The following is a 48,404-nucleotide window of genomic DNA, read 5'->3' on the forward strand; positions in this document are numbered from 1 at the left end:
GACTGAATCTGTCTTGAGTACTCGTTCTGGTCGGATTCCTCCTTCTCTTGTGCCACGCTAACCCCGTGAACTTCTACTATTTTTGGCATAGGTCGAGTGTAACTTTAGCTTGACCTATCTTTTTTTAACACAGGTGGGTCAAATCTTTGCCCTGTCTGGCTTTTGGGCGGGGTTGTCACCCCGCCAGCAATTAGTGACAGATTTCCTTGCTGCAGAGTCTTATCCTCTCCCCGAAGTGACAAGAGAGGGATTAGACTTGCTACTAAATTCACCATAAAATTAGCAAAGTTGCAAGGGTAGTTAAGAAGTTTATTTATGAGAAACTAAAAACCAGAGTGAGGACTGAATGAAGTCCTCACTAAAAAACTATCTGGCACTCCTACTTTCCTACACTAAGAAATTCTGGACAACATAGTTCCCCACATTTCTACCCACACTCAAGCCATTTAAGTTAGCACTCATGAAATGAATGCCTCCGTAAAGGCGACTCATGCCCGATTCATCGGCCGCTTCGCTGAAGTTTTCAAAGGTTCGCAAAGTGTTGATAGTCCTGTCTCCCCGATCTCCAAAGCCGTAATCCGAACCAAATACAGAACTCATAACAGGATCAGCAGCACCGCTAAAGGTACTGTGGCCCGACGTGTACTCAGGGAACGGCGGAGTAGTTAGCAGCGGAGTCCACAGGGGGTCGGCTGTCGTTTCGGGATTGTTGTCTGTGTCAGCTTGGCGGATAGCTGTCACCGGCCGCCAGGAGTTGTACTCATACTTGGCATCCCAGCAGCTAATAGCTGCATCGGCCAGAGCAATATTCAGCAGGGCGAACAAGCGGGCGCTATCTTCCAGGGATTGGCCAGTGAGAGTCGCTGTTTCTTCGGCGATTTGGTTCCAGTGACCCGGAGGCGTAAAAGTACCTGTACCGTTGGCCCAGAATTGGGCGATCGCAGTTTGGTCTGGGGTGCGCGTGAGGCTGTCACTTTTGCCGATTTCTTTGACGTAGTTAACTTCCTCTGCGTACTTGGCGCTGTCAAGGGCGGGCGGGCCCGACGGGCGGAACTGAGAACCGCTAGTCATGGCATAGGGAGTAACTTCTCCCCACTGTGGCGCTAGCCCTGCGGCAAAAGCGGGGGGAGTCGGCACCCAACTACCGGGCTCGGTTTTGGGGGTGTACTGCACTACTTTCGTGATGCCGTCTGTACTCCGCGAACTGATAACTTGGTCGGCAACTTGCTGTCCGAGGGCAATCCCGTCTTGTTTGGCTTTGCCGTCGGTAATTTTAGCTAGAGATGATGCGTATGCTTCGTCAAATGTGACTGCTTGTGCTGGGTAGAGGTTGACTAAGACGCGGTGGGCGGCTGCGGCGGTGGCTGCTTCTGCTGATGTACCTGCGGGTGGGTCTATTTCCACGAGGTAAGGGGTGTATTTTTTGCTGATGGAGTTAACAGCATCGTAAATGGCTGCGTGAACCATTGCCATGTTGCGGGAGGCGAGGGGAGGCGGGGTGTTGGCTGTCCGCACTGCATTCAGCATGACTCCGTTCCACTTGATGACAGGGTTTCCCGATAGCTGATTTGTGAATTGGTCGCGGTTGATTGTGCTGCTGTTGACTCCCGGCAATACTGCTAAATATTCGCCCGTGAGTTTGTCTTGAATTACGGTGCTGTTGTTGTTGACTCCGGTGCCTTGTTGGATATTTAAATCTTCAAAGGTGAGGCCGTCTAGCAATCGAATTTTGTCATTGCCGTTGCCGAAGTCGGCGATGTAGTCGGCTGTGGCTACAGTTTGGCCGCCACTGTCTTTAGCAATGGCAAATATATCATCCCCTGTGCCGCCGCTCATGGTATCGCTACCTGCGCCACCGTAAAGGGCGTCGTTGCCGGAATCGCCCGCAATTAAGTCGCTGCCTTTGCCACCCCAGAGGATGTCGTCGTCTGCACCCCCCACAATCGTATCGTTGCCTTGGTCGCCGCAGATTTTGTCTTTGCCGGCACCGCCTTCGAGAAAGTCGTCTCCGCTGTTAGCGTAAATTATATCGTTGCCATCTAATCCATTAAACGTGTCTGGTTGGGTAGTTCCTTGGAGAAAGTCAAATTTAGGAGTAGGGGTGAGGGAGGCCATTTTTATCTATTGGGTAGTTTGAGGAAATTACAAAGATTCATACCAGGTGTAAATGCTTATGCCTGTTGGCTGCAGATTTAATCTTAGCCTTTCCTCTTTATACGTAAATACCCTGAAATTAACTTTATTGAATCTTTAAAATTTAACTCCTTTTATAAAGTTTCAGACTTTATTGGTCCTTGAAAATACATTATCTTTGTCCAACATTTAAAATTCCACTGTTTTTTTTTAAATTTAAACATATTTGTGATGGTTGTTAGAATTAAGCTATAATAGCAAGTATGTAATTATACAATTATATACTTAAGTATAGTGTAAGTGTGATTATTTATTAAGCACTTCTCAAAGCTGCGATCGGGTCAAGTTTGGCGGCTTGGCGGGCGGGGACAACGCCGAAAAAGAGGCCAACTGCACCGGATACACTGACAGCAAGGGCGATCGCCACGGGCGAAATACCAGCTTGCAAGGGCGTGAAATTACCTACAAGCAAGATACCGCCGATACCTACGCAAGTACCCACTATCCCTCCGGCGGCTGATAAAATTACAGCTTCGACAATAAATTGAAACAAGATATCTTGTTGGGATGCGCCGATCGCCTTTCTGAGTCCAATTTCCTGAGTACGTTCGCTGACTGAAACCAGCATAATGTTCATAATCCCAATGCCGCCTACTAATAGGGAAATGCTGGCAACAGCAGTTAACATAAGTGTCAGAGCCCCCGAAATTGCACCCATTGTTGCCATTAAATCTTTCTGATTTCTCACCGTAAAATCATCTTCGGTAGTAACTTTGTGCCGCAGTCTCAGCAGGTTTTCAACCTGAAATTGAGCCGCGTCCATTTTCGATTCATCTTTAATCGAAATAAATATCGAGGTGACAGCTAAACCGTAGGGAGATTTCCGCCCGACAATGCGATTGGCCATTGTGGCGATCGGCACCACAGCCGAGTTATCGTAATTCGTACCAAAAGATGTCCCTTTTGGCGCCAATACTCCAATTACTTTCATACTGACATTTTTGACTCGCACTTGTTCGCCGAGGGGGTTAGCATTGCCCAAAAGTTTCTCGGCCAATTCTGAACCGAGAACAACAACTTGATTGTTTTGCCTGACATCGAGATCCGTCAAAAATCGCCCTTTAGCCATTTCAAAGTTTCTGACTGTGAGAAATTCTGGAATTGTGCCGAAAATTAGAGATGAGACATTTTTGTTGCTGTAGCGAACTATTTCGGAACTGTTGAGTTCTGCGGAAACGCCTTGAACCGACGGGACTTGAGTTGCGATCGCCTTAGCATCTTCTACTATCAGTGTTTGAGGCGCATTTGAGATAGCACTTCGCCTAGCATTGGGTACTCCGGGTCTAACTATCAATACATTTGTACCGAGGGCTTGAACTTGTCCTCCTACAAATTTTTGAGCTCCTTCTCCAATTCCAATCATGGCAATTACTGAGGCGTTGCCGACAATCATGCCAATCATCGTTAAACTGCTGCGAGTTTTGTTGGCTAGTAGCGTTTGACAGGCCATTTTGACGCTTTCAATAAAATTCATAGTTTGTTATTGGTTATTGGTTATTGGTTAGGAGTTATTTTGATAACAATCAACACTCAACCGTGAACAGTCAACAGTCAACCGTCAACAGTGAACAGTGAACAGTCAACCGTCAACAGTCAACACACTAATTAAGCACTTCTCAATGCTACAATCGGGTCTAATTTAGCAGCTTGTTTTGCAGGTACGATGCCGAAAAATAAACCTATGCTGCCGGAAACACCGACTGCAAGTGCGATCGCCACTGGGGAAACACTAGCTTGCAGGGGAGTAAACGCAGACACTAAAAAAACGCCGCCGATACCAAATCCAGTGCCGATCGCGCCACCTGCTGCTGACAAAATCACAGCCTCGATCATAAACTGAATCAAAATATCCTGCGGAGAAGCTCCGATCGCCTTTCTCAGCCCAATTTCCTTCGTGCGTTCGGTAACAGAAACCAGCATGATATTCATAATCCCGATGCCACCCACAAACAGCGAAATTGCCGCCACGAAAGCCAACATCAACGTCAAAGCACCGGTTATGCTGCCCAAAGTCTTCATTAAATCTTTCTGATTTCGGACAGTAAAATCATCCTCTTTCGTAATATTGTGGCGCAGTCGCAGCAAATTCTCTATCTGAAATTGCGCCGCTCTCATCAAAGTCTCGTCTTTAATGGAAACCGAAATAAATGTTACCTTTGTACCGTAGGGAGAGGAGCGACCGACAATCCGGTTTACCATTGTTGTCAACGGCAAATAAACGTTCATATCTTGATTGTCGCCAAAACTAGAACCCTTTCCCTGCATGACTCCTATTACTTGAAAAGTAGAGTTTTTGATGCGAATATATTGACCGATCGGCTGTGTATTGCCAAACAATTGTTCTGCTGCTTCTGATCCTAAAGCAACCACATTTTCTTGTCTTGCTAAATCCAGTTTATTTAAAAATCGACCTTGAGCAACATCAAAGCTTCTTACCGACAGAAATTCGGGAGTAGTTCCAACAATGGAAGACGAAACATTTTTATTGCGGTAAGTAACGAGTTGACTGTCGTTGAGAGTTGGTGCAACTTCTTTGACAGAAGCAACTTGAGATGCGATCGCATCGGCATCTTCCAACACCAATGTCTGAGGTGGAATCACCGGGCGACTTTGCGCTTCAGGACTTCCGGGAATCACAAATAGCAAATTTGAACCCAGAGAGTTAACTTGTCCCGCAATAAATGTTTGAGCTCCTTCGCCGATACCGATCATAGAAATTACGGAAGCATTACCGATGATAATTCCTAACATCGTCAAGGTGCTGCGTAATTTGTTTGCCATCAAGGTTGTGACAGCCATTTTGACGCTTTCAACAATATCCATAAGTCGATTTTGGATTTTATATTTTAGATTAGGGAATTGGGATTATTGGTGTCAACTTAATATTTAAACCCATAATAAATCTCGCTTGTATTCGAGTCTCGATCCCCCTAAATCCCCCTTAATAAGGGGGACTTTGAATAGTCTTGTCCCCCCTTGTTAAGAGGAACCTTGACTGCTCTTGTCCCCCCCTTATTAAGAGGGACTTTGACTGCTCTTGTCCCCCCTTATTAAGGGGGGTTAGGGGGGATCTCCGGGTTTGAAAACACCAGAGATCGAGATAAATAATCCCCTATGCCCTATTTCTGATTCTTGATAATATCCTCTAATTTTTTACCTTGAGGAAGTTCGGTAAAAACGCGATCGCCCGCTTTGGCACCCTCCAAAATCTGAATCTTGTTGCCAATAGTCGATCCAACCGTAACAGGCTTAAACTTCGGCTGTTGTTTTTCATCGGGAACCAGCACACCCGTTTGACCTTTATTAGTCACAATTGCCACCGTCGGCACAACCAAAGCATTGCTGAGCTTTTGACCAACAAATCTCAAATCTACGTTCATTCCCGATTGCAATAAATCCTTGCCCGTATCAATGGCAACTCGCACTTGAAATAGCGTCACATCCCGTTCCTTAACAGCTTCCGGCGCAATTAATTTAACGCGACCTTTAAAGATTTTATCTGGATAAGCATCAGCCACTATTTCAACTTCTTGCCCCGGTTTAATTTGACTGATATCTGCCTCGGGGACTTTCGCTAAAACTTCCACATCTCTTGCGAGAGCGACAATCGATGTCGAAGTTGCCGAAGTTGCTTCCGAGGCAGAAGTTGCCGGAGTTACAAAAGCTCCTTGGATGGCGTATCTTTGGGTAATAATTCCAGCAAAAGGAGCGCGAACTTTCGTATCTTCTAACTGCACTTCTTGAAAGCGTACTTGAGCTTGAGCTTCCTCTAATTCAGCTTGAGCTTGAGCTATTTCTTCCGGGCGAGAACCGTTTTCTTGTGCCGCCAATTGGCTTTTTGCTTCAGCAACTGCTGCTTCGGCTTTGGCGATTTCTTCTGGACGGTTGCCGTTTTCTAGCTGCCCTAATTTGCTTTTAGCTTCGGCAACTTCTGCCTCACCTTTGGCAATTTCTTCCGATCGCGTGCCGTTTTGCAATTGCTTCAATGCTTGCTGCTCTACTTCCACAGCAGCTTGCAGTTGCTGAATTTGCGACAGCCGATTTTCTTGTAGTTGTTGCAGGCGTCTTTGAGATTCTGTTAATTTAGCTTGGGCTGTACGATTTTCTTTAATTAATTCATCGAGTTTATCTTTAGCAAGAGCACCTTCTTCCACTAACGGTCGGTTGCGTTCCACCCGTTGAGCTGTTAGTTCAGCTTGAGCTTTACTCGATTCAATTTGCGTTTGTGCTTGGGCAATTTCTTGTTTGACACTGCCGGTTTGAGCGTCTGCTAAACGAGCTTGAGCTTGGGCTAAACGAGCTCGCCCTTGGCTGACTTCTTCCACGCGGCTGCCGGCTCGCAGTTGCTGCAAGCCAGCTTGAGTTTGCTGCAAGCGGGCTCTGGCTCCTGCAACTTCTTCTACGCGACTGCCGGCTTGGACTTGCGCCAGACTGGCCTCGGCTTGCTCTAAGCGCGCTCGGGCGCTGGCGATGTCTTCCGATCGATTTCCTGCTTCGATTTTGGCGAGTTTTGCTCGCACGCTGGCTTCGCGGGCCTTGGCTTGAGCTAGTTGAGCTTCTACGTCGCGACTTTCCATGCGGGCAACAATCTGTCCTGCTTCCACTTTATCGCCCTGTTCGACAAACAATTCTGCGATCCTGCCGGAACCCTTAGGGCTGAGATTCACGCGCTGTACCGGCTGCACCGTCCCGCTAGATGTGATCCGCACCGTGAGGTTTTGCGCTTCTACGGGGACAGTCATAGTGGCGATCGCATCTACTTTCGGCTGCGATCGACTTTTTGCTACATATATAGTGGTCGGTACAGCTAGCAACCCGGCTGCAACCAACCCAATCGCCCACCGCTGCGGTTTGCGCGCGGGTTTCTTCGGAGACTGCTTTTGGGCGGTTTTTTTATCTGCTATTTTGGTGTCTGCGGCCTTGGTGTCTACAGTCTGAGTATCTTCCACCTTGACCTGAGCAGTTTCCTTTTTGGGGCTAACGATCATACCGACTCACCTAATTTAATCTCAGGATTACCTTTAAAGGTAGAATTTTTTCTGATGCTTGGCATCGTCTTTCAGACTCATCCGATCGGGTGAATTTTAAAAAGTTCCCCAACCAGCACCTGTAAACAATTATAGCTAATCTTTGCAAATTATTAAATAATGTTAAGTTTTTTCATCCCAAAGAGGTGGGTCTAAACTGAATCGCTGCCGGCTGCTGGCAAATAAAAATATATTTTAGCAGATAATATTGTTTTTGGGATCTAGGAGTGCGCTTCTCACCAGCAACAAAGGTGGATTTGACATTGATCGACCGTCACTAGGTTATTGCGGACTCGTGGTAGCGATCGCAGCGGGATCTGCCAGTGCGAATCTCGTAACGACTAAAGTATGGACACACTTATTCTCATAAACCCGGTTTCACGGGTAGCGGTGCGTAAGTCCTGAATACATATCCGCCCGGTGTCCACAACAGGTTAAAATATTTTTCAAATTCGTTAAAAATGGAAAATATCAACAATGAATCGTCCTCAAAGCGTTACAGTTCTGGCAATCTTGCAGCTAATTAGCGGCATCTTCAGTTTGCTAGACGGCTTATTCATCTTACTTTTTGCAGGCATTTTTGGCGGTCTCGGTGCGGCTGTCGGCGGGGCGAAAGTTGGCACTGTAATCGGCAGCTTCATTGCAATTTTTGCGGCGCTCAGTTTTATTTTAGGTCTCCTCTCCTTACTCTTAGCTTGGGGTTTGTTTCAACTAAAAAATTGGGCTTGGACGGGAACGTTAATTGTCCATATCATCGCCATCCTCGCGCAAATTGTCAAAATGTTTGGCAGCGGGGGTACAGCAGTCAATTTTTTAACTCTGGGTTTTGCAGGGGCTAGCATTTACTACCTGCTGCGACCGGATGTTAAACAAGCATTTCGTGTCTGATTTCCTTTTCATTAACGGTACTGAATTCTCGGATCTAAAAAAGCATAGGAAATATCAACCGCCAGATTAATCAGTACAAAACTGACAGACACAAAAATTACTCCGCCTTGGACAATTGGGTAATCCCGCGTCAGAATACCGCTATAAATCCAAGAACCAATTCCCGGCCAGGAGAAAATCGTTTCAGTCAAAATAGCCCCGCTTAAAAGAGTGCCAAACTGCAAACCGATAGTTGTGACGATCGGCAAAAACGCATTTTTCAAAGCGTGTTTCAAAATCACCCAATATTCCGGCAATCCCTTAGCCCTCGCCGTGCGGATGTAATCTTGAGAAAGCACTTCCAGCATCGCAGAACGAGTGATGCGAGCTATAATCGCCAGAGGAATAGTTCCTAAAGTCAAAGCTGGAAGGATTAAATGGGCGATCGCATCCCGCAAAGCCGCCAAATCCCACCTCAGCAACGCATCCAAAACATAAACACCCGTAATCGACTTAAAACCAAACCCCAAATCTACACTAATCCGTCCGCTAGGAGGCAGCCATTTCAGATAAACAGCAAACAAATAAATCAACATCAATCCCAACCAATACACGGGCAAAGATACGCCAATTAACGAACCGCTCATCGCTAGATTGTCCAGCCAGCTATTTTTCCGAACAGCAGCCAAAATCCCCGCCGGAATTCCAATAAAAAGTGCCACCAACATCGCCACCACAGACAATTCCAAAGTAGCAGGCCAGCGACTTCTAATTTCATCAATTATCGGAATACCGCTAATAATACTATTTCCCAAATCCAAGCGCAGCAAATTCCATAAAAAAGCCAAATATTGCACAGGTAAAGGCTGATTTAAACCTAATCTCGCTCTCAACATTTCCACCTGTTCGGGAGTTCCCCGTTCTCCCAACAGCACTGTAGCTGGGTCTCCCGGTATCAAATGCAAAAATATAAATACAAGCAGAGTGATTCCGAAAAGGACTGGCAATAGTCCCAGCAAACGTTTGGCAATATATTGAAACATGGCTTTATTTTAGTTTGTAGAGTGCGTCAGCTTGAAGAATTGTTAAATTTTCATAAGTTTTAATGTGCTGACGAACCCTACCATTGTGATTAAAACCCGATCAAACTATTTCTCATGGCGAGAGTGTTAGCTTTCGCGAACCGAATAAAAGCAATCGCAAAGCCTTAAGCAAAATCCGATCGCAATAAGAATAAGTATAATGTAAAGTGCTTAGGGGCGAACATTCTCCTCGATTTTCAAGACTTACTAACTTCCTCAAAAGACTCCGACCCCAAAGGGCTCGGAATCCAACCTTGAATATTCTTGCGTTTCCCTAAAAGCGGCTGCGAATGTACGATCGGCAAACGCACAGCTTCCTCGTGTAAAATCTCGCTAACTTCCGCATAAATTTTCGCCCTAGCTGCTTTATCCCCACTCGCCCTCCCCCGATCCAAAAGTTCCTGAACTTTCGGATTTTTCCAATTTCCCAAATCCGCCGTCGAACCAGGCCCGAAGTGAGGATAATAAAAATTGTCCGGGTCGCCATAATCTCCAGTCCAGCCCATCATAAAAGCTTGGAATCCGGGAGGTTTTAGCCGATCGGCTAAATAAGCAGACCAATCCTTTGTCAGCAATTTGACCCGAATCCCGATCGCGCTCAAATCCGCCGCAAAAGCCTCAGCGATCGGCTTCGGTGTAGGGAAATAGGGACGGCTGACGGGCATATACCACAAATCCAAATCAAAACCGTTCGGATAACCGGCTTTCGCAAGCATTGCTTTAGCTTGCTGTGGGTTAAATTCATAATCTTTAACTTGCTCAGACGCCGCCCAATTCAGCGAAGGCGGGATAAATTGCGAGTCGTATTTTCCCAGTTCTCCCCAGAAAGCTTTGACTATTGCTGGCTTGTTAATTGTTTGGGCGATCGCCCGCCTGACTTCCGGTTTTGATAAAGGTTCGTAACTCGGATTTAACCCTAAATAACCGACATTAAAAGAAGGTCGCACAACAGCTTCTAAATTAGGATCTCCCTGAACTTCTTTCAGTTGATCCGGCGTTAAATCCACCGTCAAATCAAGTTGACCCGCTCTCAATTGAGCCAGCCTTGCCGCCGGATCATCAACAAAACGAATTACCAATTGATTGACTTTTGGCGTGCCAGTTTTCCAATAACTCGGATTTTTCTCCAAAACAATGCGATCGCCCGATCGCCATTCCTGAAACACAAAAGGCCCCGTACCCACCGCCAGCGACCCCGGAGTGCCGTATTTAGCACCCGCTTTTTTCACCGCCGCCGGACTCGCCATCCCGAAATAACCAGACCCAATCGCCGAAGGAAAAGCAGCAAAAGGTTGATTTAAAACAAACTTAATTGTAGACTTATCGACAACTGCCACATCTTTTACCAGGGAATTTTTATCTCCCTTAAACCCGCCAAAAAAATCTTTCCAAATCGGATAATTCTTGCCCGCTTCTCGAAAACCGTTAGGATTTTTGGCATCCCACCAGCGCTCCACATTAAACTTAACAGCTTCCGCGTCAAAATCCGTGCCGTCGTGAAACTTTACTCCGGAACGCAACTTAAAAGTCCAAGTTTTACCATCTTTAGAACTTGACCATTGAGTAGCGAGACTCGGCTCAAGTTCCACAGTTCCCGGTTTGAAATCAGTCAAGCGATTGTAAATTTGGTCGATCGCAATCACCGAATTGCCATCAGTAATATTTCCCGGTTCCAGATTGACCGGCGGCCCGCCCGCACCGTAAACTAAAGCCCCAGCCGGAACCGCAGCAGGAGTTAGCGGAGTTGGAGAATTATTGCTAACCGTGTTTGAGGGCGTGCCGCAATTTGATAAAATTACACCCATCCCAAAAACTAGACCTAATAAAACTAAACGCCAGGATTTTAACAATCTCATTTCCATAACTCCTGTTTAATAAAAAATTGTACTCATATAAATTTATAATTTGCTCATTCTCCCCCCTCTCCCGCCTCTGCGTTCTCTGCGGTTCATTTAGTAAATTCTATATTAAAATACAATAAAATGAACACACCCAATAAAATGTGCTGATGATATCATAATCAATGGCAAAATCTCAACTTACAACTTTACATTAGGCTACGCAACCAGCATGAAAGCCAACGTTTGCTGCCCAGCTATAGGCGTCATTCCATTGTAAATTGTAGATTTTAAATTTACTCCACAGATGAATGTGAGAGTTGAACTTTCGTCTAAAATTTTATCTCTCCACCCCGTCGGGGGATGGGATGGGTTTTGGAGCGAGTCACAAGCAAAGCGATCGATTAATTCGACTGTTTGAAATACGATCTACGTGTGGAGCGTAAACATTCCTTTTCCCACCCAAAATATCTTTGAACCTCTGCATATAACAACCAGATTCGGCATTGGCAAACATCAATATTTTTCTCTCTTCTCTTTCTCTGCGCCCTCTGCGCCCTCTGCGGTTCGTTGAAAAAAATCTACTTTACTTCAAGCAATAGGATGGCTATATGCGATCGCACCCACCCTACAAATCAAAACTCTCTTCACCAATACTTCCCAGTTCCCCACTACCCAGAAACTCTTCCTCCTCTACTTCCTCAATCTCAGAGTCGAAACTTTCCACCACAAACGGCAAACCAGCCGCCATCAAACCCCGTTGAATCAGTTCCGGCGTTTCCTCAAACAAAACAAATAGCGGATGAACAGCCTCAGCTTCATCGCTGTAAATATGTCTGTAGCGGTACGGCATCACCCATTCGTAACCTTTATCCAGCCAAACCTGAGACTGTCGCCAGCGGCCAAGCAACTCAGAAAACTCTTCGCCCGGACGATGAATGAAAATCAAAATTTCCACTCCAATCTTAACTTTCCATTCAGGATCGCACATCAAAATCGCCAAATCGCAGGGCAAACAAACTGCCTGTCCGGGCGATATGCTAGTGCCGCCTCTTCCCGCATACGAAACCCCGTCCCGTAAGCGCGCAATTGGCAAAGGAATGGTAATTAAACTATCATGGGCGCGGCGGATACTCGGAATCATTTCCATGTAAACTCGATATTTTTTCAGCAGGGCGATCGCGGCGGAAGATTCGCTGTACTCTGCTAGTAAAGCCTCGTAATGTGATTGTTTAACAGACATTTTCAAACAAAAGAATAAGTAATTACTAATTGCTGCTAATTCCTGAGCGATCGCTTCTCGTTACCAGGAAGACCCTGGTAATTAAGATTTGGAGGCTGTGCCTCCAAATTATTTTCTCCTTTAAATCGAGGCTGTGCCTCCTCCAAAGGTATTCCCAGGCTGTGCCTGGGAACGATTGGAATAGTCATTCGTTATGCGTTAATTGTTAGTAACTAATAACTAATAACTAATTCGCCCTTTTTTACAGCTTCTGAAACACTGCGAACATGGGCAGATACATCGACAGCAAAATCGAACCTACTATACCACCGACGACAACAATCATCAGAGGTTCTAGCATACTGGTAAGTCCTTTTACTGCTTCTTCCACTTCCGTTTCGTAGAAAGCGCCAACTTTCATCAGCATCTTGTCAAGTTCCCCAGTTTCCTCGCCAATTGCCATCATTTGAATAGCCAAAGACGGGAAAACTTGCTGTTCTTGCAAAGCAATACTAATCATGCCGCCGCTTTGAATTTCCTGCCGGGCATATTCGATCGCATTAGATATCGCCTGATTCCCCGCCACATCTCGCACAATTTCCAAAGAATTGAGAATCGGCACGCCCGATCGCGTCAGCGACCCAAATATGACGCAAAACCGAGCCACAGCAGATTTTTCGATCAAATCTCCGAAAATCGGCAACTTCATGGCAATCCTATCAATTTGTAGGTGACCCATTGGAGTTTTATAGTACATATCAAATGCAATTTTGAGCGCTATAATCACCCCAATAACTGTCACCTGTTGGATAGGAGGCCAAGCGGTACAAAATGCACTAATTCCCAACATGATCAGCGTAAAAGTTGGCAAATCTGCACCAATATCCTTAAAGATTTTAGCGAAAGTTGGCAGCAAGAATATGGTCATTGCGAAAAAAATCACGATCGCAATAAAGAACACAGTCTTCGGATAAGACATCGCAGAATTAATTTCCGCCTCCGTCTTGTGATTTTTTTCCATCATCACGGCCAGACGGTCTAGGGTTTCATCGAGCACCCCCCCGACTTCTCCAGCCGCCACCATACTGATAAACAGTTGGTCAAAAACATCAGGAAACTTAGCCATCGCCTCTGCCAAGTTTATCCCCTCCTGCACGTCAGCATTCATGCTTCTGAGCGCTCGCTTCAGCTTAGCATTAGAACACTGCTCGTGCAGCACGGAAAGGCATCTCACGATCGCCACCCCTGCATTAAACATAGCCGCAAACTGACGAGCAAAAATAGCCATATCCTTAACAGTAAGACTGGTAAGGTTATACTCAATTTGCTCCTGAATCTTACTGAAATCAAAGCCACCTTTCGGTTTTTCACGGATAACGTTGGTAGCCACAGCTCACCTCTGAAAATTTATTAAAAGTTATGACTCATCAGTCATCAGTCCTCAGTTCTTTCTACGGACTCCTGACTAATGACTGCTGACTGAATTAATGAGCTTTTACCGGGGCGCCACCAACAGGTGCCGGACCGATCAAGCGTTCGAGTTCGTCAGCCTTAGAAGCCTTGCTCATTGCCGCTTCCCAAGTGACTTTACCGCTCTTGTAAAGTTCAGCGAGAGCCATTTCCATCGTCCTCATGCCCAATTTCGCCCCCATCTGGATTTGGGAGTAAATCATTGGAGTTTTGCCCTCCCGGATCAAGTTAGCCATAGCTGGAGTATTCACCATGATTTCCATAGCGCAGCAGCGGCCGCCCCCAATTTTCACTACCAAATTTTGGCTGCAAATTCCCACCAAAGAGTTAGACACCTGGGCGCGAACCTGGGGTTGTTGAATTGGCGGGAACACGTCCAAAATCCGATCGATCGTTGCACCCGCAGAATTAGTGTGCAACGTTCCCATCACCATGTGACCCGTTTCTGCAGCCGAAATTGCCAGACCGATCGTTTCCAAGTCCCGCATTTCCCCCACCAGAATCACATCAGGATCTTCGCGCAAAGCTGCTCTGAGCGCATTAGCAAAGCTCTTAGTATCTTCGCCCTTTTGGCGCTGGTGGAACAAACTCTTGATATTAGGAAACACGTATTCGATCGGGTCTTCAACTGTTAGAATATGTTCCGCCCGCGTCCGGTTGACCAGATCCAACAAAGCCGCCATCGTAGTAGTTTTCCCGGAACCCGTTTGTCCCGTCACCAACAGCATACCCCTGGGTCTTTCCGTCAGATCCCGCAAAATCTGCGGCACGCCTAAAGCATCTGCGTTAGGAATCTTAGAAGCCAGAGCCCGCATACAAGCAGCCCAAGCACCCCGCTCCCGGTAAACATTGACGCGAAACCGAGCCAATCCCCGAACGCCGTAAGCGCAGTCGAGTTCCCACTCCATTTCCAACTGCTTGCGCTGCATATTGTTGAGCATTTGGAAAATTAGGATCTGCACTTCCTCAGCAGACAGAATGTCGCCGTATTGCGTCTGAGGAGTTAGTTTACCGCTGACTCGGAAGAATATAGGCGCGCCCGCTTGGATGTGTATGTCCGAACCCCCTTGCTCTACCAGGGACTCCAGTACGTCTTCAATCATTAGACCCATAGATACCTCTCCTCGATCAAATTGATAGTTATTGACCAATCTAGCTCAGTTAACAGTCAACAGTTAACTGCTGAATCAATCCAAAAAGCGTGGTGTCAAGCAGTACGGACAATCCAGCATCTCCGGCTTCAATTCCGCCTGACAAGTTTTGCAGGTAAGCCCCTGCTTGCGTTTGGCTTTCATTTCAGCCTCCAGGCCAGAGTCAGTAAACGTCACCCGCTCGACTTCTTCAAAAGTAGTCGCGCCTTCCCGCACCAACTGCAAGCTGTAAGCCAACAAGGTTTTCATCCCTTCTTCTACTGCTGCTTCCTTAATTTGCTCTGTGGGAGCTCCTTGAGTGATCAGAGTTTGAAGCCGCTCAGTATTTTTCAGGAACTCGTAAACCCCTACCCGTCCTTTGTAGCCTAGGCCGCCGCACTTCCGACAAAGTTGCTCGCGTTCTGCCAGTTCCTTCCTTTCCTCCACCGGTATAGTGTTGGCTTTGTAAATAGTCAGATCAATTTCTTGAGAAGCCGACAGACCGTACTTGCCGAGTTCTGCTGCAGTAGGCTGGTAAGGAATGCAGCATTTGTCGCAAACGCGCCGCATCAGACGCTGAGCCAACACGCCCAACAGAGCGGCAGAAACCATGAACGGTTCTACGCCCATTTCTGCCAAACGCGCGACTGCCCCGGCTGCGTCGTTCGTGTGCAGCGTCGTCAGCACCAAGTGTCCCGTCAAAGCAGCTTCCAGAGCCGTTTTTGCCGTTTCCTTGTCCCGCGTTTCCCCCACCAGCATCACGTCAGGGTCTTGCCGCAAAAATGCCCGCAGAATGTTGGAAAAAGTCAAGTCTTTTTCCCGAATTACTTGACATTGGGTAATTCCTGGCAAAGCATATTCGATCGGGTCTTCCGCCGTACTGATATTAACCCCCGGATCGTTCCGTTCCGCCAGAATCGAGTACAGAGTAGTTGACTTGCCCGAACCCGTCGGCCCCGTCACCAAAATCAGTCCGAACGGACGGCTAGCACTCTCTCGCACTAAAGCCAGAGTTTCTTCGTCGGAGATTAACAAACCCAAACCCAACTGAGTGCTGGAACTGTCCAAAATCCGCAGCACGATTTTTTCGCCGTACCGGGAAGGCAAGCTGTTCACCCGGAAATCCACCGTGCGTCCCTCAAATACCCGGCGGATGCGGCCGTCTTGAGCTTGTCGGCGTTCGGCAATATCCAGGTTGGCAATAATCTTGAAACGAGCCGTAATCGATGCGACTACCTGCTTGGGAAACCGGAAATACTCTTGCAGCACCCCGTCTTTCCGCATCCGTATCCGCATGAATTCTTCTTGAGGTTCTACGTGGATGTCAGACACCTTTTCCGACAAAGCTTTAGCCAAAATGATATTGACGGCCTTAATTACGGGAGCAGCCTCTGCATCGTCCAAGGTGTTAGCGAGGTCTTCTTGGTCGCTACTCTCCTCTTCTAGCGAGAGCTCGCCAAAATCTCCCTCCCCTAAATCCATCTTTCTCTGCTTTTCGATTTCAGCTTTTTTAGCTTCCCTCTTAACTTGGTCGTCTTGATAGGCAGAAGTTATGTCCTGATAGTCGTCTGGCGTAATCACCCGTCGCTGCAAAGCCAAGCCGTGAGGCTGTAAAATCCGCCGCAAATCTTCTATCGCGTTGAGGTTGTCGGGATCTACCATTGCCACTAAAACCGCCGCAGGCTCAGTTTCAGTCTTTGCTACGGGTAAAAACCGACCTTGGTGACAAATGTCGATCGAAATCTTCAACGCCTCGAGCATAACTCCGAGTTGCTCGTTAGACATTTCGCTCATCTCCGGGTCAAATGCTTCAACGCCGTAGACTATCTTCCGTTCAAACATCTGCTGCTTCTTGTAAAGTCGCAGCAATTCTGGGGGTAATGGCTGCCCGGTAAGTGCTTCTAATACCTCCGTCAAACGCTTGCCGGACTTCTGGCTTTCAATTTGAGCTTGCTTCACTTGCTCGCCGTTGACGTAACCCGACAGAATCATCTTGGTGAGAGCCGGAGTAAATTGGCTCACAGAAACTATGGATGTGTTGGAGCGAAGCGGGGATGTGCTAGTCATAAAAAACACTCAATAGGTGGGAAACTCAGTCACAAAGAGTGCTGAGAGGAAAACCAAGGCGGGGTTTTAACCCTCGTATTCTTTGCTTATGGATCAGCTATCATTTTCTTGCTCAATCCCTATCTCTCAAGTGTAAGCTCGAAGTCCCCTCTAAGCTTCGTCCACAAATTGACGAGATGTTGGAGGGATTTGCCGGTGCTTGCAATCAAATCTTGTTCGTTGAGTGCTAAGTTGCTTACTTACCTGATTAACTTGGGGGATACTCTCGTTATAGCGTCAGGACACATCACTTGGGGATTCCCCGTACCGGGAGAGAAAAGCGGGGTGGGGTGTGTGCCCTTCCCAGGCTAATTCTATTTTCCCAAACTGTTTGCTCAAATTACACCGCCCGTGGTGGCGCGCTTAGCTGTACTAAATTAAAGATGACCTATGTTCTGTGATGATAGCTTTTCCGAAAGCTTGGATCGCCATTTTGAAATATATTTTGATTAATTATCTGCGATCGGTCACTTCCCGATCGTCGGCTGCATCAGTTCCCAGGGCAAGTTTTGAGCAACTCTAGTTTTGGAGCAGTAAATATTACTTTGATTCTAGTTTGGTCTCTGAACCTTTGTGACGTAAGCTTAACGGTTCATAAATGTTGGAAAGCAGCCAATTAGATATCAGTCTAATCTACAGATAATTACCTCTGCCAGACAGCTAATGTCTATCATTTGGCTGACCAAAAATCGAGATTTCAAGCGACTTCGGCGTTATTGAATCAGAAAAACCACAGCCCCAATTCGCATCAAAATTAACAACTTAGTATCTGAGTTACACAAGCACACACCTAACTACTTACTTACTCACTCCATACAAATTCCTTTTTCTCCAGACTTGGGAAACTCAGAAAATGGTAAAAAGTGCCAGCGTCAGATTGCAACTAAAACAGCCTGACCGATGATAATTTTAAGCCCCTATCGTTTTAATCAAACCTAGAAACATCCAGCCTTTTAAGTGGGAAATTTGGTAGTAGACTTAACAGCAAAATATACTTATAAAAATTGTTGTAAATGCGATCGCGTTAATTAAAAATCAGGAACCAACAAACGTTGGGTGGCCCCTATTGCTGCCATATTATACGTAAATATCTAAACGAGCCTTTGAATATTTTAGGGAAAGCTTTGAGCAATGTCTCCAGAGCTGGCGAGTTTTCCTCTTTTCACATTGTGCCATACACAGTCAATTCGAGTCCTATAGATTTACCGAGTTAACTGTATCTGCTAGAATTAATAGGGTTCTGTCGCGCAGCTTTTATGATTGACGAGGAAAAACAGCAAGATCAAGATCCTAACTCAACTGGGGAAACCACCCCAGAGGGTGCGCCAATGGCAAGCGAAAATCCGGCGGCATCAGGAAACTCGAACGAATCGGCGGATTGGGAGCTCGAACTTGCTCGAGCTTATCAAAGTGCTCAGGGCGATCGCACCCCAGCAAACGCATCGGGGCCTACCGTCACCGGCAGTTCAACCAACAGTCCGACTGCAGACGCGGCGGAGCCTTGGAAGAAGGAACTGGCCCAGGCAAACGATGAAAAAGAGGCTTTAAAAACTCAGTTGCAAGCGGCATCCGCTCAACTAGAAGAACTGAAAAATCAAAATCTCCGCCTAGCAGCAGATTTTGAAAACTTCCGCAGGCGCACCCAAAAGGAAAAAGAAGAGTTAGATTTACAGGCAAGGTGTGTCACGATCAAACCCCTGTTGCCGGTAATCGACAATTTCGAGCGCGCTCGATCGCACATCAAGCCGCAAACCGATGGCGAAATGAACATTCACAAAAGCTACCAAAGCGTTTACAAGCAAATGGTAGACGGCCTCAAGCAAATCGGGGTTTCTCCGATGCGCCCCGAAGGTGAACAGTTTGACCCCAACCTCCACGAAGCTCTGCTGAGCGAGCCAACTGACGAACACGAGGAAGGAACAATTATCCAAGAACTAGAACGCGGCTACATTCTGGGCGATCGCGTCTTGCGGCACGCCAAAGTGAAAGTTGCAGCGGCTGGGCTATCTGTGGTAGCCTCAGATGAAAATCCCGATAGTTCGGAAGGTTAATCGGGATACAAGCTACTGCATTCCTCAAAGTCACTGACCCCCGAATAGAATTCGGGGGTTCCAAGGTGGCAGACTCACCAACTTCTTAATTAAAGATGACTAAAAGCAGGTCAGCGCTTTATCCAAAAATTCTGAAAAATGTTTTTACCAGTCTTTGATATTGCCTTAGGACATTAAGTTTATTTCCTACAAATCTAGTCTGGTAATGCTTGTTTAAACAAGCTGAGTCGTTTTTCCTCCCCCAACTTGTAGTTGGAGGTTTCCAAACATCCCACAAAGTTTTATGAGGCGCTATGGGAAAAATTATTGGAATTGACTTAGGCACAACTAACAGTTGCGTAGCTGTGTTAGAGGGCGGTAAACCCGTCGTGATCGCCAATTCCGAGGGCGGCCGCACAACTCCGAGTATAGTAGGATTCGGCAAGGCGGGCGATCGCTTAGTAGGTCAATTGGCCAAGCGGCAAGCTGTAACTAATGCTGTAAATACTGTCTACAGTATCAAACGATTTATCGGACGGCGGTGGGACGACACGGAAGAAGAACGAGCCCGAACTCCCTATACCTGCATAAAAGGCAAAGACGATACCGTTAACGTCCAAATTCGGAACAAGGTTCACACTCCCCAAGAAATCTCGGCAATGGTACTCCAAAAGCTCAAGCAAGATGCTGAAGCTTATTTGGGACAAACTGTTACACAAGCCGTGATTACAGTGCCAGCCTACTTCACAGACGCCCAACGGCAAGCTACTAAAGACGCCGGTACGATCGCGGGCCTAGAAGTCCTGCGGATCGTCAACGAACCGACAGCGGCAGCGCTTTCCTACGGGCTGGACAAGCAAAATATAGAACAGAAAATCTTGGTCTTTGACCTGGGCGGCGGTACTTTCGACGTTTCGATCCTGCAACTGGGAGACGGAATTTTTGAAGTCAACGCTACCTCTGGTAACAACCATCTCGGAGGAGATGACTTTGACGACTGCATAGTCCAGTGGCTGGTAGAAGCTTTCCGCACTCAAGAAGGCAGTGACCTTTCACAAGACAAAATGGCCTTGCAGCGCCTCCGAGAAGCTGCGGAAAAAGCAAAAATCGAACTCTCCAACCGCGAATCCACCTCAATCAATTTGCCGTTCATCTCCTCTGACGAGAAAGGGCCGAAGCATTTGGAAATGGAACTCTCCAAAGCTCAGTTTGAAAAACTGGTGGCTCATTTGGTGCAAGCGACGATCGATCCGGTGACTCAAGCCCTCAAAGACGCAAGTTTGACCCCCAAAGACATAGACAGAATTATTTTAGTGGGAGGCTCAACCCGGATTCCGGCAGTTCAAAAGGCAATTAGCAAGTATTTTGGGGGCGTTTCTCCCGATAAATCAGTCAATCCCGACGAAGCTGTAGCGGTAGGGGCGGCAATTCAAGCCGGGGTGTTGGGTGGTGAAGTCAAAGACTTGCTGCTGCTTGATGTGACGCCGCTCTCCCTGGGGCTCGAAACCTTGGGCGGGGTGTTCACCAAAGTAATCGAGCGCAATACCACTATTCCCACCAGCCGATCGCAAATGTACAGCACGGCGGCAGACGGGCAAACCTCGGTAGAAATTCACGTGCTCCAAGGCGAGCGGGCATTGGTTAAAGACAATAAAAGTCTCGGCAAGTTCCTGCTCAAAGGCATTCCCCCAGCTCCCCGCGGCGTACCTCAAATCGAAGTTACCTTTGAAATCGATGCCAACGGGATTCTCAAAGTGGCTGCTGAAGACAAGGGAACCGGAAAAGAACAAAGCATCCAAATTTCCAATACAGGGGGATTGAGCGAAACCGAAGTCGAGCGGATGCGACAAGAAGCCGAACTTTACGCCGACGAGGACATCAAGCGCGCTCTACTCGTCGAACTCAAAAATCAAGCTGACTCGCTCGTCTATAATTGTGGTGTAACTTTAAAAACCAACGCGCAACTGCTGAGCGACGACCTTAAGGCCGAAGCGGAAACAGCCGCAGCAGCCTTGCGGGCAGCGATGACTAACCCCGACATCACAATCGAGGAACTCACGCCCGTAATCGAATCTTTCAAGCAACTGCTATACTCGCTGGGGACAGCAGTCTACGACCAAGCCCGCAGCGGGGCAGCCCCGTCAGGATCTGTTGTTGAAAGCGAGATGATGTCAGAAGTAGAATCATCAGAACCAGAAGAGGTTAAAGCGGACGACGACAGCATTTTGCTGAAAGAAGAGTTGCTGGTGGCGCCGGAACCAAAGCCGGAACCAAAGCCGGAACCAAAGCCGGAACCAAAGCTGGAATCAAAGCCGGAATCAAAGCCGGAGCGACAGTCAAAACGACAGTCAAATCCACAGCCAAGTCCACAGCCAAGTCCACAGTCAAAACAAAAACAGAAGGTTCCCGAACCAGAAGTTGATGATATGAATCCTTTCCTTTAAAACTGAAAAGCTAAAAATTAAAAGTTAAAAATTAACAATGAGAATTTTTGATTTTTAATCTGTAATTTCAGGAAAGGTCGCCCGTTTCTTTTTCGTACACTTTTTGTTATTTACCTCCAGGCAAGCAGCTCTATGGCCGGTGATTACTATGAAATATTAGGCGTTTCTCGCAGCGCAGACAAAGAAGAAATTAAGCGTGCTTACCGCCGCCTAGCTCGCAAGTACCATCCAGATGTCAACAAAGAATCCGGTGCTGAGGAGCGGTTTAAAGAAATTAACCGCGCCTACGAGGTACTCTCAGAACCAGAAACCCGCGCCCGTTTCGACCGTTTCGGCGAAGCCGGGGTCAGCGGTGCAGGCGCGCCTGGGTTCCAAGACTTTGGTGACAGCTTTGCCGATATTTTTGAAAGCTTCTTTCAGGGCTTTCAGGGAGGTGTCGGCCAACAACAGCAAGGTCGCAGGCGCAGCGGGCCGGTGCGCGGAGACGATTTGCGCCTCGATTTGCGGCTGGATTTTCGGGAAGCAGTGTTTGGTGGGGAAAAAGAACTCCGCATCAAGCATCTAGAAACCTGCGAAACTTGCACCGGGACTGGCGCGAAACCGGGAACCCGACCCCAAACTTGCTCGACTTGTACCGGCAGTGGTCAAGTCCGACGCGCTACTCGCACTCCTTTCGGCAGCTTTACTCAAGTTTCAGTTTGCCCTACTTGCAACGGCACCGGGCAAGTGATTGAGGATAAGTGCGAAACTTGCGGCGGCCGAGGCCAGAAAGAAGTGATGAAAAAGCTGAAAATCACAATTCCGGCTGGGGTTGACAACGGTACTCGCTTGCGCGTTTCCAATGAAGGGGATGCCGGCAAACTGGGTGGGCCGCCCGGGGATCTTTACGTGTTCTTGGCCGTAAATGAAGACCCCCTATTTAAGCGCGAGGGCACTAACGTTAGCTCGGAAGTTAAAATTAGTTATTTGCAAGCAATTTTAGGGTGCCGGTTGGAAGTGGAAACCGTAGACGGGCCGACGGAATTGTTGATTCCTAGCGGAACTCAGGCTAATACTGTTCTGACTTTGGAGAAAAAAGGGGTGCCTCGGTTAGGAAATCCGGTCAGTCGCGGCGATCATTTGATTACGGTGTCTATTGACATTCCGACTAAGGTGACGGCTGAAGAACGGGAATTGCTGATGCAGCTTGCTAAGCTGAAGGGCGATCGTACCGGTAAAGGCGGCTTGGAAGGATTTCTGGGTAATTTGTTTCAGAAATAAGCAATTTTTGACACCCATGGGTGTCAAATTTTCCTGTTTTAGGATTCCCAGGCAATTTGTTTCAGTATCGGTCAAAAATTTGTGTGCAATTGCTCACAAAAATCTCAGGTGGGACGCTTCCTGGGCATTGCGTTTCAGCAGCGCTCAAAAAAGTGAGCGCAATTGCGCTCACTTTTTTCAGAAAGAATAATAGTCTGTGTCCAATTGGACACAAAATTTTAGATTCTCCAGTTTCCAGGCAACTTGTTTAAAAAACTAAGGCTTTCAGGATTTGAGATTGCAAAAAGCATTATGAATTCAACATCGAAAATTGAAAATCCCAAATCCCCAGATGCCAAAATCGATCTGCGGGGTACTCCGTGTCCTCTGAATTTTGTCCGCACTAAACTGCGCTTGGAGCAAATGGCACCGGGTGCTGTTTTGGAGGTGTGGCTGGATGCTGGGGAGCCGATCGAACAAGTGCCCGATAGTCTCAAAATGGAAGGCTACCAGATTCTGGAAACGCAATTTGTCGCGGATGAGCCGGAGTCGGGCTTTTTTTCAATGAAAGTGCAGCGCCCAGAAGACAAGGAAGCAGGATGAGCCTGAATTCACCCTCGATTGTCGGTACTGTAATTGCTGTTCAGGCTAACTTCTACCAAGTGAGGTTAGATCCCGAAGTCTCCATTGACGGGAAAAATGCTCCCCTCGCTGATTCTCCGACTCTCCTGTGCACTCGTCGCACTCGACTGAAAAAAATTGGCCAACAGGTGATGGTGGGCGATCACGTGGTGGTAGATGAACCGGACTGGACTGACCGCCGGGGTGTAATTTCTGAAGTGTTCCCGCGCCAAACAGAACTCAACCGCCCACCTGTAGCTAATGCCGATCGCATTCTCCTTGTTTTTGCCCTTGCTGAACCCGACTTAGATCCCGCATCATTAACTCGGTTTTTAGTCAAGGCCGAATCTACAGGTTTAGAGGTGAGTTTGTGCCTGAACAAATGCGATTTGGTCACGCCCCAAGAGTTGGAACAGTGGCGCGATCGGCTTTCAGGCTGGGGCTACGAACCAATGTTTATTAGCGTCCGCAGCGGCGCAGGAGTCCAGGAAGCCACGGAAGAAGCTCAAAAAGAAGTTTTGGCTCAAAAACCAGCTTCCCATGACTTAACGGAGAAAAGAGAGGGATCTAGGGTGACTTTTGAGGAGAATCCCCTGCTTGCAAATTCGGTCGATCCGTTACATCCGTTAAAGCCCGTACATGGCCCGTTGCCGAACTTCCTTCTGGGGCACTTGCAAGGGAAAATAACGGTAATTTGTGGCCCTTCTGGGGTTGGCAAGTCCAGCTTGATCAACCAACTGATCCCGGCGCTGAATCTGCGAGTGAACGCTGTTTCCGGCAAACTCGGCCGCGGGCGCCACACGACTCGCCATGTAGAATTATTTGAACTTCCCGGCGGCGGACTTTTGGCCGATACTCCGGGCTTTAATCAGCCGGCTCTCGAATGCGATCCGTCCGAGTTAGCTCAATATTTCCCAGAAGCACGCCAGAGGCTGGCTGTGGGTAGCTGCCAATTTAGTGATTGTTCGCACCGAGACGAGCCTAACTGTGTCGTGCGCGGCGGTTGGGAGCGGTATGAATATTACTTGCAGTTTCTCGAAGAGGCGATCGTCCGCCAGCAACAAGAGCAAAACTCTAGTAGCGCCGAATCGAGTTTGAAGCAGCAAACCAAGTCGGATGGTACCCAGCATTACGAACCGAAGCTGCAAACTAAAAAATATCGCCGCTCTTCGCGCCGCCTTCAACACCAGTCACTGCAAGATATGTGTCAAGACTTAGAGGAATTGTGAGGAAGTCGCCGCCCATCACCCATAGGCACTAAAAAACAGTACCAAGGCTTACCCAGGAACCGGGTTTCCTCGACGAAAATACTTCGTTGCACCCGGATGCCCCCTTCGCAAAACCGGCTTTCTTTAGTCGCGAGTGCGTAAGTCCTGAGTACATTAATAGCTAAAATTAAATGGCCTTAGATTTGTTAAAAAAAGTAGAACAGAAGCAAAAGTTAGTGGGTACTGCAGGAGCAAAAATATTGTGAATATTCAAGAACTGTTTCAGAAAGGCGGCCCCGCCATGTGGCCCCTGTTGGTGTTATCGATTTTATCTTTGAGTACCATTATCGAGCGCTTGTGGTTTTGGGCAAGCCTCCTGAGCAAAGAAAAGCAGATAGTTAACCGTATTCTGGAAGCGGCTCGCAGCGATTGGGGGGCGGCTAACGAGATTGCCAGACAAGCTAACCGACAGCCGATCGGGCGATTTCTATCTGCACCGCTGCGCCTGTACAATCCTGAACCAGACTTATTTCGACTCGCACTGGAAGCGGCAGCCGATGAAGAGTTGGCTTCGATGCGTCGCGGTGACAAAATCTTAGAAGCTACGATCGCTCTAGCCCCTTTGCTGGGCTTGCTGGGAACAGTTCTGGGCTTGATTAACTCGCTCAGTTCTATCCGTCTGGGCGACATCGGCACGTCGGCAACAACTGGGGTAACTTTGGGGATTAGCGAGGCGCTGACCACGACTGCTACTGGGATGATAGTAGCAATTTTTACCTTGGCGTTTTATCGGATATTTCAAGCTTTTTTGTTCAACCAGGCAAAAATATTTCGCAAAGCTGGAAATGAACTGGAATTGCTTTACAGGCAATACTGGCCGACGGTTAATGCTAAGGGTCGAGCACCTGGTGCAGAGTACAGCAATTCTTCTTTTGGTGCCGATGGTTTGAACAGGCGTTCTCTCAATTCTCAAGAATCGGGAGAGCGGAATCGGGAGCCGAAATTGAAAGGTTCCGATCCGGCTGAAGATGCACCTTCTAATAATTAGAACCAAGGAGAACGGATGAAGATTCACTTAGATACTCCTGCTGAAGAGGCTCGGATAGAACTGGTGCCTTTAATTGACGTGATATTTTGCATTCTGACGTTTTTTCTGCTGGCGGCTTTGCAACTGACTCGCCAGCAAGCAATTAATGTCGATTTGCCTAAAGCGAAGACGGGACAAACGCAGATGCGAGAGATGCTGATTGTCAGCATTGACGATTTCGGGCAAACTTATATCGACCAATTGCCTGTTAATTATCAACAACTCGATCGAGTTTTAAAGAGTTTCCAAAGCAGAAATCCTGCGGGGTTGATGGTACTGTACGCTCCTCAGAATGCTAGATATGCCAAAGTTGTCGAGGTTTTAGACAAATTGAGAGAGGTAGGGGGCGATCGAGTTGCCCTGGCAACTCTTCCTAGTTCGGCTCCTTCCTCGCTGCCAAATTCCTCGCTTCCCAATTCTGGCATTCCTGCGACACCTGCGATCGGCAATTCCGGTCAACCCCTGCCGTCTCGTGTGGCTCCCGGGCAGCAGCAGCTCAATCCAAATCAGTTTCAATCTCCTCTCCCGGCTCCTGGGCAGCAGCAGTTCAATCCGAATCAGTTTCAATCCCCTATCCCGGCTCCTGGGCAGCCTAGCAACTCCGGGGCAAATCAGGGTATTCCTCCTGTTTCGCCTGCACCCGCTGCTCCCAATATCAGACCCGGAATCGCCACTCCACCGCAGGATGGCGGCTCCTCGAATTAGTTAAAAGCAAGAAGGGAGAAGGGAGAACACAGAAAAAGAAATTGTCCCCATCTCCCCATCTCCCCATCTCCCCATCTCCCCATCTCCCCCTCTGCCCATCTTCCAATCTCCTCGTCTCCTGCTCTTCTGATCTCCCCTTCTCCCCCTCGCGGAGAGAATCTCCGCCGGATTTGGTATAAAGGGCTTCAATTCTTTTGGTTCGTACTGAGCCTTTTTTCTCTTGACAAGTAGATACACTTGTATATGCCTGCGGAAGGAACTTTTGCAGACATCTCGCCATCTCTATCCCTAAGTAAGTTATTTCTTAGGACATAGGGTAATTTTGTCAAATGATTGTTACCTTTTGTAATATAGACTAAAGCCAGATGGGCCATCGGGCATCCCGAAACCAACGGTCGATAGCTGAAACAACTTACAAATCTGGTTAATCCAGGTGTTCACTTTTAAGTCACCTTTACTTACAGAGGAGTCAAAGTCATGAGCCAACCAGCCGAATTGTCTTTGGAACAGCAATTTAGCCTGTGTTCCTTCAAAACACAGGTAAGTGACATGAGCCGTGAACAAGCTCAGGAGTTTTTGGTCAAGCTTTACGAGCAAATGATGCTGCGGGAAACCATGTATCGCCATTTTCTGAAACATCACTGGGGTTTAGAACCTAACCCAGGTGTTGAGTAGCAAAGAGTCGCAGTCGGCGACCTCCGTCTCTTACTCTCTTCCCTCAGGCGGAAAGGAGTTGGGGGTGATGGGGCGTCACTCGAAGGCAGAAGGTAGAAGCCCTGTATAGAGACTTGAGGAAAATTGGACAGTTTCTTTGTGGATTTCGCTCGAATTGCAGAGTCGAGCTAAGGAGTTTGTCGATCAACCACAGGAGAGCGCAAAAATAATTTATCGCGCCTCGACTCTAAAATTGAATAACTATTAATAATAAGTGTTAATTTTTTAACCAATTAAAAATTTTAACAAATTCAATATATTTGTCTTTAGTTGCAGCCGAGGAGGTTCGACAACAATGGCGCTAGTCGGACATCTGAGCGCGACCTCCGACTAGCAAAACCTTCTGTTTTCACATCAATCCCTAGAACTGGCAACTGTGGAGTCTAGAAAGAGTTATTCCCCCTGACGTTCGAGAGTTGCTTCCATTGTACTCGTCAAGTAATGACCAGACATGATACCACTAGATTGGTAGTATCGGTTGTCATCAACGCGGTGAAGGGTATCAAAACCCGTCCGTCGCTGGCGTTCGTCTCCCAATACCCAATAACGCTGGACGATCGACTGCGGAGCAATCCAACCTTCGCCCTCGACGCGGGCGAGTTCGCTGTGTTGGAGTACAAAAGTATACTGCCGTTCATCGCTGTTGAGGTGTCCTCGGTACTGCAAAATAATCTCTTCGCGATCGCCTCCAGGAAATACGAGCTTGGTCACCATACTGAACCAATCTGTTCGGTTCCAGCTCACTAAAGTTTTGCCTTTAACCGTAATTGGCACGCCATTGCGCTCAATCCAGCTTCCTTCGAGCGTCCATTGGCCAGATTCCATTAAAAACGTGTGAGCCACAGTGCTGTTCCTATGCTTTTCCTGCTGGCTACAATGCTGGTGCAACAACGCACAGCCGTTGTCCCTCAGACTCTATGCTATCACGCCCAACTGTGCCAACAAGAGTTAATTTCTCCTAAAAGTACCGGTGCCCGGGCACCAGTAACTTGAGGCAGATTGCCGGGAATTCCCCGAACCCGCCATGTGGCTAAAACCGCGAAAGCGATCGCCTCTTTAAAATCTACATTTAAGCCTGCCTCAGAAGTAGTCAACACTTGCACTGGATGCAATTGAGATTGCAATCGGCGTTTTAAGTAGAGATTGTGGCTGCCGCCTCCGCATAGTAAAACTCGATCGGGCATAGCCGGTAAGAAAGTTTGGTAACTGTGAACGATCGAGGCAACAGTCAGTTCTGTCAGAGTAGCCAGTACGTCAGCAGGACTGAGGTTGTAACCTTGGGACTCGACCAAACACCGGTCAAAATAGTCTACACCAAATAGCTCTCGCCCCGTTGATTTCGGCGGTGCTTGGCGGAAGAACTCTGATGCGAGCCAATCCTCGACTAAAGCTTGACAGGGAGTTCCCGATGCCGCCCAAGCTCCACCTTCGTCGATCGTTTTAGTGCCCCCTGAGAAGTGCTGTACTGCCAAATCTAACAGGGAATTCGCCGGGCCTGTATCCCAGCCCGATATGCCATCCCCAAGACTGAAAATCTCAGACTCGTCATTGTTTCCTCCTTTTCCTCTGGCGGGGAGATAGGTAACATTGCCAATTCCGCCCAGATTTTGGATGCAGAGGCTGAGGTTGGGTTCCGCCAGCAGGCAGGCATCAACTATTGAAACTAAAGGTGCTCCTTGACCCCCTGCTGCAATGTCGGCAGAGCGAAAGTTACTCACAGTAGTAATTTCTGTCAATTCAGCAATTAGCGCGCCCCGCCCGAGTTGCAAGCTGTAGCCCATTAACGCATCGGCGCTATCTTTGTGGGCTTTCCCAGCAGGTCGGTGGTAGACGGTTTGACCGTGAGAGCCGATTAATTCGGCTTTATCATATTCTGATTGAATTGTCAATGCCGCCGTGGCAAATTCTTGGGCGATGGCATCATCTAATTCCGCTAGTTCAGCCATTGACAAAGCTGAGCCACTGCAAACCGAGAGAATTTGCGATCGCAAATTAGCAGGATAAGGGAAAGTCTTGCCGGCCACCAATTGCACTTTCAAGTCTGTTTGGGAACCGACCACATCCACCAAAGCAGCATCAATGCCATCCACCGACGTGCCGCTGATCAAACCGATAACGCGGGTCATTCAATTTTAGATTTTAGATTTTAGATTTTAGATTGTTCACTTTTTCGATTTTTCGATTTTAGATTCGGGTGCGTGAGGGCGATCGAATATTATTTGAGGTCGATCGTCACGATCACCACAGTAATATTATCGCGTCCACCTTTATCCTTCGCTGCTTGAATTAAAGCATTTGCAGCGCCCTCGCAGGCGCGAATCGACTTCAGAGGCGAAGCAATCAAAGGATCGGAAAGTTCCTCAGTCAAGCCATCGCTGCAGAGCAGCAAGCGATCCCCAGGCTGCACGTCCACCGGCAAAATATCTATCTCCCGCAAATCATCGCGGCCCAAACACTGGGACAAAACGTGACGCCAAGGATGAGTGCGAGCCTGGTCAGGAGTTAGAGCCTTTCTTTTCACAGCCTGAGCCACCCAAGTCTGGTCTTCAGTAATCTGTTCCAAGCGAGATCCGTGCAGTCGGTACAAGCGAGAGTCCCCGATATTAGCGCACCAGGGTCTGCCCTCATCCCTAAACATTAGAACCACAGCCGTAGTTCCCATATCAGCACGCTCCGGGTGGTCGAGCTGATCCGTCAAAATTGCTTGATTGGCAATTAAAAAAGCCTTTTCCAACAACAACGGAGAATCCTCTGGCCCTTCCCAATGTTCGAGCAAATAAGATTGAATCGCCTGAGTCGCAATCCGGCTGGCTTCTTGACCTCCGGCGTGTCCTCCCATTCCATCGGCCACTATGAAAAATCGCCCGTCAGAGTCTATGTAGTACGAATCCTGATTTACGGAACGAACTAGCCCTGTGTCTGTCTTACCTGCGAAAGAGCGTTTCATAGATTGGGTGATTGGACTCATCGAACTTGAAAGCTTGATTTAATGGGGTGCAATTTTTTATTCCAAAACTTAAATCCCGAACGGACTTGAAATCCTGCAGCCCGCGATCTCGAGTTTTGGAAAAATTGCACTTCCTTGACCTCATATTGTAGATCGTATGATGCTAATCCCATCTTAAAATTTTGGTAAATCCAGTAAATTCAGCAGCACGTGCAAAAAAAAACTGGATTTCTACCCAAAATTAGAGAGGTTTGGCTGGCGAGAAATCTAGGCAGCAAACGGGTTTTTAGCCTCAAAGCGCATAATTGTTGTAAATTTCAGCAATCTGTGCTCAGCCAGCCAAAACTTAACATTTGATGTCAAATTTTGGCTGGCGAGAAATCTCAAACCTGAAATTTCAAATCCTAAATTGCACAATTATGACATTCTGTCTAAACGATCGATCCGCTTGAACAAACGCAGCATAGCAAACCCTGCACCCGCCGCCAGCAGTGCCACAGCGACAGCCGGCCAGACTTGATTGCTGACAAACAAAATTGTCGCCGACAAAGTAAAAGCACTCATCAGCAAAGCATAATTCGTGCCCATTTGAGCGCTGCTCATGCGACGGAGCAAGCGCTCTGTTTCTGCAGAACGGACGCGAATCCGCAAATCTCCCTGTTCGAGTTTATCAATAGTCTCCTCAATCCGGCGGGGCAAACCCAAAGCACTCGAACTCACCTGAGCCGCCTGACGACCGATTTCGTTAAAAATGCTGCTACTTGTATCATGGCCATTTCCATTAGTCATAAGCTGCATGGCAAAAGGTTGTGCCACCTCCATAAAGTTGAACTCGGGATCTAAACCTCGGCCCACCCCTTCGATTGTGGAAAAAGCTCGCATTACAAAAGTAAAAGTAGCTGGGAAGCGAAAAGGTTGGTTGTAGGCAATATCGTAAAGGTCGTCAGTAATCGCGCTCACAGACTGATTTTCAAAAGGCTTGTCCATGAAATTGTCCAGCATATACTGGATGCTGCGGCGCACCGGACTCATATCACCCGTAGGCACCAAAGCTCCCAAATTGATCAGAGAATCCATAATCCGCTGTCCATCCTTGGAAGCAATGCCGTAGAGCGTCTCCATCAGTCCTTCGCGGACGTTCGACTGGATTTGCCCCATCATGCCAAAATCGTAGAAAATCAGACAACCGTCAGCACTAACAGCGATGTTGCCGGGGTGTGGGTCAGCGTGGAAAAAGCCGTCGTTGAGCAACTGGCGCAAATAAGCTTTTGCCCCCAACTGAGCGATTAATTTACGATCGATACCGGCCGCTTCCAAAGCTTCGTAGTGGCTGATTTTAATCCCTGGCAGGTATTCCAAAGTCAGCACTCGCGGAGCCGCGTACCGCCAATAAACCCTTGGCACCCGCACCCAGTCACAGTTGCTAAAATTGCGGCGAAAAGTATCAGCATTGCGGCCTTCATGGAGATAGTCTATTTCCAGCCACAGAATGCGACAGCATTCCTCATAAATCCCCATCCAATCTCGACCACGGCCCCACTTAGGATGGTTTTGAAAGTAGCGGGCAATTCCCTTAAGAATTTGCAAATCGATCTCGAACAGTTTCCGCAGTCCCGGTCGCTGCACCTTTACCACCACTTCCGGGCCCGAATGCAGTTGAGCTTTGTGTACCTGACCCAGACTGGCAGCAGCCAGGGGCACTGGGTCAAAGCTGCGGTAGAGTTCTTGAACTGTCTTGCCCAAATCTTGCTCAACAATTACCTCTAACTGCTCGTAGCTGAAAGCAGGCACTTTATCTTGCAGCTTAGAAAGTTCCTCGACAAACTCTGCCGGGAACAAATCGGCGCGGGTAGAAAATAACTGCCCAACTTTAATGAAAGTTGGCCCCAAATCCAAGAGTGTTTCTCGAACCCAGATAGCTTGAAAGCGGCGTCTGGCAACTTTCTTTTCTTCAGTCACGCCTCCCCAGTAGCTCCAATTTTTGCTGTCGAGCCAGAGGGAAGCCAGCCAGAGCAAGACAAAGGCCCAAATGTCGAAGAAGCGCCGCTTTCGGGAGTATTTTTCGCGATTCCAGCGATAAGCTTTACTTTTGTAGGATTTACTAGCAGTTTTTTGCTCATCGGCTTCGCCAGTGTGCTTGGGGGAGCGCTGGCGATTAACAGAGTCATCAAGGAGAGCAGACACTTGGGTTCCCAAATTGCTTATTTTATGTTGTTGCTTTGATTGAAAGTAGGAGCGCAGGAGCGCAAAGCAATGCGCTCACGTAGTAAATAATAGTTGTGCTCGAATCGATCGCTAGGGCAAACTGCTGCGGTAACGCTGCAATTCCGATCGCACCAGAGCCACTTCGGCGCGCAGATCATCAATAGTCGCTTGCAAATCTGCAGGATGGATGTCTTGAATGGTGGTGGTGCTTGCAGTGCCAGTTCTGGTCTGCATCGCCTCCTCCGAAGCTCGATTAGCCCGTTCCACAACTCGATCTGTGAACTGTCGCAGGCGTTCTCTTTGTTCTGCGTCAAACTTGCCGAGTTCAGAGAAAGCGTTGGTTGCTGCGCTTTCTAATTGCTCGTACAGTGCTTCGGCAAGTGCTCTGCCTACAAAAAAAGCATGAACTGGGGGTTTACTCATAAAAAATCTCTGTGCGCTTCCGCAACAAATTATAACTTGCTTGTCCCCGATGATGCTTGTTCCCAAAGGAAGGAAGTTTGGGGGAATTGACACTCCCACTCCGAGTGTCGGGGATAGGATTGTGGAGAGTTAGAACAGTCTAACGCGCCACGGCTTAGCCCAGAAGCCTCGCTGGCACTGGCTCAAATTCGAGGTTGGGGTTGCTTTGTACCAAAATGTTTGCAGCTTGGCAGTATTAATACGCGACCTCACACCACCTCAGCGCCGCGCACATATTCTAACATAATTTAAATCAAAATAGAACACCGTCCTGCATTTTTTTGCGGGCATTTGGATGGCAGAGGGAATAGGAAATATTTGATAAACTCAGACGGCGACTGTTGGGATTTTCAGATTCGACGGAAGTTTTTGGAAGATAGTGGTTGGCTAGGTAGGGCCTTATTATCTCAACTACTGAGCAGATATTTGCTGACTCATAAAACCAAGTATTTGTCCGCTCTTTTAACCAACAAAAACAATACTAATTTGTCGCCGGTTCGGGAAAAGGCACTGTGGGTTCGGCCACAGGGGGTGATGAATCAGGTGCGATCGAACTATCTGAATTGTTGCCACTGCGGCTCGGTATCACAGGCTCAGGCGATCGCTCGATCGGCGACGCTATTACTGGCGACGGAGATTCCGACGGTGGCACGGTTTCAGCGCTAGCACTCCCAGGGGCAGGCGGGGGGGGGACGGCGGGCGGTTCTGGCGGCAGGGGTGCAACTTCCGGTACTGGTGTGGCTTCTGGTTGGGGTGCAGAGTCGATTCCGGTTTGAGGCTCTGGAATGGGGGACTCAGAAGGCTCCTGTGGGGGTTTGGGCGTCGAGGATGGCTCAGGTTGCGCTTTGGACTCTGGGGCGGGAGTTTCCTGGTTTGGAGACTCAGAAGGTTCGGCGCTAGTTTCTGAGGGATCTATCTGTTCGGGAATGTTTCTGCTGTCTAAGGGGGGTTTGGGGCGCTTGTTGAGTTCGATCGGGTAGAGAGGGCTGCTTTCGACAGACGGCTGTCCGAACATCGGCCCTGACAAATCGCGGGATTTGAGCAAATCTTCGAGAGATGGGAAGGATTCAATTTTGGGACGATTGCTGAGACTGGTGCTGTTGTAGTGCCATGCTAGGTCAAAACCCATCCAGCCTGCAATTGCAGCCGTTACGACAAACGCCAGAAAAGTCAACTGCGGCGGGGGAGGTGCGGGCAATCTTAGACTTTGCTTGCCTTTTCTTTTTAGTGATACTCGTTCTGTTTCTTGCAGCATGGTGAGCCAATTTTCGACTGTCTGAGGGCGGTTGTGGGGGTCGATTTCGAGTCCCTGAAGGATGGCTCGCTCGATTCCTGGGCTGAGGTTGGGCTGAAATTGCCGTAACTCAGTCAAAGGAATGCGATCGCGCAGGGGTGCTGCTACGGGCGCCACGCCGGAGAGTAAGTAGTAGAGGGTGGCTGCGATCGCGTAGATGTCAGTGGCCGGTGTACATTTACCGTCATAGAGGTATTGTTCGATCGGCGCGTACCCGGGGCAGAGCAACTTAGTGTGGGTTTGTTTGGTGCCGGCGGTAAAGCCGCGGGCAATTCCGAAATCTATTAACATTACTACGTGAGAATCGGCTCGCCGGATAATATTTTCTGGCTTGATATCTCCGTGCAGCAATCCGCTCTGGTGAACTGTACTTAAGGCTGAGGCTATTTGCCGAATATAGTGGAGGGCCTGGGCTTCTGGCAGCGGCTGATCGGTTTCGACTATTTGAGCGAGAGTTTGGCCCGGAATGTAGTCCATTGCAATAAAAGACTGTCCGGATTCTTCAAAAAAGTCAATTACTCTGACCATGTTGGGGTGCTGACACCGCGATCGGCGTTGGGCTTCGGCAATAAACTGCTGCTGAAATTGGGCAGATTCTGGGTGTTGGCGCAGACTTTCGTTGAGGGTTTTGAGTACGACGCTTTGGTTTAAATGGGTGTGGATAGCTCGGTAAGTGATGCCGAACCCTCCTATGCCTAAAGTCGCGTTAATTTTGTATTTGCCCTGTTGCAGGACTGTTGCTGGCGCTAAGTTCATCTTCAGTTGATGCCGTTTCCCAAACTATGCTACCGCCTTTGGGTTATTTCGCAGAGTTAGAGGTGAGGTTCGATCGGCGCCCTAGTTTGAGCTATAGCTCTGCTATAGCAATCTTATATGATTTGTGAGAATTTACCATAACTATGAAGCTTGGCGAAATAAAATATCTGATAATGAGTAACTAATACCAATTCACTATGAATCTGCCATTAATATAGCTTCAAGGATATAGTCCCAACCACAGAGAGATAAAGCTTCTTCATTCGTGAGAGGTTTGATAATTATATCTACCTGTTCTTTGAGTTGATCTAAACTCGAATAATTTTCCCAATTGAGGTTTTTTTTGGTATGTTCCCACAATCTTTCAATCGGATTCAATTCAGGACTCTAGGCAGGTAAATATAGTGGCATTACATGGTAATGCCAATCTAATAAGAGAGCTTTATGAAAGCTACCATTATCCATGATAATTAGATTGAAATATTCTGAGTATTTTTTTTGAGCAAATACATTGAAAAAGTCGTGAAAGCAGTTGTGATTGAGCTGAGAAAGTTCTTGATAATATTGTTCACCTGTTGATGGCTATACAACCAGGGTAAGAGCATCTCAATCATTCTTGACAAAAGCATTTGAGAATTGGCATCATATAGTCATTGTTCATCGCAGCCCGTTTGATTTTTTGTCGCAGGCTACGCTGGAGAGTTGTTTCTTGGTTGACCGCATTAAGGACAATCCGTCTTACCAGAGCGAAATTCTGAGGACTGTTTAACGAGCGAACCCGGGATTTATAGCAGATTCCAGGTTTATGAATTACAGTAGCAGCTTGTAAACCAGTTTTTAAAGTGCTTAGGATTGACCAAATCAACGGTCGTAGCCAGTAAAATGTCAACCATCTTGGTAGTGGTTGGTGAAAACTGACGTAAAAAAGATTTGAGTTGCAACCACCATAATTCTATAGGATTGAAGTCGGGAGAAGAGGGGGATAAGTTCAGTAAACTAGCACCCGCGGCTTGTATCAATGGTTCAATAGTCCCCAGCTTGTTAGCGGGTGGATTATCCATAACAACTACTGCACCCTCCCATAAGTTTTGCCCTAAAAAATGTTCAATAAAGACTTCAAAAGCTCTGCCATCCATTGAGCCATTTAGTGTCATCAATCCTACTACTTTTTTTAAGCTAATTGCTCCGACAACTGTGAATGAGAGCGCCGCGATAGAATGGTTTTAAATCGTAGACTCTATTACCACATATTGAACGTGCATGGGTTAGTGTTAACCCAATAAAACGCCCATTTCATCCAAAAAAACGAGGTTGTCAGGGTCAATATTTTTCACTTTTTCCCAATATTCACACCTCAGAATTTGTACTCTTTCAGTGGCAGACTGACTACTGCGTATGGTCTTTTTTTTCGCGTTAAATTTTCTTTTTGTAATTCACGATACATCCGGCTAGGACTGACAGCTTCCTTGTAGTTCATAAGCCAATATTCACAATATTCTGACAACGTGCTATCCGGATATTTTTCTACCATCTGGGTCAATTCAGTCCGGCGCAAGTTTAACACACTTTTAAGGCTTCCACCCTGTTTTTTGGGTTGAACGTGACCAGTCGTTTGTTTTTGTTTTAAAATTTTTTGAACAAACGCTTTACTCACATCAAAACGAGTGGCTCCTTTCCTGACTGATGTATCACCTTGTTCATAGGCTTTAACTATTTTTTTACGAAACTCGATCGCATAAGCTTTCATTTTTTCTGCTGATGTACTAAATAGAGTGTACCAGATATACATGGAATCTGCTGTATATTCATTAAAAGTCGCATCTAAACTCCAATGAACTTGGTTTTCAATGCTCTAATGTTGAGGACTTGCACGGCCATTAAGCTGAGCATCCACTGGTAAAGAACTTAGGTAAAACTGCACCTCGTGAGTGGTTTTCTTCCAAAAATGACGGATTCTAAGGAATACCTTGACTGGGCTGGCATTGCACACCCTACCAGAGAAATTGTGCGTATTCGTAGTCGGTATTTGTAAGGTGCAAATTGTGTACCCTACCCATAGAAATTGTCCACAGTACACACCTAACAAAAGATAAATTGTGCAGAATTACCGATCAACTAAAAACACAATTCCCAATTCCCTAATTTCATCGCATCTCAGGAACTCTCACAGTCTCTGTAGGAGGCATAATTGCCTCTTTAGCATTCAACTTTTGATTCAACTCCCGAATCCGGCGCGACAGCAAGCGAATAATATTCACAGCAATTCCCGGGGTTTCATCAATCGCATCGTATAGCTGCATTTGAGTCAGCATCAAACACTCGGATTGTTCGAGAGTAGAAATAGAAGCCGATCGAGGTTCTGCATCAAATAGCGACATTTCCCCGAAACAAGCCCCCGCTTTCAACTGTGCCAAATCCCGATCGCCTATATGCACCCGCACCGTTCCCGATACCAAAATATAGAGAGATCGACCTTCTTGTCCTTCCGTAAAAATCCTGTGCTTGGAAGGAAACGAAAGTTCATCCATGACCGATGCTAGACGCACAAGAAAATCATCCCGCAGTTCCTTAAAAATCGGAACCTCCCTCACAAACAATAGGCGTTCGACGCTGGTTAACATAATGAGATGCAGTGATTAATTTAAACTTAAAAAGGGGAAGGAGAAGGGGAATAACAACGGTTGACAGTTGACGCTTGACTCTTGACTGACAACTAACAACTGCCAACTGACAACTGACTAATGTTACCTTTTTCCCCCAGCACCCAACTCTGCCATCATCTCTTCAACTTGAGCGGATACCAAATTATCGGGGTCATTTTGCAGCCTGGGCAACAATTCGACCAAAGCCCGGGGCGAGGCTATTTTCAAATAGGCTAACACTGCTTCGCGGACAAAACCCGTCGGGTGCTGCAGACAGACGAGAGTTTGTTGAGCCGTAAGACTCCAGCGCGCTTCCCTCGCCAAGTGAAAGCAGCAGGCCAAAGCCCAATCCGAAAGGAAGTGGCGCAATTCTAGCAAGCGGCGCAAACGATCGCTAGGGGCTAGAGGTTTGTAAACCATCAATTCCGAGAGGTTGCTCAATTTTTCTCTTTCCGAGTGTTGGTCTAACAAATTGATGAGCGATCGCTTCCTAGCTATATCCACAGTATTGTCGAGAATTTCCAATCCCCTAGCAACCAAAGAAGGTTGAGCAGAAGCGAGGTTGAAAGCAGCGGCTTGTACTGTGTCCAGCGGATAAAGAAACTTCATCAGCAAAAAACACCGCTCCTTAGCATCAGCTTCCAACCCCGCCAGAGCCCGCTGCAACAATTGAGCCGTATCGTTCCCCGGTTCCCCGGTGCTGTTGGCTTCCCGAGCCGAGAAATTGCCGTAGCTTGTTACCCCAGACAAATCTACCAGAGCTGCATAAATTTGACCGATAAACATTAACTCCTGTTCGATGAGAGTTTCCAAGCCGCTGCGGCCGATGCGGTCTAGAACCCCTTCTATACCCACTTCTGAGGGCATTTTCAAGAGGATGCGGAGGATATTGCGCCTCGTAGTTCCCCAAGCCGTCATCAAATTGCTGACCAAAATGTCGATCGCCTCCACAGTCCCAATTTGACCCAGAGCCGTCCAAGCTTGCAACCTGACCAAATCCGACTTGTGGATGTCCTCAGCCAAATACACCAGCAAAGGAATGGCGTCATTGTGAAGTTTGACTATAGCCTGCAAAGCCGCGTCCCTAGTCGATTTGTAACCGAGTCCGCGCAGCAGCGAAGGATAATATTCTTCCGAATGAGTAGACGAAATCACGTCTAACAGAGCGCAGCGCACTCGCAGAGATTCATCTTGCAACAGATTGGGGATGTACAGCCGCAGTCCTTGCAAATAATCAGCCTCTCCCAGAGCCCGCGTCCCCATAACACGTTCCCGCTCTTGCTTGTGCGTCAGCATTTGCCGCAGCGTGTTAGTAGCCTCTGCCTTTTGCTGGCGATCGCCCCTTCTCATAATTAAAGCAGCCGCCGTACCCCGCACCACCGGATCGACCGTCGGCTGCAAGTAAGGCCGCAAGCTCTCAATATTCGGTTCAGCTTCCGTCAGCCAGATGTAGCGCAAAGCCAAGGCCAGCACCTCCGGCGGCAAGGATTGCTGCGAAAGTGCGCGGACAGCTTCTAAATATGCGGGGTTCGGGTGTTGCAGCATCGTTTCCAAGCTCTGGCGCTGCAAACCGGGGGACAGCGAATCGAGGATGGGAGCCAGAACTTCTCCGACATTTTTGGGGTCAATTTGCGTCAGGAGTTCTATGCAAGAGCGCTTTTCATCTTCGCCCCCCGGCTTTTGTAGAGTTTCCACCACTGCGCGCTTGAGAGCTTTGAGGTCAACGTCTGTGACGCCCAAGCGCCCCCGCTCCGCACTTTTGACCAACAAACCCACGTATTGAGAGCGGATCAGCCATACGACAAACACCCACAACAGTGCCAATATTACGATCGCGCCAATAAATATCAAGCTTTGCTGGTCGTGAAATACACTTTCGTCTTCCTGGGGGAGTATCTTGCCTGTCACCCACAGCATAATCAGGATGCCTACTCCTGTAGCTCCGCAGGATAAAGGTTCGCCCACACCGTTGACCAAAGTTTGAATTCCCGATCGAATATTGTCGGGAATCGGTTGAAATAAAACCGGGCTAACAGTTTCCAACAGCGTGTAGTGCAGCAGTTCGTCTAAAAATCTCAGCAATATCAGCCCGATAAACACAGATACTAGCTGGCCCAGAGATGCTCCTAGGGTCAGCACCCCGAGTATAGCGATGCCTGCCGGCAAAATCATCGCCGTCACGAATACACCGATTCTTTCCACCAACCGGCTCGAAGCGAACCACTGAGTCGCCACTTGAAACAGACCTTGTATGCCTTCATAAATGCCCAGGAAGCTAGCGATCCAGCTAGCTCCGTCCCCCGGGTTTTGGTATTCTAGCTGGCTGTAGAATTGGAAATCTACCAGCACGTAGACGACTTCTGCGAGGATGAAGAAACTGACTAGAGGTACGGCGTATTTTTGGAGCGGGCCTGTAACTTTGCGGGCGGTAAATTCTTCTTGGTCGTCGTCTTCGTCGTCATCCGTCCAGTGAGCCGTTTCCGGGAATGCTTGGCTGTATTTTTCCGTGAGGTAGTAGAGCAACACCGAGCCTGTCGCCACCATCAACCCCGATATGAGGGTAACGTTTTTGAGTCCGACTACGTACAGCAAAACAGGCAGAGAAAATCCGCTGACTACTCCAGCTACTAGATAGCCGCTGCTGACTAGCGGATAGGTGCGCTTGATTTCTCTAATATTAAACAGTTGGTTGGAAGTGATAGAAGTATTAAGGTCGTTGAGGACATAGCAAGCTTCTACCCACAGCCACATCAAAAAAATAGTAATAAAAGCGATGCTGACGCCAGCTATCTTAATATTTTCGTAGCCGATGCCGAATCGAAACAAAAATAGCGGTATCGACATCATTGCCAGAACAACCACTACGGTGCGCCTTAGCGGCAGGATTTTTTGCAGCCACGAGTAGACAAATCCCAAGCCAGAACCGATAAAGGCGCTGGCTATGTAGATAAAGGGCATTTTGTCTGCACCAAATTCATCTAGAAAAAGACCTACTGTGCTGAGTTCCAGCCAGATCAGCCCGACGGAGGTTAGAGTGTAGACGAGGAACATCAGTACGGTTCGCTCTACTTCTTCCGATCGCAGGTTGAGCGATCGCAGCACTCCTTGTCTTACTCCCGCCGAACCGCTGATTTGAAAATTTTCCATGCAGCGTTGATTTCCCTGTGTGGTAGCTTATTCCTGACTAACTTCGGAAGTCATCAGCTATCAGTCACCAGTTTATGACTGATGACTGCTTACTAATGACTATCTATTTATACTTTCTTTGGCGACAGCAGCATCATCATACTGCGTCCTTCTTTTTTGGGGGCTTGCTGCACTTCTGCGATTTCCTGCAAATCTGTAGCCATGCGCTTAAGCAAGTCCTCTGCTAGGTTGCTGTGTTGGATTTCCCGACCTCTGAACATGATCGTGGCTTTTACTTTGTCCCCAGATTTGATAAAGCGGTCTGCTAGTTTGAGGCGCACTTGGTAGTCGTGTTCTTCAATTTTGTAGCGCATCTTCACTTCTTTAACATCGGCAGTGTGCTGCTTCCGCTTTGCTTCTCGCGCTTTCTTTTCCTGCTCGAATTTGTACTTCCCATAGTCCATTACCCGGCATACGGGCGGGTCAGCTTTGTCGCTGACAAGTACGAGATCGAGTTCTTTTTCTTCTGCCAGGCGCAGCGCTTCTGCAGGCGTCAATATCCCTAGTTGCGCGCCGTCGGTATCGATTACCCGGATTTTGGGGTATCGAATATTTTCGTTGATCTGGGGTAGGTTGCGATTTTGTCTTCTTTCAATCACAGGCATGAATGGTTTTACAAGCAGTAGTTTAATAGCGAAGCTTCTTGATAGTTACAGGTTTGAGCGGTCAATATTTCACGATTGACTATCGAACTGTTTTATAAGGTGTTACCCTTACCGGACGTACTACCGCGCCCTGTGTCCCCTCCGCTAAAGCCTTGGGGAATATTTGGACGATCGTAAATGAATTCTTACAATACTTGCTATTCTACTCAGTCTGGCTGAGTTTCTGCCTAGTTTTATTTTAACTTCACACACGATCGCCCGCCCCGTTGCCCGATTTATGACAAAACCGTCAAAAATTCAGGGTAAAAGCTTAAGGATGAGGTAAAACCTCTTTTCCTAGCCCATCTAGCTCGGTCTGGCAAGTCCCCCAAGTCGCCTGATTTGCCTTGTAGAATAGGTATAAGCAAGTGTAAATTTATGTTGCGAGCTGAGGCAAAATTGACAAATTATCTGCTGTGGCACCAACGGGTGGGAACTCAACGAGACTGGATGTGGCGGGGTTGGCAAACTCGCTACACTTATTTGCGGCCCGATGGGGTACGAAATCAAGGCGGGCTGGAATTTCAAGATTCTGCGGCCGAACCAATTGCCCCGCGTGCATCGGGAACGCCGATTATTTTACTGCACGGGTTTGGAGCTTCGATCGGTCACTGGCGACAAAATCTCGCCCAACTCGCCGAAAACCAAACGGTTTACGCCTTGGATTTGTTAGGGTTTGGTGCTTCCCAAAAAGCTCCGGTCAACTACTCTGTGTCTTTGTGGGTTGATCAAGTTTATGATTTTTGGCTAACTTTTATCAGAGAGCCAGTAATATTGGCAGGAAACTCGATCGGCTCGCTAATTTGTCTGGCCGTAGCCGCAACTCACCCGGACATGGTGGCCGGCACGGTGATGATTAGCCTCCCAGACCCCTCTGTGCGAGCCGAAGCGGTGCCCGGATGGCTGCTTCCGGTGATCGAAGCGGTTGAAAGTTTGTTTGTTTCTCCGATCGTACTGAGGCCTCTGTTTTATTTTGCTCGCAAGCCTTCCTTTGTCCGCCGCTGGGTTAGCTTTGCCTACGCCAACCCCGAAGCTGTTACCGACGAATTAGTGGAAATTCTAGCAGGGCCTGCGGGCGATCGGGGAGCAGCCCGCGCCTTCTGCGCTTTATTTAAAGCTGTAGGAAGCACACAATTTTGCCCCAGTGTCAAGATTGTGATGCGAAATTTAGCAATCCCCATGCTGTTAATTTGGGGCAAACAAGACCGGATGATTCCCCCTCGGTTCGCCCGACCCCACCAATTTGTCGAATGCAATCCCAATTATGTAGAGCTAGTTGAATTAGACAATGCGGGTCACTGTCCCCAGGATGAATGCCCTGAACAAGTAAATCAAGCAATTTTGAACTGGATGAGCCGGAATTTTGCACCTATGGGCGAGAGCGAATTGCAGCACTGTTGATTAGACATGGGGCCGTGGATTACTAGGGAAAAAAAATAACTTGCAGGTATCGATCCCGCTCAAAAATAAATTTGCTAGAACTCGATCGCACCGATGGTATGGTATAGCAGATGTTGAAGGCTATAGCGACGAAGCTGACTGGGTAAAAAGAAGTCCGAGGGGAGGCGCAATCGATCGCTTAGGTTTCAAAAATTAAGAACGTCCTCACCGTCAGGGCGGTTGCGATATTACAAAACTTCCCTATCTTGAGAGTCAGTCGATTTGAGGTTCGAGATTGACTCCCCAGCCGCTATCTAGAGGCTGGAACTAACCTAAACCACTTGTTGGCTGTGGGCGACTCCTGCTGGAAAGTAAGTCTTCGTCTTTCTGTGATGTCATGTATCTACTGTTATTGATGGCCCCTTTTTTTAGAAGGTCAGAGATTGACACAATCACCAAGATAGTGTATCTTCTCTAACTGGTAGTACACATCTAAGTTATGCAGTTAGTCGAAAGGCAAGTCATTAAACCAAATCACAGGTTTTACCCAGAAGCCGATCGATTGTCTTTGCTGTCCAACAAACTTTACAACTGCGATAACTATATTGACGGTCAAAACTTTTTGTCAGGTCAACCAACCAATGCTCTGGCTGTCTATCGTCCACTCAAAAAGAGTCTAAATGACAAAGCATTGCCGACCCAAGTAACACACAAAACTCTCCGGTGACTGCTGAAAACATGGACTAACTATCATACTGTTAAATTGGCGGGCGCGATCACGATCGCCCTACTAAGTTCCAAGCAGCACGGAAAATCCCTGACTAAAAAATCCAGAAAAAAAGAGAGCAGGGGCGATATAGAGTTGTATTCAACGGTCAATCTGTTAGCAAAAAAGTAGCAAAAAAGCTTTTACCAAAGAATATGTCAGTTGGTCTGGTACTAACATTTGGTGGCCTTGAAAAGTTACCTAAATCTTGGAAATCCGGATTGTTACCGAGGTAAGTTGTTAAGTTATTGAGGTAGTTTAGGAAAAGTTAGAACAAAACGCAAGTCGAAAGCGGATTATAACCCTTGCCGTAACGAGCTTCGCCAATATAAAAGAGCTATGAAACCCCTCCCTGGAAAAACGTTAAAATTCTACCTTCTAACTTGTACCTTCTAACTTCAAGAAACACCTTGTATCTTGCTCCTGAAAATAAATACCTTCCCCTGTGTCCACAATCTTTCAGTCTGCTTATAACCGATCGCCCCCAAGTATAGGGGAAAGTTCAAAAATGCCTGGATCTGGCATTTTGGAGCCTGTTAACGCATAAAAAAGTCAATTTAGCCAACAACTGACGGCCCCCGTGCCCCCGGTCTGCTGGCGGCTAACTGCTGAAAGCCGATTGGGCAAGCAGCGCCCTTCCAGCTTTTGGCAGTAACGCAAACGAGGAAAAAACTGTCGTGAAATTCCACTGGCTACTACCGAGTTTCTTAAGTGTATTTTTGCTCGCCGGAGCCGCCGAAGCAGCTAGACTGCAATCTTGGCGGTTTGATGCTTCAGAGAACCGGCTTTACATTACAACAGACGGGGGAGTACAACCCAAGGCTCAACTGATTTTCAACCCGATGCGGTTGGTAATCGACTTGCCGGGGACAAGTCTGGGTCGTCCCTCGGTCAGCAAACCGCTCTCAGGGGCGATAGAATCGGTGCGGGTAGGGCAGTTTGACAACGATACGACCAGAATTGTGGTCGAGATCAGAGACGGGTTTACTATAGACCCTCAGCAAGTAAAATTCCGTGGTATTTCTCCGAGCGAGTGGACAGTGGATTTGCCAACGCCAGTGCGGGCAGAAACTCAAAATCAGATTTCAGAGCCAGGGGGAGAAAGGTTATCGGTTGAACCTTCAGCATCCCAAGCCCAGTCTGCGGAGGCGACTGTAGTTCAGAACGTTCAGGCGACGGCGGACGGTTTTTTAGTCCGCACAGTGGGCGGTCGCCCCCAAATTAATTTTCAACAAAGTCGGGCTGGGGACATCGCCACCCTCGATATTGAAGGAGCTAGTGTAGCTCCGGGCCTAAGCAGCCAACAGCCTCAAACGAACGGTCAGCACGGGGTTGACAAGATTGAAGTCCGCCAACTGCCAACAGACCCGCCCGTTACCCGCGTGACTTTGCGGATGAAGAATTCTAATACTCAGTGGCGGGCGTCTGTGAGCAATTTGGGCGGGGTTGTGCTATTGCCTGGAAATGTAAGACAGCCCTCGGTTTCCCGCAGCCTGACTGTAGATCCTCCGGCTAGACAATCTCAAGGAAATTTAGCGAGAGTTCAGTCAATTGATTTAGCCAGTAACGGCACGCAACTGGTGGTGAGAACTGACCGCCAAGTCTCATATACCAGCGGGTGGGATCAAGGGTCGAGAGCTTACTGGATCAGGATCGCCTCTAGTGTCCTGACGGGAGAAATTCCTCAGCTCGATGCCAACAGTCCTGTATCGTTTACTGCCAGCCAAGAAGATGCGGAGACTGTGGTGATTTGGGTGCAGCCGCGATCCGGGGTAGAGGTAGGCAGGGTGACGAGACCGAACCCGCAGTTGCTGTCTTTGCAGTTACGATCGAATGCTAGCGCGCAGCAACCTTTGACTCGCACTCCCAATTTGTCGCCTTTGCCGAGAAGGACTTTGGGAGGGGACGATTTGCCCCAAGCTTCTAACCGCCGGGCCGTAGTAGCGATCGATCCTGGTCACGGTGGCCGCGATCCGGGGGCAGTCGGGATTCAGAGCATTCAGGAGAAGGAGATTGTTTTGGATATCTCTTTTCAGGTGGCGAGGCTGCTGGAACAGCAGGGAGTGCAGGCGGTGATGACTCGGACTGATGACAGCGAAATCGACCTGGAACCCAGAGTTTCTTTGGCGGAACGGGTGAATGCTACTTTGTTTGTCAGCATTCACGCTAATTCGATTAATATGAGTCGGCCGGATATCAGTGGGATTGAGACTTATTATTTCAATAACGGGGAAGATTTGGCCCGGGTGATTCACGGCAGTATTTTGCAGGGGACGGGGGCGACTGACCGCCGGGTGCGGCAGGCGAGATTTTATGTTTTGAGGAAGACTTCTATGCCTTCTGTTTTGGTGGAGGTTGGTTTTGTGACCGGTGCTGAGGATGCTGCTAGGCTTTCTGACCCAGCTTACCGCAGTCAAATGGCTGCTTCGATCGCTCGCGGCATTTTGCTTTATCTTCAACAAAGATAATGGGCAGTGGGCATCGGGCATCGGGCATCGGACAACTGCCAACTGCCAACTGCCAACTGCTTTCGTGTCAACTGACAACAGCTTTCCTGACAAGTGCCAACAGATAACTAACTATTAACAAATGACAACAGACTCTGGACAACAAAGAATCGGTATTTTTGACAGCGGCGTGGGCGGTTTGACTGTGTTGACCCAGTTGTACCGACAATTGCCCAACGAATCGATACTTTATTTTGGAGATACGGCGAGGCTGCCTTACGGCACTCGCACGCCGTCGGAAATTGTGGAGTTTGTCCGCGAAATTATGGCCTGGTTGGTGGAACAGGATGTGAAAATGGTCATTATGGCCTGCAACACCAGTTCTGCTTTGGCGATGGAGATGGTGCAGGCTGAGTTTGATATCCCGGTGCTGGGAGTAATTCTGCCGGGGGCGCAGGCTGCGGTGCAGCAAGGCAAGCGGATCGGGGTCATCGCAACTCCTGCTACGGCTGCTAGCAATGCTTATCGAAATGCGATTTTGGAGATGGACGATTCTTGCCTGGTTTGGCAGGTTAGCTGTCCGGCTTTTGTGCCGCTGGTGGAGCAAAACCGGATTCACGACCCTTATACTTGTGAGGTGGCTCGGGAATATTTGGCTCCTTTGATTCAGCAGCGCATCGATACGCTGATTTACGGCTGCACTCATTATCCTCTGTTGGCTCCTGTGCTTCGCTCGCTTTTGCCTGCTGGGGTGACATTGATCGATCCTGCAGTACGGGTGGTGGCTGCTGCTGCTAGAGAATTGGAGCTTTTGGGGCTGCGGAATCCTGGTACTGCGCTACCGACTCGTTTTTGCGTGAGCGGCCCCCCGCAGCAGTTTGCCGAGTTGTCGGTGCAGTGGCTCGGTTGTACTCCTGCTGTTGAGAAAATATCCCTGCCGACAGTTGTACGATCGCCCGTATCACTCGAATCTGCCGAATAAGCCGGAAAATTTATAGGTTAATCTAACCCGCCAAAACTCAGGTAAAGCTGGCTCTGGGGGGTTTAATAATTGCCATGTAACCTAGCAATTACACATCAATAGGTAATATTATTGAACAAAAGCTTTGATGAAGAATGCAAATAATGTCCTATACGTGCTGGATCTCTTCAGCCTTGAACCATGTCACCCTATGTATCACAAGCAGTTTTACTTGTAGACGGCTATAACATAATTGGACTTTGGCCTCGACTCCGAGAGAAGCGCGATCGCGACGAACTCGAAACAGCTCGCCGCGAGTTAATTGAGGTTTTAGTTAACTACAGCGCTGTTCAAGATTTTGAGGCCAGGCTGGTGTTTGACGCGCACTATCGAGATACTCCCGGCGTTAAAGAAATTATTACTAAAAATTTATCGGTGCACTACACTGACTTCGGTCAGACAGCAGATACTTATATTGAAAAATCTTGTGCTAGTTTGCGCTACGAGTTGCGATCGGTCAAAGGCAAAGGCCGCATGATTGTCGCCACATCAGACCGAGCGCAGCAATTGACCGTAGTCGGTTACGGTGCCGAATGGATGTCCGCCGAACAACTAGCGGCTGACGTAGAATCCACTGCCCGCCGCAGCGAGCGCCGGCACAAATCCCGCAAACAAAATTCCAGTCGCTTTCTCGCTAGTTCCCTCGATCCAGAATCCCAGCAGCGCCTCGCCAAGTTGAGAATGGGGCTGCATTAGCTGCTGAAACCCGCTGGCTGTATGACAAAAAAAAAGTTTGTCAAAGGCCTTGCCAAATCGAGTAAGTTCAGCTATTGTTAGTAATTGTGGGTAACAAAAACCACCAATCCTCGGTAGCTCAGTGGCAGAGCGGTCGGCTGTAATGAATGCAAGCATTTGGCATCAACCAAAAGCCCTAGTGACATAGCAGCTCTATCCGGTAACGGGTACTGAAAAAGCGGGTGAATTCAAGGAAACCGCAGCACTTCGGGTGGCGGCAATCTTGAGCCAAGTCTGGCGAAAGGCAGCGGTTGCGATCGCAAGTAGCCAGAAAGGTGCAGAGACTAGAGATGAGGAGCCTAACCAATAAATCTCATAGCGCCCGACATCCGACGACAGATCACAAACATGATTTGTAGGGATGATGAAATAGTCCGCCCCCTTCGGAAACGTTGGGATAAGTGTAACCGATTGGTCGTAGGTTCAAATCCTACCCGGGGAGTTAGTAAAAGTCTGAAGTTGGAATTTTCCAGCTTCAGATTTTTTTTGTTTGTTGCGCTGGCCAAATAACATTCCGATTCAGCGGCTACTAATAACCTGGAACTCATAACCAGCGACGTTCGTGAGTCTCTTGCACGAGAATTGTTATACAGGATTATTTAGAGTTCAGAAATGCAATCAGATATCAGCTTGTTCATAGGGCTAGCGTTGGAGAAATACCCCAAAATATGATTCCTACTGATTTTAGTCTGTTTACGACAGCCTACTGCTGCTGACCAAGATAACCAATCTGACTTTCCAACACGAAGATGTTCAGACCTGAGTTCAGGTAATCCAAACCGCTTGTCGGGGATCTCAAGTACTTTTGCCTGTGTCAACCTTGTCGCGTGAGGATGATTATATAACAATTCAATTATATCCCACATTCCGCAGATGTGGGTGGAATTTTTTTATCAGTTGTGAAAAGTGGGAACCCCAAAGTTTTTCCGTTGAACT

35 protein-coding genes and 1 pseudogene are annotated in these 48,404 nt (G+C 47.9%); 14 read left to right on the forward strand and 22 right to left on the reverse strand.

The window, feature by feature from the left end; all coding sequences use genetic code 11:
* Window positions 1–387: 387 nt before the first annotated feature.
* From QUA04_RS13885 to QUA04_RS13900, 4 genes are all read right to left on the reverse strand, one after another.
* A complete protein-coding gene (locus QUA04_RS13885; protein WP_333257956.1) occupies window positions 388–2,115 on the reverse strand; it encodes a chemotaxis protein CheB in 1,728 nt (575 codons plus the stop codon).
* A 331-nt stretch (window positions 2,116–2,446) separates the two neighbouring features.
* Window positions 2,447–3,667 (reverse strand): ABC transporter permease, encoded by a 1,221-nt coding sequence (locus tag QUA04_RS13890; RefSeq protein ID WP_333257957.1) that lies wholly within the window; start codon window positions 3,665–3,667, stop codon window positions 2,447–2,449.
* 131 nt (window positions 3,668–3,798) lie between these two features.
* A complete protein-coding gene (locus QUA04_RS13895) occupies window positions 3,799–5,016 on the reverse strand; it encodes an ABC transporter permease (protein WP_333049862.1) in 1,218 nt (405 codons plus the stop codon).
* A gap of 296 nt (window positions 5,017–5,312) precedes the next feature.
* Window positions 5,313–7,181 carry an efflux RND transporter periplasmic adaptor subunit gene (locus QUA04_RS13900; RefSeq protein WP_333257958.1) on the reverse strand — a complete coding sequence of 623 codons (1,869 nt, stop codon included), beginning with the start codon at window positions 7,179–7,181 and terminating at the stop codon, window positions 5,313–5,315.
* Between the two features lie 516 nt (window positions 7,182–7,697).
* Between QUA04_RS13900 and QUA04_RS13905 the strand changes: the two genes are divergently transcribed.
* Complete coding sequence (locus QUA04_RS13905; protein WP_333257959.1) at window positions 7,698–8,108, forward strand: hypothetical protein; 411 nt, start codon at window positions 7,698–7,700, stop codon at window positions 8,106–8,108.
* An 11-nt stretch (window positions 8,109–8,119) separates the two neighbouring features.
* On the opposite strand, the gene QUA04_RS13910 is transcribed toward QUA04_RS13905, so the two are convergent.
* The 6 genes from QUA04_RS13910 to QUA04_RS13935 all read right to left on the reverse strand — a co-directional run bounded on the left by QUA04_RS13910 (window position 8,120) and on the right by QUA04_RS13935 (window position 16,896).
* Entirely contained in the window at window positions 8,120–9,130 is a 1,011-nt protein-coding gene (locus QUA04_RS13910) for an ABC transporter permease (protein WP_333257960.1), read from the reverse strand.
* A 236-nt stretch (window positions 9,131–9,366) separates the two neighbouring features.
* Window positions 9,367–11,025 (reverse strand): ABC transporter substrate-binding protein, encoded by a 1,659-nt coding sequence (locus tag QUA04_RS13915; RefSeq protein ID WP_333257961.1) that lies wholly within the window; start codon window positions 11,023–11,025, stop codon window positions 9,367–9,369.
* A 610-nt stretch (window positions 11,026–11,635) separates the two neighbouring features.
* Window positions 11,636–12,250 (reverse strand): hypothetical protein, encoded by a 615-nt coding sequence (locus QUA04_RS13920; RefSeq protein WP_333257962.1) that lies wholly within the window; start codon window positions 12,248–12,250, stop codon window positions 11,636–11,638.
* Window positions 12,251–12,491: 241 nt separating this feature from the next.
* Window positions 12,492–13,619 (reverse strand): type II secretion system F family protein, encoded by a 1,128-nt coding sequence (locus tag QUA04_RS13925; RefSeq protein WP_333100185.1) that lies wholly within the window; start codon window positions 13,617–13,619, stop codon window positions 12,492–12,494.
* Window positions 13,620–13,713: 94 nt separating this feature from the next.
* Entirely contained in the window at window positions 13,714–14,811 is a 1,098-nt protein-coding gene (locus tag QUA04_RS13930) for a type IV pilus twitching motility protein PilT (RefSeq protein WP_333049855.1), read from the reverse strand.
* A 75-nt stretch (window positions 14,812–14,886) separates the two neighbouring features.
* The gene (locus QUA04_RS13935) at window positions 14,887–16,896 is read right to left on the reverse strand and encodes a GspE/PulE family protein (protein ID WP_333049853.1); all 2,010 of its coding nucleotides are present in this window, start codon (window positions 16,894–16,896) and stop codon (window positions 14,887–14,889) included.
* Window positions 16,897–18,191: 1,295 nt separating this feature from the next.
* Here QUA04_RS13935 and grpE point away from each other — a divergent pair.
* From grpE to QUA04_RS13975, 8 genes are all read left to right on the forward strand, one after another.
* Window positions 18,192–18,986 (forward strand): nucleotide exchange factor GrpE, encoded by a 795-nt coding sequence (gene grpE / locus QUA04_RS13940; RefSeq protein ID WP_333257963.1) that lies wholly within the window; start codon window positions 18,192–18,194, stop codon window positions 18,984–18,986.
* Between the two features lie 293 nt (window positions 18,987–19,279).
* Entirely contained in the window at window positions 19,280–21,409 is a 2,130-nt protein-coding gene (gene dnaK, locus QUA04_RS13945) for a molecular chaperone DnaK (RefSeq protein WP_333257964.1), read from the forward strand.
* A gap of 132 nt (window positions 21,410–21,541) precedes the next feature.
* On the forward strand, window positions 21,542–22,669 hold the full coding sequence (gene dnaJ / locus QUA04_RS13950; RefSeq protein ID WP_333069164.1) for a molecular chaperone DnaJ: 1,128 nt from the start codon (window positions 21,542–21,544) through the stop codon (window positions 22,667–22,669).
* Between the two features lie 291 nt (window positions 22,670–22,960).
* Entirely contained in the window at window positions 22,961–23,251 is a 291-nt protein-coding gene (locus tag QUA04_RS13955; protein WP_333042225.1) for a sulfurtransferase TusA family protein, read from the forward strand.
* The gene (rsgA, locus tag QUA04_RS13960) at window positions 23,248–24,498 is read left to right on the forward strand and encodes a ribosome small subunit-dependent GTPase A (RefSeq protein ID WP_333257965.1); all 1,251 of its coding nucleotides are present in this window, start codon (window positions 23,248–23,250) and stop codon (window positions 24,496–24,498) included. The genes QUA04_RS13955 and rsgA overlap by 4 nt, the downstream gene beginning before the upstream one ends.
* 241 nt (window positions 24,499–24,739) lie before the next feature.
* Window positions 24,740–25,525 carry a MotA/TolQ/ExbB proton channel family protein gene (locus QUA04_RS13965; RefSeq protein WP_333257966.1) on the forward strand — a complete coding sequence of 262 codons (786 nt, stop codon included), beginning with the start codon at window positions 24,740–24,742 and terminating at the stop codon, window positions 25,523–25,525.
* A gap of 15 nt (window positions 25,526–25,540) precedes the next feature.
* Window positions 25,541–26,269 carry a biopolymer transporter ExbD gene (locus tag QUA04_RS13970; RefSeq protein WP_333257967.1) on the forward strand — a complete coding sequence of 243 codons (729 nt, stop codon included), beginning with the start codon at window positions 25,541–25,543 and terminating at the stop codon, window positions 26,267–26,269.
* 477 nt (window positions 26,270–26,746) lie between these two features.
* Window positions 26,747–26,944: an NblA/ycf18 family protein gene (locus tag QUA04_RS13975; protein ID WP_006635253.1), complete on the forward strand. Its 198-nt coding sequence runs from the start codon at window positions 26,747–26,749 to the stop codon at window positions 26,942–26,944.
* A gap of 432 nt (window positions 26,945–27,376) precedes the next feature.
* Here QUA04_RS13975 and QUA04_RS13980 read toward each other — a convergent pair whose 3' ends face one another.
* From QUA04_RS13980 to infC, 12 genes and pseudogenes are all read right to left on the reverse strand, one after another.
* Window positions 27,377–27,826 carry a hypothetical protein gene (locus QUA04_RS13980; RefSeq protein WP_242722026.1) on the reverse strand — a complete coding sequence of 150 codons (450 nt, stop codon included), beginning with the start codon at window positions 27,824–27,826 and terminating at the stop codon, window positions 27,377–27,379.
* Window positions 27,827–27,906: 80 nt separating this feature from the next.
* A complete protein-coding gene (locus tag QUA04_RS13985) occupies window positions 27,907–29,109 on the reverse strand; it encodes an anhydro-N-acetylmuramic acid kinase (protein ID WP_333257968.1) in 1,203 nt (400 codons plus the stop codon).
* A gap of 89 nt (window positions 29,110–29,198) precedes the next feature.
* Entirely contained in the window at window positions 29,199–29,930 is a 732-nt protein-coding gene (locus QUA04_RS13990; protein ID WP_333064224.1) for a PP2C family serine/threonine-protein phosphatase, read from the reverse strand.
* A 417-nt stretch (window positions 29,931–30,347) separates the two neighbouring features.
* Window positions 30,348–32,114: an AarF/ABC1/UbiB kinase family protein gene (locus QUA04_RS13995; RefSeq protein WP_333151098.1), complete on the reverse strand. Its 1,767-nt coding sequence runs from the start codon at window positions 32,112–32,114 to the stop codon at window positions 30,348–30,350.
* A gap of 111 nt (window positions 32,115–32,225) precedes the next feature.
* Window positions 32,226–32,558: a DUF6825 family protein gene (locus QUA04_RS14000; protein WP_333257969.1), complete on the reverse strand. Its 333-nt coding sequence runs from the start codon at window positions 32,556–32,558 to the stop codon at window positions 32,226–32,228.
* A 520-nt stretch (window positions 32,559–33,078) separates the two neighbouring features.
* Window positions 33,079–34,647 carry a protein kinase domain-containing protein gene (locus QUA04_RS14005; protein ID WP_333257970.1) on the reverse strand — a complete coding sequence of 523 codons (1,569 nt, stop codon included), beginning with the start codon at window positions 34,645–34,647 and terminating at the stop codon, window positions 33,079–33,081.
* A 610-nt stretch (window positions 34,648–35,257) separates the two neighbouring features.
* Window positions 35,258–35,428: pseudogene (locus tag QUA04_RS14010) on the reverse strand (ISAs1 family transposase); the annotation flags it as partial.
* A 22-nt stretch (window positions 35,429–35,450) separates the two neighbouring features.
* Entirely contained in the window at window positions 35,451–35,861 is a 411-nt protein-coding gene (locus QUA04_RS14015; protein ID WP_333257976.1) for a transposase, read from the reverse strand.
* 140 nt (window positions 35,862–36,001) lie between these two features.
* Window positions 36,002–36,394: an IS630 transposase-related protein gene (locus QUA04_RS14020; protein WP_333257971.1), complete on the reverse strand. Its 393-nt coding sequence runs from the start codon at window positions 36,392–36,394 to the stop codon at window positions 36,002–36,004.
* A gap of 397 nt (window positions 36,395–36,791) precedes the next feature.
* Window positions 36,792–37,268: a Crp/Fnr family transcriptional regulator gene (locus QUA04_RS14025; RefSeq protein WP_015176146.1), complete on the reverse strand. Its 477-nt coding sequence runs from the start codon at window positions 37,266–37,268 to the stop codon at window positions 36,792–36,794.
* A gap of 123 nt (window positions 37,269–37,391) precedes the next feature.
* On the reverse strand, window positions 37,392–40,436 hold the full coding sequence (locus tag QUA04_RS14030; protein ID WP_333257972.1) for a HEAT repeat domain-containing protein: 3,045 nt from the start codon (window positions 40,434–40,436) through the stop codon (window positions 37,392–37,394).
* Window positions 40,437–40,543: 107 nt separating this feature from the next.
* Window positions 40,544–41,080 carry a translation initiation factor IF-3 gene (infC, locus tag QUA04_RS14035; protein WP_006635262.1) on the reverse strand — a complete coding sequence of 179 codons (537 nt, stop codon included), beginning with the start codon at window positions 41,078–41,080 and terminating at the stop codon, window positions 40,544–40,546.
* Window positions 41,081–41,497: 417 nt separating this feature from the next.
* On the opposite strand from infC, the gene QUA04_RS14040 reads away from it, so the two are divergent.
* The 5 genes from QUA04_RS14040 to QUA04_RS14060 all read left to right on the forward strand — a co-directional run bounded on the left by QUA04_RS14040 (window position 41,498) and on the right by QUA04_RS14060 (window position 47,429).
* Window positions 41,498–42,520 carry an alpha/beta fold hydrolase gene (locus QUA04_RS14040; protein ID WP_333257973.1) on the forward strand — a complete coding sequence of 341 codons (1,023 nt, stop codon included), beginning with the start codon at window positions 41,498–41,500 and terminating at the stop codon, window positions 42,518–42,520.
* A 40-nt stretch (window positions 42,521–42,560) separates the two neighbouring features.
* Window positions 42,561–42,716, forward strand: coding sequence for a hypothetical protein (locus tag QUA04_RS14045; protein WP_333257974.1), 156 nt, complete (start codon window positions 42,561–42,563; stop codon window positions 42,714–42,716).
* A 1,226-nt stretch (window positions 42,717–43,942) separates the two neighbouring features.
* On the forward strand, window positions 43,943–45,733 hold the full coding sequence (locus tag QUA04_RS14050; protein WP_333257975.1) for an N-acetylmuramoyl-L-alanine amidase: 1,791 nt from the start codon (window positions 43,943–43,945) through the stop codon (window positions 45,731–45,733).
* 121 nt (window positions 45,734–45,854) lie between these two features.
* On the forward strand, window positions 45,855–46,694 hold the full coding sequence (gene murI, locus QUA04_RS14055; protein ID WP_006635266.1) for a glutamate racemase: 840 nt from the start codon (window positions 45,855–45,857) through the stop codon (window positions 46,692–46,694).
* A 180-nt stretch (window positions 46,695–46,874) separates the two neighbouring features.
* The gene (locus tag QUA04_RS14060; RefSeq protein WP_006635267.1) at window positions 46,875–47,429 is read left to right on the forward strand and encodes an NYN domain-containing protein; all 555 of its coding nucleotides are present in this window, start codon (window positions 46,875–46,877) and stop codon (window positions 47,427–47,429) included.
* The last annotated feature ends 975 nt before the right edge of the window (window positions 47,430–48,404 follow it).

This window comes from Microcoleus sp. S13_C5 (assembly GCF_036700845.1).
GTDB lineage: Bacteria > Cyanobacteriota > Cyanobacteriia > Cyanobacteriales > Microcoleaceae > Microcoleus.

Coding starts and splice junctions, on each gene's coding strand:
- QUA04_RS13885 (WP_333257956.1), bottom strand. CDS start 2,115: ATGGCCTCCCTCACCCCTACTCCTAAATTTGACTTTCTCCAAGGAACT.
- QUA04_RS13890 (WP_333257957.1), bottom strand. CDS start 3,667: ATGAATTTTATTGAAAGCGTCAAAATGGCCTGTCAAACGCTACTAGCC.
- QUA04_RS13895 (WP_333049862.1), bottom strand. CDS start 5,016: ATGGATATTGTTGAAAGCGTCAAAATGGCTGTCACAACCTTGATGGCA.
- QUA04_RS13900 (WP_333257958.1), bottom strand. CDS start 7,181: ATGATCGTTAGCCCCAAAAAGGAAACTGCTCAGGTCAAGGTGGAAGAT.
- QUA04_RS13905 (WP_333257959.1), top strand. CDS start 7,698: ATGAATCGTCCTCAAAGCGTTACAGTTCTGGCAATCTTGCAGCTAATT.
- QUA04_RS13910 (WP_333257960.1), bottom strand. CDS start 9,130: ATGTTTCAATATATTGCCAAACGTTTGCTGGGACTATTGCCAGTCCTT.
- QUA04_RS13915 (WP_333257961.1), bottom strand. CDS start 11,025: ATGAGATTGTTAAAATCCTGGCGTTTAGTTTTATTAGGTCTAGTTTTT.
- QUA04_RS13920 (WP_333257962.1), bottom strand. CDS start 12,250: ATGTCTGTTAAACAATCACATTACGAGGCTTTACTAGCAGAGTACAGC.
- QUA04_RS13930 (WP_333049855.1), bottom strand. CDS start 14,811: ATGGGTCTAATGATTGAAGACGTACTGGAGTCCCTGGTAGAGCAAGGG.
- QUA04_RS13935 (WP_333049853.1), bottom strand. CDS start 16,896: ATGACTAGCACATCCCCGCTTCGCTCCAACACATCCATAGTTTCTGTG.
- grpE (WP_333257963.1), top strand. CDS start 18,192: ATGATTGACGAGGAAAAACAGCAAGATCAAGATCCTAACTCAACTGGG.
- dnaK (WP_333257964.1), top strand. CDS start 19,280: ATGGGAAAAATTATTGGAATTGACTTAGGCACAACTAACAGTTGCGTA.
- dnaJ (WP_333069164.1), top strand. CDS start 21,542: ATGGCCGGTGATTACTATGAAATATTAGGCGTTTCTCGCAGCGCAGAC.
- QUA04_RS13955 (WP_333042225.1), top strand. CDS start 22,961: ATGAATTCAACATCGAAAATTGAAAATCCCAAATCCCCAGATGCCAAA.
- rsgA (WP_333257965.1), top strand. CDS start 23,248: ATGAGCCTGAATTCACCCTCGATTGTCGGTACTGTAATTGCTGTTCAG.
- QUA04_RS13970 (WP_333257967.1), top strand. CDS start 25,541: ATGAAGATTCACTTAGATACTCCTGCTGAAGAGGCTCGGATAGAACTG.
- QUA04_RS13975 (WP_006635253.1), top strand. CDS start 26,747: ATGAGCCAACCAGCCGAATTGTCTTTGGAACAGCAATTTAGCCTGTGT.
- QUA04_RS13985 (WP_333257968.1), bottom strand. CDS start 29,109: ATGACCCGCGTTATCGGTTTGATCAGCGGCACGTCGGTGGATGGCATT.
- QUA04_RS13990 (WP_333064224.1), bottom strand. CDS start 29,930: ATGAAACGCTCTTTCGCAGGTAAGACAGACACAGGGCTAGTTCGTTCC.
- QUA04_RS14000 (WP_333257969.1), bottom strand. CDS start 32,558: ATGAGTAAACCCCCAGTTCATGCTTTTTTTGTAGGCAGAGCACTTGCC.
- QUA04_RS14005 (WP_333257970.1), bottom strand. CDS start 34,647: ATGAACTTAGCGCCAGCAACAGTCCTGCAACAGGGCAAATACAAAATT.
- QUA04_RS14020 (WP_333257971.1), bottom strand. CDS start 36,394: ATGAAAGCTTATGCGATCGAGTTTCGTAAAAAAATAGTTAAAGCCTAT.
- QUA04_RS14025 (WP_015176146.1), bottom strand. CDS start 37,268: ATGTTAACCAGCGTCGAACGCCTATTGTTTGTGAGGGAGGTTCCGATT.
- QUA04_RS14030 (WP_333257972.1), bottom strand. CDS start 40,436: ATGGAAAATTTTCAAATCAGCGGTTCGGCGGGAGTAAGACAAGGAGTG.
- infC (WP_006635262.1), bottom strand. CDS start 41,080: ATGCCTGTGATTGAAAGAAGACAAAATCGCAACCTACCCCAGATCAAC.
- QUA04_RS14040 (WP_333257973.1), top strand. CDS start 41,498: ATGTTGCGAGCTGAGGCAAAATTGACAAATTATCTGCTGTGGCACCAA.
- murI (WP_006635266.1), top strand. CDS start 45,855: ATGACAACAGACTCTGGACAACAAAGAATCGGTATTTTTGACAGCGGC.
- QUA04_RS14060 (WP_006635267.1), top strand. CDS start 46,875: ATGTCACCCTATGTATCACAAGCAGTTTTACTTGTAGACGGCTATAAC.